We start from the raw sequence: 43,996 nt of genomic DNA on the forward strand, positions 1-43,996 counted from the left end.
GGCCAGCGCAGCCAGGAAATCCTCATCGATGGGATAGCGCTCTCCATAGACCCGGGCCTTTTCGTCCATCTCGGCCTCGAACCGCCGGCGTTGCTCGCCTGGGTCGGTGAGTTCGCCAAAGGCGTTGGCCAGCTCCACCCCGCAGGCATAGAGCTCGAACCGCTCGGCCACCCGGGGATCGCTGGCCTTGGGGCGGGCGAGCGCGGCCTCGGCGGTGGGATATTCGCAAAGGATGGTCGGCCGTCCGAAGCCCAGGTTCGGCTCCACCTTCTCGACCATGATGCGGCTGAAGATGTCGGCCCAGGTGTCGTCGGCCGCCACCCGCACGCCCGCCGCGCGGGCCGCCGCAGCCAGGGCGGCGCGGTCGGTGGCCCCGCCCTCACCCACCGTGGCCAGCAGGTCGATCCGCGCAAACCGATCATAGGCCTGGGCCACCGTGATCCTGTCCGGCTCGGCGAAGGGATCGGCCTCGGCGCCTCGCCAGGTCAGGGCCTTGGCGCCCACGGTGTCGGCCGCCAGGGCCAACAGGCGGGCGCAGTCCTCCATCAGTGCCTCATAGGGTTCGTCCGTCCGATACCATTCCAGCAGGGTGAATTCCGGATGGTGCAAAGGCCCGCGCTCGCGGTTGCGCCACACCCGCGCCAGGTCAAAAATCTTGGTCTCGCCCGCCGCCAGCAGCTTCTTGCAGGCGAATTCCGGCGAGGTGTGCAGATGCAGGGCCGCGCGGCGCCCGTCGTGCCCGATGGCCTCTGTCGAAAAGGCGTGCAGGTGCGCCTCATTGCCCGGGGACACCTGGAGGGCTGCGGCCTCCACCTCGGTGAAGCCCTGGGCCTCGAACCAGCGGCGCACCGCCCGGGTGACCTGCCCGCGTGCGGTCAGGAAGGGGCGGCGGTCGCGGTGGGCGTCCCGATCCCACCAGGGCGTCACGTGCGGCATGAAGTTGTCCGGCCAGGAATGGAAAATCAGCGCCAAAGCTGGCGAAAACGCCTGCGATCCTATAGGTGCGCGGGACCTCTATAGGTTTTTGAGATCTGCGGGCCCGCGCCGGTCCGCCCCAGGTTCGAGGAAGACATCACGTGAAGGTCGCCGCCAGCTCGCTCCGCAAGGGTAATGTCGTCGATGTGGACGGCAAGCTCTACGTGGTCCTGACCGTCGAGAACATCCACCCCGGCAAGGGCACGCCCGTGACCCAGCTGAACATGCGCCGCATCTCCGACGGGGTGAAGGTGTCGGAACGCTACCGCACCACCGAGCAGGTGGAGCGGGCCTTCGTCGAGGAGCGGGAGCACACCTTCCTGTACCAGGACGGCGAGGGCTATCACTTCATGAACCCGGAAAACTTCGACCAGCTGGTGGCCCCGGAAGACGTGATCGGCGACGCCAAGGTCTATCTGCAGGACGGCATGGCCGTGCAGCTCTCGACCCATGAGGGCGTGCCCATCGCCATCTCCCTGCCATCAAGGGTGACCGTCGAGATCACCGAGACCGAGCCGGCCATGAAGGGCCAGACGGCCTCGTCCTCCTACAAGCCGGCCATGACCGATGCGGGCCTGCGGGTCATGATTCCGCCCTACATCACCGTAGGCACCCGCATCGTCGTCCTCACCGAGGACGGCTCCTATGTGGAACGCGCCAAGGACTGAGCTCCTTAGGCGCTCTTCTTCCGGGTTGATTTGGCCGGCCCGCGCTTGGCCTTGGCGCCGGCGCGGCTGGCGGGCTTGCGCCGGGCGCCGCCGGTGTCGCCCAGGCTGCGCTTCAGCTGCTCCATGAGGTCGCTGACCTCCAGGTCCTTGGGCGCCTCAGGCGCTTCGATGGTGTGGCCCTCTTCCTTTTCGGCGATCAGGGCGCGCAGGGCCTCTTCGTAGCGGTCGGCGAACATGGCCGGGTCGAAGTCGCCCTCCTGCTGTTCGATGATCTTGGTGGCGATCTCGACCATCTTCTTGTCCGGCTTGACGTCGGGAATGTCCTCAAAGGCCTCCTCGGCGCTGCGCACCTCGTCGTTCGAACGCAGGGTGTAGGCGAGGATGCCCAGGCCCCGGGGCTCCAGGGCCATGACCCGCTCGCGCTGGTGCATGGCCAGCCGGCCCAGCGCCACCTTGCCCGACGCCTCCATGGCCGAGCGGATCACCGTATAGGCCTCTACCGCCATGTCCCCGTCGGGCACGAGGAAATAGGGGGCGTTCCAGTAGAGCCGGTCGATATCGGTCTCGTCGACGAACCGTTCGATATCCAGGCTGCGGGTGGTCTCAAGCTTGACGTTGTTGATCTCGTCCTGGGTCAGGACGACATAGCGCCCCTTCTCGATCTCGAAGCCCTTGACGATGTCGGCCCGGTCCACCGGCCCGCTGTCGGGATCGGTGGGGATCATGCGGATGCGGTTGTGGGTGTCCTTGTGCAGCATGTTGAAGCTGACATCGCCGCCCCGGCTGGTGGCGGTATAGAGGGCCACGGGACAGCTCACGAGGGACAGGCGCAGATAACCCTGCCAGGTGGGACGGGCGGCCATGGGAGGAACTCCGGCGAATTGCTCAAGTCAGCTCAACGCCCTGGCCGGTGATTCGTTCGGGGGTTGGGGATTCAGGAAAGAGGGGACAGATCTCCCCCCTCCACCGTCATCCTGGGCCTTGTGCCCAGGATCCCTGTCTCCGCTCGCGCCCGCCTCGACGAGGGACCCTCGGGACGAGCCCGAGGGTGACGGTTGAGAAGGTTTCGCCTACTTCGCCGGCAAGCCGAGCGTCGGCAGGGTGAACTGTTCCAGGGCGTCCAGCTGGCGGCGGGCGAAGCCCTGGCGCACGGCGGTCTCGGCGCCGAACTCCAGGAGCTGGTCGGACACCGGGTCATAGGCCGGCCAGGCCTGGTCCTCGCAGGACGGCGCGCCCGTGCTGGCGAAGGCGACCCAGCAGCCGTGCATCAGGGTCGCCATGGCCCGGTCCTCGTCGCTGACCACGCTGTCGGGCGTCCGGCGGCCCCAGTATTCGAAGACGTACTGGATCTCCGCCGCATGATGGGCGCGGTCCAGGACTCGCCGGAACCGGTCGCCCACATAGGAAAAGTGATAGAGGAAGACCGGCGCCCCGTCGGCGCCCTGGCCGGCGATCCAGCGGGCCGGCGCCCCAAAGGCCCGGTCGGTGAAGACCGCCCGACCAAACGCCTCATCCCCTTCGGCGGCGGCCTCCTCGTAGAAGGCCCTGGCCATGGGCGGCAGGCTGGCGGCGAACTTCGCCCCGCCGCCAGGGCCGCCCAGCAGGCTGTCCTCGCCATTGTTCCAGCCGATGATCATCGGCACATCGATCTCGGCGCCGGCGGCGAAGGCCTGGGTGGCTGTGCGTGGCAGAAGCCGCCCGTCGGGGAAGGGTCCGAACTCGCCGTCCACCTTTGCAATCAGGGTCTCGGCGGGGACGGCGCGTAGCTGGGCCACGGTCGCCTTGGCGAGCAGGCCGAGCTTCTCGGCGGCGGCGAGGCCGACCTTCTCCTGGTCTTTCAGGCTGTCGGGCTCAAACCAGCCGCCGCCCGACTGGACGATGGCCTTGTGAAACAGCCCTTTGGCCTGGGGCGTCGCCAGCAGGGCGAGCGTGCTCATGCCGCCGGCGGATTCCCCGAACACAGTCACATTGTTCGGATCGCCCCCGAAGGCGGCGATGTTGCGCTGGACCCATTTCAGCGCTGCGATCTGGTCCATCAGCCCATAGGACCCCAGCGGGGCCCTGGCGCCGGCGGTCTTGGTCAGCGCCGGATGGGCGAAGTAGCCGAGCGGCCCCAGCCGGTAGTTGATCGACACCAGCACCACGCCGTCGCGGGCGAAGTTCTGGCCGTCATAGACCCAGCCCGCGCCCGTGCGGTGCGATCCGCCGTGGAGCCAGACCATGACGGGGGCCGGCTTGGCGTCAGGCCGGTAAAGGGGGGCGAAGACGTTGAGCTGCAGGCAGTCCTCGCTCATAGGCCCATTGGCGCCGCCGGCGTTGGGGGCGCCGTCCTCGCGCATGGGCTGGGGACAGGAGGGGCCGGCCTCGACCGCCGGCCGCGCGCCGGTCCAGGGCTTGGGCGCGGCCGGCGGCGCCCAGCGCAAGGGCCCGACCGGCGGCGCGGCATAGGGGATGTTGCGGAAGATCCGCGCCCGGTCGGTGGCCTCGCCGGCGAGAATGCCGCTCTCGACGCTGGCCCGCACCGTCTCGGCGCCTGCCGGCGTGGCGGCCAGCGCCAGGGCCGCCGCCATGATCCAAGCCCGCATCCGTGAAGCCTCCATCCCTGTTCGGTAGCGGAGGAGACGGGGCGGCAGGGCCAAGGTCAAGGGAAGGCTGTGTGACATGGGGCGCCTGCGCCGCCCCCCGGCAGCCGCCGCAGTTGTCACGAGATGTGGTAACCAGAAATCCCGGCGCCGCCTTGGCGCGGCGGCGGGCCGACGTGCATCGGCCAAGGTTGCTACCGCTCACCTGATCCGGTGGCTGGGCCGCGGTTTCCGAAAAGGGCTAAGGAATGCATGTCGATGGCTGAGCCGAACGCCCCTGTTTGGGATGAACGGCGCCTGCGGCTCGGCGTGACCGCCGCCGGGGTCGCCCTGTGGTCTTGGAACGTCGACAGCGACGCCCTGACCATGGACGATATCGGCTACGGGCTTTGGACCGTGGCCCGGGACGTGGCCGTCACGTTCGAAGACCTGTCCGCCCATATTCACCCCGCGGACCGCGACCGGGTGCGGGTGGCCTTCAACGCCACGCGCGGCATCGTCGGCCCCTATGAGATCGACTTCCGAATTCTGGTCGGGGACGACGTGCGCTGGATTTCGGCGCGGGGGCGGGGGGATGACGAGGATATCGAGGGCCGCGTCATGTACGGCGTCTTTCTCGACGTCACCGGCCGCAAGCAGGCCGAGGAGTCCAACGAGCTGCTGGCCGGGGAAATGAGTCATCGGGTCAAGAACCTGATCACCATCGCCGGCGCGTTGACCTCGATGACCTCGCGATCTGCGGAGACCAAGGAGGACATGGCGCGGGAGCTGATTCTAAGGCTCGCCGCCTTGGGGCGGGCTCACGACCTGGTCCGCCCGGTGCCGGGCCAGACCGATGAGGCGACCTTGCTTGGCGACCTCTTGTCGGTGCTGCTCAACCCCTATGACGATCTTGGCGCCTTCAGCGGACGCATCCGGGTTTCAGTGCCCCGGATTGGTATTGGCGAAGGCGCCGCCACGGCCCTGGCCCTGGTGATCCACGAGCTGGCCACCAACGCCGTCAAGTACGGCGCGCTCTCGGCGGCGGCCGGATTGCTCGATGTGTCGTGCAAGATCGTACAGGACGAGGCGGTGATCGTCTGGACAGAGCGCGGTGGGCCGGCAGTCAGCGCCCCGAACCCAGGGTCGGGATTTGGCGGACGCCTCCTCGACCGTGTGGTGGAACGTCAGCTGCGCGGGTCGGTGGAGTACCTGTGGCCCGTCGAAGGCATGATCGCGACCCTGAAGTTCAAGGCCGACCGCCTGGCGACCTGAGGACCGCGCCCCCTCAATGAAAGTCCCGGCTGCGGATCAGGCGGCCAGTGACGTTGGAGGCGGCGCGGATTTCGGCCTTGTCCTCCCGCAGGCGGGAGAGCTGGGGGGTCAGGTCCTCGAAGCGCTCGGCGACCACATGGATCACCTCGCCGGCCTTCTGCAGCCGGCCGTGGACCAGCAGGAAGGCCGAGGTCATGACCAGGCGGCGGTTCGCCTCGAAGGCGTCCTTCCAGATCACCAGATTGGCCCCTCCGGTCTCGTCCTCCAGGGTGACGAAGGTGACCCCCTTGGCCGTCCCCGGCCGCTGGCGGACCAGGACGAGGCCGGCCACGCAGACCTTGGCGCCGTGCCGCAGGCTAGCCAGCTGGGCGGCGGGAACTGCGCCCCGGTCCGCCAGCCCCCGGCGGAAGAAGCCGCAGGGGTGGGCCTTCAGGGACAGGCGCGTCGTCCGGTAGTCCTCGGCCACCTGGTGGGGCAGGCTCATCAGGGGCAGGGCGGCCTGGGTCTCCGTCGCGCCCAGGCCGCCCTGGCGGGCGAACAAGGGGGCGGTGTCCTCCACCCGGCCCTCCCCGGTCAGACCCTTGGCCAGCCACAGGGCGGCGCGCCGGTCGAGGGCGAGCGACCGGCAGGCGTCGGCCTCGGCCAGCAGCTCCAGGGACCGCTGCGACAGGCGGGCCTGACGGGCCAGCTGCGGCAGGGTGTCGGCGCCGGCCGCCCGGGCGGCGGTCAGCCGATCCATCTCCTCCCGGTTCAGGCCCTTGATCATCCGCAGGCCCAGGCGCACGGCCTTCAGCCGGCCCTCGGCGTCCGGGGTTTCCAGGGTGCAGTCCCAGGCGCTGGCCAGGATGTCGGGGCCGCGCACCTCCACCCCGTGGTCGCGGGCGTCCCGGACCAGCTGGGCGGGCTGGTAGAAGCCCATGGGCTGGCTGTTGAGGAGCGCTGCGCAAAAGACGTCGGGCCAGCGCTGCTTGACCCAGGCCGAGGCGTAGACCAGCAGCGCGAAGCTGATGGCGTGGCTCTCAGGGAAGCCATAGGAGCCGAAGCCTTCGATCTGGGCGAAGCAGCGCCTGGCGAAGTCGGGGTCATAGCCCCGGGCGACCATGCCCTCGATGAACTTGACCCCATAGTCCCCCACATTGCCGTGGTGGCGGAAGGTGGCCATGGCCCGGCGCAGGCCGTTGGCCTCGGCGTCGGTGAACTTGGCCGCCTCGATGGCCAGGCGCATGGCCTGTTCCTGGAAGAGCGGCACCCCCAGCGTCTTGCCCAGCACCTGTTTCAGCTCGTCGGCCGGGCCGTGGTCGGGATGGGGGGCGGGGAAGTCCACCGGGTCCTTGCCTTCCCGGCGGCGCAGATAGGGGTGGACCATGTCGCCCTGGATGGGGCCTGGCCGCACGATGGCCACCTCGATCACCAGGTCATAGAACCGCCGGGGCTTGAGCCTGGGCAGCATGGACATCTGGGCCCGGCTCTCCACCTGGAAGACGCCGACGGAATCGGCCCGGGACAGCATCTCATAGACCGCCGGGTCCTCCTGAGGGATGTCGGCCAGGTCATGCAGGTGCTGGCCGTGGTCGGCCCGCAGCATGGTGAGGCTCTTGCGCAGGGCGCTCAGCATGCCGAGCGCCAGGACATCGACCTTCATCAGGCCGAGCGCATCGATGTCGTCCTTGTCCCACTCGATGAAGGTGCGGTCCTTCATGGCCCCGTTGCCGATGGGCACGGTCTCGTCCAGCCGCCGCTTGGTGAGGATGAAGCCCCCCACATGCTGCGACAGGTGGCGGGGAAAGCCGATCAGCTCTGTGGCCAGCGTGGTGGCCCGGCGGATCTGGGGGTTGTCCGGGTCCAGGCCCGTCTGGCGGACATGATCATCGGGCGTGCCGGTCCCGTAGCTGCCCCAGACCGTGCCGGCCAGCGCCGCGGTCACGTCCTCGGTGAGGCCGAGCGCCTTGCCCACCTGGCGGATGGCCATGCGCGGGCGATAGTGGATGACGGTGGCGCAGATCGCCGCCCGGTCGCGCCCATAGCGGCCATAGACATACTGCATCACCTCTTCCCGGCGCTCGTGCTCGAAATCCACGTCGATGTCCGGGGGCTCGCCGCGCTCTTCGGAGATGAAGCGGGAAAACAACAGGTCCTGGTCGGGCTTGGTGGGGTCCACCGCGGTGACGCCCAGACAGAAGCAGACGCAGGAATTGGCCGCCGATCCCCGCCCCTGGCAGAGGATGCCCTGGGCCCTGGCCCAGGCGACGATGTCGTGGACGGTGAGGAAATAGTTGGCGTAGTCCAGCCGCTCGATCAGATCGAGCTCGTGGTTCAGCAGCCGCCGCACCTTGTCGGGCACGCCCCGGCGATAGCGCTGGGAGGCGCCGCGCCAGGTGATGTCGCGCAGGTGGGCGATGGGGGTCTTGCCCGGCGGCACGGGCTCGTCGGGATATTCGTAGCGCAGCTCGGACAGGTCGAAGTCGATCAGGCCAGCCACGGCTGTCGACTGCGCAAGGGCCTCTGGGAAGCGGGCGAACAGGCGGGCCATTTCGGAGGGCGACTTCAGGTGCCGCTCGGCGTTGGCCGCCAGGCGCCAGCCGGCCTGATCGATGGTGGTCTTTTCGGCGATGCAGGTCAGGACATCCTGCAAAGGCCGCCGCTCCGGCCCGTGATAGAGCACGTCATTGACCGCCGTCATGGGCGCGCCGCTGGCGCTCGAGAGGGCCTGCAGATGGGCCAGTCGGGGCAGGTCCCGGGCGCCATAGCCCCGCGCTGCCGCCAGCCAGACCTGGCCCCGAAAATCGCCCGCCGTCCTGGCCAGGGCCTGAGCAAAGGCCTCATGCAGCCGCTCAGGCGGCACGACCAGCGCCACCTGACCCTCCGCATGGGCGGCGAAGTCCTCGTAGAAGAGTTCGCAGCCCCCCTTCTTGGCCCGCCGTTGGCCGAGCGTCAGCAGGCGGGTCAGGCGGCCATAGGCCTCCCGGTCCTTGGGGTAGCAGACCAGGCTCGGCGTCCCGTCGGCGAAGTCCAGCCGGGCGCCGGTCAGGACCCTGATGTTGCGCTCGCGCCCGGCGCTCCAGGCCCGCACGACGCCGGCCAGGCTGTTGCGGTCGCAGACGCCGATGGCCGAAATCCCCAAAGCCTCGGCGGTGGCCACCAGCTCCCAAGGGTGCGAGGCGCCCTTCAGGAAGGAGAAGTTGCTGGCCGCCATCAGCTCGGCATAGGCGGGGGAGGGGGTAAGCGACATGGCTCGCCTATCCGAACAGGCCGTGCAGCCACCACCTGGCCGGGGCGCCCGCCTCATAGAGACCGGCGCGGAAGATCCAGAAACGGCCGCCCGCCTGGTCCTCCACCCGGTAATAGTCGCGCACATGGGTAGCCGAAACCGCCCCGATGGGGGCCTTCCACCATTCCTCGGCGATCCGCTCAGGTCCCTCGGCCAGACGGACCCGATGCAGCTGGCCCCGCCAGCGGAACTGCACCGGCGGGTCGTCGGGCACGGGGGCGGTGGCCTCGATGGGTTCGGGGCGCCGGAACAGGCGGATAGGCCTTGGCTGCGCCGGGTCCCAGCGGGCCGGGGGCTCGGGGGACAAGGGCGCCCGCCTGGCCACCGCCCGCTCGGGCACATGGCTCTCCACCGCCTGGCTGGTCCAGACCCGTTCAGCTCCCAGGCGGTTGGCCAGGCGGTCTACCAAAGGCGCGATCTCGATACCGCCGCCCGCGGCCTGCTCCGACGCCAGGGCCGCCTGGCTGGCGCTCAACGCCTCCACCTCGAAGGCCGCGAGCGTCACCTGCTCCACCCCAAAGCCCGGATCCACCTGGTCGAGCCGGGGCAGGAAGAGGCGGGTGATGCGCGGCGCCTCCCGGGCGCCCACGGCCAGGCCCACCTCCACGGTCTGGGGGCGGCCATCCACCCGGTGATAGGCGATCTCGAAACGCCGGGCGCCCTGGCCCTCGGCGCTCAGCCGGGCGCAGAGGCGCTCGACGATGTCGCCGCACACCCGGGCCAGGTCCTCTGGCGTGCTGATCGGCTCGGCCAGGGCCAGGCGGTCAAACCAGGGATTGGCCGGCCGGCGAAAGGCCAGGGCCTCGGGCGCCTCGCCCATGGCCTGATCCAGGCGGGTGATCAGCTCCAGGCCGAAACGCCGGGCCAGCTGGCTGCGGGGCAGGCGGCGGACCTCCCCGATCCTGCGCAGACCCAGGCGCTCCAGCTGGGCGCAGGCGGGCTCAGAAATCCGCAGAGCGCTGGGCGGCAGATGGTCCAGCACCTCGCCCTGTCGGCCAGGCGGGCAGAGGCTGGCGCCGTCCCCGTGGCGAGCCAGGGCCCAGGCCGCGCCGGGCGTATCGGCCACGCCGCAGACCACGGGCAGGTCGTTGCGGGCGAGACGCCGGCGAAAGTCGGCCACCAGGGCGGCCTCGCCCCCCCACAGATGAGCCAGGCCGGTAATGTCCAGGAACAGGCCGTCCGGGGGATCAGGCGCCACGGCCGGCGAAAACCGCACGCACCAGTCGACCAGGGCCCGCAGGGCCTGGGCGTCGGCCTCGGGCTCGGCCTCGGCGGTGACGAGGTCTGGGACATAGGCCAGGGCGTCGGCGGCCTTCTGGCCGGGAAACAGGCCCAGGGCCGCGGCCGCGCGGCCCACCGCGGCCAGCCGGCGGGTTCCGCGGCTCGTCTCCACCAGGGCCAGGGGCGGTTCAGGCGCGGCGGCGACGGGCGGCGTCCTCGCCCCCGACGGGGAATCGGATGGGCGGGCTTGCGGGGCGGGCGGGTTGCGCCGGCGCCAGTTGTCGATCGCCCAGCTCGGCGACCAGGCGCAGAGGATGCGCGTCATCCTGGATCTCCGTATCTGAATAGGCCCCGGGACTTTCAAACAGCCAGGCGCCGGGACGCCCGCCGCGACAGCGCTCCAAGCTCGCCCGCCATCGCGGCGGGCCGAGTCCTGGTCGCCCAGGGGCTGGCGCGCTGGGGGCCGAGGCGATGGACCAGCGGGTGGCCGCCGCCGATCCGCCGGCGATCCCTGGAGCCCCGCCGCCGAAAGGCCGCCGGGCGATCAGGAAGCCGGTGGCCCGCCCCTTCTCGCAGGCCAGTTGCAGCCTGCGGCCCGCCGTCAGGTCGCAGGCCTGGGCCTCCACGATCACCGCCCCTACCCCGGACGCCCCCAGGGCGTCCTCGGCCGCGGCCAGGGCCTGGGCCTCGTCCCGGACCCAGACCTCGATCAGCCCGCCTGCGGGAAAGCCCAGACCCGCCAGGCCGGGCGGGTGCAGGTCGTCCTGCCGGGCGATCCAGACGGCCGGCCCCATCTTCAGCAGAGGCCTGGCCAGCAGGGCGACGAAGGCGGCCGGCGCCGCGGCGGTCTCGGCCTCCATCCCCTCGCCCCCCAGCTCATGCCAGCGGTGAAGGGGCAGGCCCCCGCCGCCGGGGAAGCAGCGGTCGACCGACACGTCGCCGAAGGAGAGTGACTCGGAGTCTCCCCGTCCGCCCGTCTCCAGGGCGGCGATCTTCGCCCGCACGGCGTCCAGACGCCCGCTGCGAAAACCGGCCATGGCTCCTCATCCTCTTGTTCTTCTTTTGTTCTAGTCCGGAGTCCGCCAGAGTCAATCAACCCAGAATGAGTCCCGGGTCTGAGCCCTCGCCGGGGCCGACGAATCTGATACCCCCAGGGACCGCGCGGGCGCCGTCTGGATCGAGAACCGGAGCCCGCGCCCCGCGTTGCGTCCTCATCCAGGCGCCGCATCGCAAGGAAGGGCGCGCATGCTGCGACGATTCATCGACTGGTGGCGGGGGCCAGCGCCAGCCCCCCAGACGCACGAGGCGCCGACCCGTCAGGCCGGGGCCGTGCCCTATCGCGTCACCGACAAGGGCGTCTCAGTCCTGCTGGTCACCTCCCGGCGCACCGGACGTTGGGTCTTTCCCAAGGGCGGGCTGATGAGCGGCCGCACCCCCTGGGAATCCGCGGCCCAGGAGGCCCTGGAGGAGGCCGGCGTCGAGGGCGAGGTGGAGGATGTGGCGCTCGGCGCCTATCCCTCCGTCCGCATCCGCGGTGATCGCCGCGAGGATCTGGAGGTCAGCCTCTATCTCCTGCGGGTGACCCGGCAGCTGGATCGCTGGCCCGAACGCGGCCAGAGGCGCCGCCGTTGGATGACCCTGCCGGAGGCCGCCGCCCGGCTCGGGGATCCGGGTCTGGTCGACCTGCTCAACCGGGCGGCTGAGCGTCTGGAGACTCTGGCGGCGCCGGCGAAACCCGCCAAGGGCCGCCGCAAGGTCAAAGCCGCGTCAGGACGCTGAGCAGACCATACATGCCCGCCGCCAGCAGGCCGGCGGCCGGAACGGTGACCACCCAGGCCGCGGCGATGCTCCAGGCATGGCGCCGGCGCACCAGGCGACGCTTCTCGGTCTTCTCCCGTTGCCGGTCGGTGAGTTCGGTGGGGGGCTGAGGCAGGCTGGGGTCGGTCGGCTCGGGCGCCGCCCCGTTTGGCCGGCGGCGCACCCCCCGATTGGTCAGGATCTCCCGCAGCAGACCCACCCCGAAAATGCCGCCGATGGCGATGTGGGTGGAAGACACTGGCAGGCCCAGGGTCGAGGCGCCCAGCACGGTGATGGCTGCAGCCTGGGCCACGCAATAGGCCCGGATGGCGTCCATCTTGGTGATCTTCTCCCCCACCGTGCGGATCAGGCGAGGGCCAAACAGGGCCAGGCCCAGCGAAATGCCCAGGGCTCCGATGGCCAGCACCCAGAGCGGCAAGGCGACATCGCCGGCCGTGGTGGCCGACCCGGTCTGGGCGGCGCTGACAATGGCCGCCAGGGGCCCCACGGCGTTGGCCACGTCATTGGCCCCATGGGCGAAGGACAGCAGGGCGGCTGCGCAGATCAGCGGCAGGACGAACAGCCGGCTGACCTCCTTGCGCCGGTTCTCCATCACGGCCGACCGGCGGGCCACCCAGGGGCGGGCGGCCAGCCATCCCCCCAGGCTCAGGGTCACGGCCAGGATCAGCGTCGTCTGACCCGAGGGGCTCCAGACCCGGCTCAGCCCCTTGGTCAGCATGTAGAGGGTGAAGACCCCGCTCATCAGGGCGATCAGCAGGGGGACCCAGGTGCGGGCCGCAGCGATCCGGTCCTGGCGGAACAGGATGGTCACCTTGATCAGGCCCAGCAGGCCTGCGGCCACCAGTCCCCCCAGGACGGGCGAGATGACCCAGCTGGCGGCGATGGCGCCGAGCGTCGGCCACGCCACCACCCCGAAGCCGGCGGCGGCGACGCCCGAGCCCAGCACCGCGCCGACGATGGAGTGGGTGGTGGAGACCGGCGCCCCGATCACCGTGGCCAGGTTGATCCAGACCGCGGCGGCGAACAGGGCTGCGGTCATCACCAGGATAAAGTTGACGGTTCCCAGATCGGCGGGCGGGGTGATGATGCCCTTGGAGACGGTGGCGACCACGTCCCCGCCGGCCAGGATGGCGCCGGCGGCCTCGCAGATGCCGGCGATGACCAAGGCCGCGGCCATGGGCAGGGCCTTGCTGCCCACCGCCGGACCCATATTGTTGGCGACGTCATTGGCTCCGATGTTCAGGGCCAGATAGCCGGCGACCACCGCGCCGATGATCGCATAGATCGCCAGGGGCCCGTCGGCCACTACCAGGGTGGCGAAGATGGTCACGGCCACAAGGAACAGGATCGACAGCCCCGGCAGGGCGATCTGACGAGAGATGTCCTGGGTGGCGCTCTGCAGGCGCGTGACCTTACCGAGGTCCTTGTCGAGTGTGGTCTTGGCCAATGGCGGCGTCCGTGGGGCTGATCGTCCGTGGACGGCGCATTACCACAGGCTGGCGCGGGAAACAGGCTCGCCGGCGCCGCATCAGGCTCTTAAGCTCTAAGTCGTGAACGCGCGGCCCATCGAGAAACCGAAGGCGCCCTCAGGGACTATGCGTCGGCGTCGGTCTTGATCCAGTCCGGCTCAGGGGTCTCGACGAAGCGCACGGCGGCGATGTGGCTTCGGCCCTCCAGCCAGGCCTTGGCCAGCCGGTGGCCGCCGTCCATCAGCTGGCCCTCGGCGTTGAGGATCACCGGATAGGAGAGCTCAGCGTTGAAGATCCGCTGCGCGTGGCCCGCCACCTCACGAATGCTGGGCGTGTGGCGACCCTGGAACCAGCAGTCGACGTCAAACTCAGGGATGTCGGAGAGGGCGACCTGCTGCACGGGCAGGTCGGCGGCCAGCGCCCAGAGGCGCTGCGTCCACCAATAGCCGCGGCCGCCAGGTAGGGTGCGGGAGTGTTTTTCGTCAGGGGGGCCGGCCATGGCGGCAGCGTCGCTTTGACGCCGCCGCCTGGCAAGAGGGCTAGAAGCGCAGGGTGCGCGCTTCCTTGACGTGGGGCAGGGCCTGGATATTGGCCATCAGCTCATCGCTGGGGACCTGATCGACGCCGACCAGGGCGATGGCGTCGTCCCCGGCCGAGACGCGGCCGAGGTTGAAGGTGGCGATGTTGACGCCGGCCTCTGCCAGCATGACGCCGAGCGCGCCGATGAAGCCCGGCTTATCCTCGTTGTTGACGTAGAGCATGGTCGGGCCGAAGGGCGCGTCCAGATCCATGCCCTTGACCTCCACCACCCGCGGTGTGCCCGCCAGCACCGAGCCGGCGAAGGAGCGCTTGCCCTTCTCGGTAGTGACGGTGATGCGGATCAGGCTCTCATAGATGGGCGAGTCTTCCTGGTGGGATTCCGAGAGGGTGATGCCGCGCTCCTTGGCCACGGCCGGGGCCGAGACCATGTTGACCGCGTCGCCCAGCATGGGCCGCAGGACGCCGGCGAGCGCCGCGGCGGTCAGCGGCTTGGCGTTCAGCTTGGAGACCTCGCCCTCATAGGCGATGTCGATGGCCGCCACCCCGTAGTCGACCATCTGGCCCGCGAAGACGCCGAGCTTGCCGGCGAGCGCGATGAAGGGCGCCAGGCGCGGGGCTTCTTCGGCGGTGACCGAGGGCGAGTTCAGCGCATTGGTGACCGCGCCGGTGAGCAGATAGTCGCTCATCTGCTCGGCCACCTGCAGGGCGACGTTTTCCTGGGCCTCGTTGGTGGAGGCGCCCAGGTGCGGGGTGGCGATGAAGTTCTCGGCCCCGAACAGCACATTCTCCTTCGCCGGCTCCTCGACGAAGACGTCGAAGGCCGCGCCACCGATGTGTCCCTCGTCCAGCAGCTTGCGCAGGGCGGCTTCATCCACCAGGCCGCCGCGGGCGCAGTTGACGATCTTCACGCCCTTCTTGGTCTTGGCCAGGTTCTCGGCCGACAGGATGTTGCGGGTCTTGTCAGTGAGCGGAGTGTGCAGGGTGATGAAGTCGGCCCGGGCCAGCAGCTCGTCCAGCTCGACCTTCTCGACGCCCAGCTCCACGGCGCGCTCCGGCGACAGGAAGGGGTCATAGGCCACCACCTTCATCTTCAGGCCCAGCGCCCGGTCGGCGACGATGGAGCCGATATTGCCGGCCCCGATCAGGCCGAGCGTCTTGGCGTAGACCTCCACGCCCATGAAGCGGTTCTTCTCCCACTTGCCGGCCTGGGTGGAGACGTCGGCGGCGGGCAGTTGGCGGGCGAGCGCGAACATCATGGCGATGGCGTGCTCGGCCGTGGTGATCGAGTTGCCGAAGGGGGTGTTCATCACCACGATGCCGGCGGCGGTGGCCGCAGGGATGTCGACATTGTCGACCCCGATGCCGGCCCGGCCGATGACCTTCATGTTCTTGGCGGCGGCGATGACGTCCTTGTCGGCCTTGGTGGCCGAGCGGACGGCCAGGCCGTCATAGTCGCCGATGATCTGGAGGAGTTCGTCCTTGGTCAGGCCAGTCTTCACATCGGCGTCGACGCCGCGCTGTTTGAAGATCTCGATGGCGGCGGGGCTCAGCTTGTCAGCGATGAGGACGCGGGGCATGGGCGGTTCTCTTCATCAGAGCCCCTCCCCCTTGCGGGGAGGGGTTGGGGTGGGGGTGTTGGCGAGGGTTTAGGGTCCTGATTGGGGGGCGGCGTTTCACCCCCCTCCCAACCCTCCCCCGCATGGGGGGAGGGCTTTTGGGGGAATCAGGCGGCCTGCAGGTCGGCGGCTAGGGACTCAAAGGCCCAGTCGAGCCAGGGGGTCAGGGCCTCCAGGTCGGAGGTCTCCACCGTGGCGCCGCACCAGATGCGCAGGCCGGGAGGGGCGTCGCGATAGCCGCCGATGTCCAGGGCCACGCCTTCCTTCTCGAGGGTCGAGGCGAGCTTCTTGGCGAAATCGGCCTGGGCGGCCTCGTCCAGGGACGTGACCTTCGGATCGACGACCTTCAGGCACACCGAGGTGTTGGACCGGATGGCCGGATCGGCCGCCAGGAACTCGACCCAGGACGTCTTGTCCACCCAGCGGGCCAGGACATCGAGATTGGCGTCGGCGCGCCGGCGCATTTCGGCCAGGCCGCCAATGCGCTCGCCCCATTTCAGGGCGTCGATGGCGTCTTCCACACACAGCATGGAGGGCGTGTTGATGGTGGCGCCCTCGAAGATCTCGAGGTTCACCTTGCCGCCCTTGGTCATGCGGAACAGCTTGGGCATCGGCCAGGCCGGGGCGTAGCTCTCCAGGCGGGCGACGGCGCGGGGCGACAGGATCAGCACGCCGTGCGCGGCCTCGCCGCCGAGCGCCTTCTGCCAGGAGAAGGTCACCACATCGAGCTTGGTCCAGGGCAGGTCCTGCGCAAACGCCGCGCTGGTGGCGTCGCAGATGGTGACGCCCTCGCGGTCGTCGGCGATGAAGTCGCCGTTCGGGACCCGCACGCCCGAGGTGGTGCCGTTCCAGGTGAAGACCAGGTCGGCGTCCTTGCGCACCTTGGTCAGGTCCGGCAACTCGCCATAGGGGGCCGACAGGACCTCCGCCTCGATCTTCAGCTGCTTGGTCACGTCGGTGACCCAGTCCTTGCCGAAGCTCTCGAAGGCCAGCAGCTGCACGGGCCGCGCGCCCAGCATTGACCACATGGCCATCTCGACGGCGCCGGTGTCGGAACCGGGGACGATGCCGATCAGGAAGTCGTCGGGGACAGCCAGCACCTGGCGGGTGCGGTCGATGGCGTCCTTCAGCCGCGCCTTGCCCAGCTTGGAGCGGTGCGAGCGTCCGAGGACGGCGTTGGTCAGATTTTCGGGGGTCCATCCGGGGCGCTTGGCGCACGGGCCGGACGAAAACTCGGGGCGAGCCGGCCGCATGGCGGGCTTGGTATGGTCAGTCACTGCGATGTCTCCCATCCTTGCAGATGAGCAGCGCCCCGTTGGGAGGGCGTGGCCCGCCGCGCAGAAACGCTCATTTGCGCGTCAGGACAAGCAGTTTTTGCTGAATATTGTCTCAGGTGACCGCAGGCGGGGTCAAATCGACCTCGGCCTCCGCGCGCCGTCGCCGCCGGCTCGCCGCCAGGGTTCCGGCGGTCAGGCAGGCCAGAATCCCGAGGAAATCTATATTGTTGATGACGACATAGATGGCGTCATGCGCACGCTCCAGGACGAAGTAAGCCGCCTGAAGAGAGAATTGGACCGCCTGGAACAGCATGGCGCCGCCAAGCCAGAGGCTTGTGAAGCGTATAGCCAGCGCCAGAAAACCTAAGGCTAGGGCGCCTTCAAGAAGCATCCGACCGACAAGAAATGCTTCGTGCTGCCGTAGTCCATTCGAGTACGCGAAGAGGTCGCCGGCGGCGGTAACAACTGTGAGTGTGAGAATCAGGCCAGCCCCGAGGCGCTCAGCGGGGCCGCCACGGCGAAATGCAAAAGCGCACACGGTCAACAGCAGGGTCCAAAGGAGAACCCACGTCAGAATATAGATCGTGCCAGCAGCCATCGTTGCGCCTCTAACCGCAATTAGAGACGCAACGAAGTTAATCTATTGCAATCAGCCGACGTCCCGCATCGTGGGGACGGCCCGAACGGGTTCGAACGGCTTGTCAGGGCCGACCAGCTTGGTGCGGATGCCCAGGCGCAGCTTGGCCTCGTTCAGCTCGCCGTGCACGCCGACCATGGCGGTGCGGGCTTCACCCAGCGCCTTGATGGCGTCGATGAGCTTGGCGGCGGCCTCGTCGCCGAACACGGTGGAAACGCCCACATCCTTACGGGCCTTCAGCATTTCGGTCATCAGCTCGGTGGCTTCGACCAGGGCCGCATCGACAGATTCTTCCGTCGCAAACAGCTTGTTGGCGACACGCTGGGCGACAAACGCCTTTTCCATGGGGGCATCCCTCCTGGGGGTTAACGGAATGTTAACAAGCTAAACCAAAAGTTAACGCCCGTCCGCCCTTGCAACTGTGACAAGTTCACGCAGAGGTTGCGTTCGCGTCTCGCGCGAGTCCCGGAAGCGAATGATTAGGACTATTCCCCTAAGACGGGCGATTGACCCTCCCAGGAGCTCGCCCCGAACTTGGTCAAGGACCGCCCCTCCGACCCTGCCGGCGCCCGGCATGAGGCGACCTTCCACGCGAAGGTCGCCGGCGTGGCGCTGGTCACGACGGTCGTGGTCCTGCTGGCGGCCTGCGCCACCTTTATGCTCCAGCAGTGGGCCGTGGCCCGCGAACAGGCCCGGTCCAGCTACCAGGCCCTGGCGGTCGTCACCGCAGATCTCGCCGCGCCCGCCGTGGCCCGCGGCGATCTCGACGCCGCAGGCGCCGCGGTGGGGGCGCTCAGCCGCGACCCGAGGATTTCCAGTGTCCGCCTGACCGACGCCCAGGGCGCGGTGCTGGCCCAGTTCACCGCCCCGGGAGCGGCCCCGGACTCCGTCCTGGCGGTGACCCACCGCCTGAGCTGGGATGGCCGCATGATCGGCGAACTCAGCGTCCGGGCCCGTCCGCCGCAGCTGATGGGCATGCTGCCGCAGTTCGCCGCCCTCACCGGCGCCCTCTTCTTTGGCGGAGTCGGGGTGGCCCTCTTCCTGTCCCGCAGCCTGGCCAGCCAGGTCATCGCCCCGGTCCAGGGCCTGTCGGAGGCCATGCGCCGGGTGGCGGCCAGCGGCCAGTTCACGCCGGTGAGCCTCACGGCCCGGGATGATCTGTTCGGCAGCCTCGCGGTCAGCTTCAACCATCTGCTGGCGCGCCTGGACGCCCGCGAGCGGGACCTGAACAAGACCCTGGACGAGCTGGTCGAGGCTCGGGACGCGGCCAATGCGGCCAATGTGCTGAAGTCCCAGTTCCTGGCCAATATGAGCCACGAGATCCGCACCCCCCTGAACGGGGTCCTGGCCATGGCCGACGTCATGGCCATGGACCGCCTGCCGGCCGCCCAACGCGGGCGGCTGGAGGTGATCCGTCAGTCCGGCGGCCTGCTGCTCACCGTCATCAACGACGTCCTGGATATCTCCAAGATCGAAGCCGGCAAGCTGACCCTGGTGGAGGAGGACTTCGACCTGGAGACCGTGGCGGCCACCGCCCGGGCGAGCTATGGCGTCCTGGCCGAAAGCCGCGGCCTCGCCTTCTCTGTGGAGATCGATGAGAGCGCCCGGGGGCCGTGGCGGGGCGATCCCAACCGGATCCGCCAGATCCTCGGCAACCTGCTCTCCAACGCCGTCAAGTTCACCCTGACCGGCTCGGTCTCGGCCCGCTTCCTGGCCGATCCCCTGGGGGGGCTCATCCTCACCGTCCACGACACCGGCGTCGGCGTGCCCGCGGGCAAGCTGCCGCTGTTGTTCGAGAAGTTCACCCAGGCCGACTCCACCGCCACCCGCCGCTTCGGCGGCACCGGCCTTGGCCTGTCCATCTGCCGGGAACTGACCCAGATGATGGGCGGCGAGATTCACGCCCGCAGCCGCGAGGGCGAAGGCTCCCTGTTCGAGGTCCGTCTGCCCCTGGCCCGCGGGCTGGCCGACACTGCGCCTGTCGCAAGCGAAACCTCTGCCCCATCGGCCAAGGTGTCGGGAGACATGGATGACGGCGCCGCCGAAGCCGCTCCCGATCAGGGCGATGGACGGCCGCTGCGCATCCTGGCGGCGGAGGACAACCCCACCAATCAGCAGGTCCTGTCGGCGGTGATGGGCTCCCTGGGTCTGGAGGTCGACATTGTCGGCGACGGGGCCGCGGCCGTGGCCGCCTGGACCGACGGCGCCTATGACATGATCCTGATGGATATCCAGATGCCGGTGATGGACGGCATCGCCGCGGCCCGGGAAATCCGTACGCAGGAGGGGCTGACCCATCGGCCTCGCACGCCCATCGTCGCCCTGACCGCCAACGCCCTGTCCCATCAGGTCAGCGACTATCTGGCCGCCGGCATGGACGACCACGTGGCCAAGCCCATCGAGATCGCCAAGCTCTATGAGACCATCTGCACGGTGATGAGCCGGGCCGACGAGGCGGCCGCCCAGGTCGCCTGAACCACCCCAATAAGGTGAACCGGGGACAACCGGGCGCTCAGACGGCGGTCAGCGCCACCATGGCTTTCTCTCCTCGACGCCGCCGATCGCGGCTGACCTGCACCGAGGAGTTAGCCCCATGAAGACCCTGCTGATCGCCCTGACCGCCGGCGCCGCCCTGACCGCCGGCCTCGCCACCGCCGCCGCCGCCGCCCCCGGCGGCTATGGGCCCCCCAATCACGCCCCGGCCTATGGCGCGCCGCAGCACGGCGGACAGCACTACGGCCCGCCCCGCGGCCCCGCCTTCCAGCCGGCCTGGATCTCCATCGCCCAGCGCAAGGCCAATCTCGAACGCCGGATCGACATGGGTCAGCGCAACGGCAGCCTCAGCCGCAACGAGGCTTTCCGTCTGCGCGCCGAGTTCAATGACCTCCAGCGTCTGGAGCACCACTATCGCCGGGGCGGCCTGACCAGCTGGGAGATGGCCGACCTGGACCGCCGGATGGATCGCCTGAGCGCCCGCATCTATGTGGAGCGCCGGGACGATGACCGCCGCTATGGCCAGGGCTATGGGCCCGGCTATCGCCGCTAACGGATCGATCGGCTGCTTGACGGGCCGGGGCGCAAGCTCCGGCCCGCTTCGCGTTGAGACCTACAGTCTCAGCCGGCTCTCGATGACGCTGACCGCCTGGCCGCGCAGGATCACCCGATCACCGGTCAGTTCGCAGTCCAGGTCGCCGCCCCGCCCGGGATAGGCCTGGTGGAAGGCCAGCCGTGCGCGGCCGAGCTTCTGCGCGAAGATCGGGCTCAACATGCAATGCAGCGAGCCCGTGGCGGGGTCTTCAGGGATTCCGGAGCCCGGGGCGAAGAAGCGGCTGACCACGTCATGGGGCTGGCCCCCGGCGAGGGCGCTCACCCCGACATTGCCGCGGCCCTGGGTGGCGGCGCTGGAAATGACCTTCAGGGCGGCCAGGTCAGGGTTCGCCCCGCGCACGGCGGCCTCGTCCTTGAGGATCGCCACCAGGAACGGCCCCGCCCAGACCTCATCCGGTTCGACCCCCAGGGCCTCGGCGAGCCCCGCTGGCGTCTCCACCTTACGAACCGGCGAGGCGGGAAAGTCCATGGCGTAGGCGCCGTCCTCTCTAGACACGATCAGCGGCCCCGACAGGGTCTCGAAGGTCACGGCCTCCGTCGCCAGGCCAAGTTCGGCGAACAGGGCGTGGGCGCTGGCCAGGGTGGCGTGGCCGCAGAGCGGCACCTCCAGGGTCGGCGTAAACCAGCGCAGTCCGAACCTGTCAGACGCTGTGGTGTGCAGGAGGAAGGCGGTCTCGGCCTGGTTGTTCTCCGCCGCCAGGGCCTGCATCCAGGTGTCGGCCGGCCAGGCGTCCAGGGGCTCGACCACACAGGCCGGATTGCCCCGGAACGGGGCCGAAGCGAAGGCGTCTATGGTCCACTGGCGCATGGCGGGGCTCGCGACTGAGATGTGCGACCCCATTATGCCCAGTCCGCCGCGCCATCAAGGCAAGGCTTGCCCTGCGCCTTAAGGCTTCAGGGTCAGTTCCGGCCAGCGGGTCTGGGCGGCGGCGGCGGTGCGGGCGAAGCCTCGCGTCTCCCGCAGCGGATTGGGAACCAGCCGCAGGGCGAACAGATCGGCCAGCCCGAAGGGGGCGAAGATGCGCAAGGTCCCATCGGGCTCCAGCCGCGCGCCGACGGCGAACATGGTGGTGGTGAACCGGGTCAGGGCCTCGGCGCTGGAGCTCAAGGGGGCGTAGGGTTCGCCGAACCGGTCTTCGAACCACAGGTGCACCCGGGCCTGGTTGCGCACCTCCACCAGGGTGTCCAGGGGCGGGGGATAGGCCGCCGCCGCCCGGCGGATGACCTCATCCTCGGCCGCGTAGCTGAGGTCGCCCCCGTCGAAATAGCCGAGGTCGTAGTCCTTCAGCCCGTAGTCGGGGTCTCGGCCGGTCAGGTGGTTGACCGCCTTCTGATAGATGGCCCCGGAAAAGATCATCCAGTCGGGCAGGGCCAGATCCCGGGCCGTCTCCATCACCCCCATCAGGCTGGGCGCGCCCCGCAGGATGGCCGCCAGCCGTTGCTCCAGCTCGGGCTCGGCGCTCATCGGCGCAGGGTCCAGCCGTGGTCCAGGGGGCCGTGTCCCTGGCCGAGCCCAGGCGCGCTGGCCATGGCCTCCTGCACATAGGCCCAGGCCTGCGCCACGGCGGTGGAGAGTTCCAGTCCCTGGGCCAGACCGGTCGCGCAGGCCGAGGCCAGGGTGCAGCCGGTGCCGTGGGTGTGGCGGGTCTCCTGGCGGTCGGTCTCGAAGATGGTGTCCCCGGTCGGCGTCATCAGCAGGTCCACCACCCGCTCGCCGCTCACATGGCCCCCCTTCATCAGGACGGCCCGGGCGCCGAGTTGGAGCAGAGCCTCCCCGGCCCGGCGCTGGTCGTCCAGACTGTCCACCGAAAGGCCGGTCAGGGCGGCGGCTTCCGGCGCGTTGGGGGTGAGCAGGGCGGCCCTCGGGATCATCAGGCTACGCACCGCGGCGATGGCGTCGTCAGCCAGCAGGGCCGCGCCGCCCTTGGCGACCATGACCGGATCGATCACCGCGGGAATGGCCTGCGCCTCGTCCAGCAGGGCGGCGACGGCCTCGACCATGGCCACGTCGCCCAGCATGCCGGTCTTGATGGCGTCGGCGCCGATATCGCTCAGCACCGCGCGGGCCTGGGCCTGGACGATGTCGACCGGAATGGGATGGACGCCGGTGACGCCCAGCGTGTTCTGCACCGTCACCGCGGTGATCGCCGTGGCGCCATAGCCGCCCAGGGCGAGCACGGTCTTGAGGTCGGCCTGGATGCCGGCCCCGCCGCCGGAATCGGAGCCGGCGATGATCAGGACCCGGCCGAGGGGAAGAGCTGAACTGGTCATGGCCGCTTCTTCCACATCCTTGATCGCCTGACGAGGGGGCCTGGCGCCTTGCTCACAGCCCGCGCTCGGGCGAGGGTCGCCCCCATGACACAGCTCGCCAAGATCGCCCTGGTCACCGGCGCCGGTTCGGGCATCGGCCGGGCCTGCGCGCTCGCCCTGCACGGCGCCGGCTTCAAGCTCGCTCTGACCGGACGCCGGGCCGAAGCGCTTCAGGCCACGGCGGCGGACCTGCCGCCCGCCGATGTGCTGATCCATCCCGCAGATGTCTCCGACGAGGGTCAGGTGGCGGCCCTGTTCGAGGCGGCTCACGCCAGGTTCGGCCGGCTGGACCTGTTGTTCAACAATGCAGGCACAGGCGCGCCGCCGGTCCCCCTTGAGGACCTGTCGCTCAAGGCGTGGCGCCGGGTGGTGGACGTCAATCTCACCGGCGCCTTCCTCTGCACCCAGGCGGCCTTCCGGCTGATGAAGGCGCAGGATCCCCAAGGCGGGCGGATCATCAACAACGGCTCCATCTCGGCCCATGCGCCGCGGCCGCGCTCCGTGGCCTATACCGCCACCAAGCACGCAATCACCGGCCTGACCAAATCCACCAGCCTGGATGGCCGGGCCTATGGCATCGCCTGCGGCCAGATCGACATCGGCAACGCCGCCACCGAGATGACCGCAGCCATGGCCGGCGGGGTCCCGCAGGCCGATGGGAGCCTGAAACCCGAGCCGATGATGGACGTGACCGCCGTGGCCCAGGCGGTGGTCTTCATGGCCGGCCTGCCGCTTGAGGCCAATGTCCAGTTCATGACCGTCATGGCCACCCAGATGCCCTTTATCGGCCGTGGCTGACGCCCGCGCCGCGAAGGTGGAGGTGTTCCGGGACTATTTCGGTCTGCAGCTCACCTTCGCCGAAACCCTCGCGGCCCGCCGCGGCCTTTCCCTGTCGGAAGCCGTCCGCGGCTTCACTAACCTGCATCGCCGCCTGGGACTGGGGGATGTATCCGACGCCCTGCATGGCCCGGAATGGCGCCGCTACGCCGAGGGCCTGGAGCGCCAGCCGGACCGCGCGGCCCGCCTCGACTGGACGATGGAGGTTCTGGCCGCCGCCCCGGACGAACCGCCCCAGCCGGACAAGGTCCGCTTCGGCTGTTTCAGTTATGATCCGCCCGAGGTCGGGACGGTTCGAATCCACTTCAACAACCACGACAGCCAGGACGGCGCAGGTCCTCTGGCCCGGCGCAAGATCGAGGCCCGGCGTTCGGAGCTGACACGGATGTTGGCCCACCTGAGGCGGACGGCGCCGGAGGCCGAGACCCTGTCCGGCGCGTCCTGGCTCTATCACCTGGAGGCCTATCGCCGCCTGTTTCCCGCCGCCTACATCGCCTCAGCCAGGGAAGCGGGCGAGGTGGGCCTGACCGGAACGTCAAGCTGGGGCCAGTTCCTCACCCATACGGGCGCGGTCAGGGACGATCTGCGCCAGGCCTTCCTGGGGCGGATGGCGGACCTCGATCCCCAGGCCCCCTGGCTCGCCTTTCCCTTGCGACCCTTGCGGGTCTCTTCGCCCCTGTCGGCGTTCTACGACCACTTCGGTCTCAGCTAGGATGGCCGCGCGTCCCTGATCGCCGCCCAGACGTCCAGGGCCTGGGCCGTCTCGCCCACATCATGGATCCGCAGCGCGGCGACGCCGGCCTCGGCCCCGGCCAGGGCGGCGGCGATGGAGCCCGGCGCGCGGGCGTCCGGCGCGTCTGCGGCCGGGTGCAGGGCGGCGATGAACCGCTTGCGACTGGCGCCCAGCAGGACCGGGAAGCCCAGGGCGCAGATCCTGTCCAGATGGGCGAGCAGGGTCAGGTTGTGGTCCAGGCTCTTGCCAAAGCCGATCCCAGGATCGAGCCAGATCTTCTCCCGCGCCACGCCGGCGGCCAGGGCGGCGTCCGCCCGCGCCAGCAGGAAGGCGCAGACCTCGGCGATGACGTCATCGTAGCGGGGGGCGGCCTGCATGGTGCGCGGCTCGCCCTGCATGTGCATAAGCACCACCTGGCAGCCGAGTTCCGCAGCCACATCGGGCGCCTGAGGGGCGTAGCGCAGGGCGGTGACGTCGTTCCAGATGGTCGCGCCCGCCGCCATGGCCGCCCGGGCCACGTCGGGCTTCATGGTGTCCACTGACAGGGGCGGGGCGCCGTCCCTGGCCAGGGCGGCGATGACGGGGACGACCCTGGCGATCTCCGCCTCGACCGGGACAGGATCGGCGCCAGGCCGGGTGGATTCCCCGCCCAGATCGAGGATGTCCGCCCCCTGGGCGATCAGCCGCCGCGCCTGGGCCAGGGCGGCCGGGGCGCCGTCATAAAGCCCGCCGTCGGAAAAGCTGTCCGGCGTCAGGTTCAGTATGCCCATTAAGGCGGGGCGTCGGGGCGGGCGGATCAGGGCGAACCTCCAGGCCTTCTCGCAGGCGCTCAGCGCCCAATCGGTTATCCCACAAGGGGGCAGGGCGCCAATCCCGAGGGCGCCGGGGGCGAAATGCTGCGACTGCTCACATCGGGCGCCGGAAGCCTGTCACACCTTGGCCTTATGGTGTGAGGAGGGATGGCCAACCAAGCACCTGGGATGCACGCCCGTGATCATCAACCCGATACGCCACCTGCGGCGCCGCAAGCGTCTGCAGACCGAGGCTGAGGAAGAGGCGGCCTATCTGCGCCGCCGCTTTGGCGCCGACGCCCATGGTGCGGCTCTGGAAAAACTGCAGCGTTCCGACCTGACCAGCTGGGGGCGCCAGGTGGTGGCCGAAGCCGCCCGACGCCTGGAGCAGAGCTGAACTCCATACAGGCGTCGGACGTGATGGGTCAGGCCGGTTCCGGGCCCGGCCGCGGCGAAATCGGCACGGCGACGGTGGGACCCAGCGCCCGGTGGCTCTCCGGCTCCTCGCGCTTGGGCATGACGCCCTGGATCACATTGATGATCTCGTCGCCCGACAGGGTTTCGTATTCCAGCAGGGCCTGGGCGATCTTGTGCAGTTCGTCGATCTTCTCGGTCAGGATCCGGCGCGCCTCGTCAAAGGCGTGCTGGACCAGGGCCTTGACCTCCTGGTCGATGATCCGGGCGGTCTCTTCCGAGACGTTCTGGGTCCGCGACACCGAGTGGCCGAGGAAGACCTCGTCCTGGTTCTCGCCATAGGAGACGACGCCCAGCTTGTCGGAGAAGCCCCACTTGGTGACCATGGCCCGGGCCAGGCGGGTGGCTTGGTCGATGTCGGACGAGGCGCCCGAGGTGATCTTGTCCTTGCCGAAGATCAGCTCCTCAGCCATCCGGCCGCCCATCAGGATGACCAGGCGCGAGGTCATCTGCTCATAGGACATAGAGAGCTGGTCCCGCTCGGGCAGCTGCATGACCATGCCGAGCGCACGACCGCGGGGGATGATGGTGGCCTTGTGCACCGGATCGGTGGCCGGCACGTTCAGGGCCAGCAGGGCGTGGCCGCCCTCGTGATAGGCGGTCAGGCGCTTCTCATCGTCGGTCATGGCCATGGACTTGCGCTCGGCGCCCATCATGACCCGGTCCTTGGCGTCCTCGAAGTCCCGCTGGGTGACCATGCGGCGGTTCTTCCGCGCGGCCATCAGGGCGGCTTCGTTGACCAGATTGGCCAGGTCCGCGCCGGAGAAGCCCGGCGTGCCGCGGGCGATGGTCTTGACCTCTACGTCGGCGGCCAGCGGCACATTCTTCATGTGGACGCGCAGGATACGCTCGCGGCCGTTGATGTCGGGATTGGGCACCACGACCTGGCGGTCGAAACGGCCGGGCCGCAGCAGGGCCGGGTCCAGCACGTCGGGACGGTTGGTCGAGGCGATGACGATGATGGCCTCGGACGGGTCGAAGCCGTCCATCTCCACCAGCAGCTGGTTCAGGGTCTGCTCGCGCTCGTCATTGCCGCCGCCGAGCCCGGCGCCACGATGGCGGCCCACGGCGTCGATCTCGTCGATGAAGATGATGCAGGGCGCGTTCTTCTTGGCCTGCTCGAACATGTCGCGCACCCGGCTGGCGCCGACGCCGACGAACATTTCCACGAAGTCCGAACCGGAGATGTAGAAGAAGGGCACGCCGGCCTCGCCGGCCACGGCGCGACCGAGCAAGGTCTTACCCGTGCCCGGAGGGCCGACCATCAGGGCGCCCTTGGGGATCTTGCCGCCCAGGCGCTGGAACTTCTGCGGGTCCTTCAGGAAGTCGACGATCTCGGTCAGCTCTTCCTTGGCCTCGTCGACGCCGGCCACGTCGTCAAACGTGACCCGGTTCTTGTTCTCGGTGAGCATCTTGGCCTTGGACTTGCCAAAGCCCATGGCGCCGCGGGCCCCGCCCTGCATCTGGCGCATGAAGAAGATCCACACCCCGATCAGCAGCAGGATGGGCAGGCTCTGCAGAATGAAGCCCACCAGGGTGAAGCCGCCGGCCGGCTTGACCGCGATGTCGGCGTTCTGGGCCTCCAGCCGCTTGACCAGCTCTTCCTGATTGTTCGGCGTGACCGCCGTGAAGGCCTGGCCCTCGGCGTTGCGCACCTCGACGGCCGAGCCGCGGATGACGGCTGAGGCCACCTGACCGGAATCGATCTGGTCGAGCAGCTGCGAGTAGGTGATCTCGCGCGAATTGGCCGCCTGGCCGCCGCCGCTCATCATGCTGTAGAGGCCGATCAGGACGACGACGATGACGCCCCAGATCGCCATATTGCGCATGTTCATGGTGCTTTTGATCCGTCTCGGGAAAACTCGGGTTCAGACCCTAAGATAGGATGGCCTGACCGGTTTCACCAGCAAGGGGCGGGCCAGAGTGACCGCAGGTCGCGGTCTGGACGTAGATTCTTTGGGCGATCAAAACGAGAAAGGCCGCGCAGGCAGGCTGCGCGGCCAAAAATCTCTGGAAGCTCTCGACGTCCCGCCGAGGCGGAGACGCTGGCGTCCCCTAGCGGGCGCGCGGCTTGGGAGCCGCGATCAGGCCTTCGCGCTGGGCGCGCTTGCGGGCCAGCTTGCGGGCGCGACGGACGGCTTCGGCCTTCTGGCGCGCGCGCTTTTCCGAGGGCTTCTCGTAATGGACGTGGCGCTTCATCTCGCGGAACGAGCCTTCGCGCTGCATCTTCTTCTTCAGGGCCTTGAGGGCCTGGTCGACATTGTTGTCGCGGACGAAAATCTGAACCAGGGGACTCTCTCCTGCCTACCTGAATGTTGCGCCACCCGGCGCACATGGCGGTGGCGGTGAAACAAAAATACCAAATGGCCCCGTAAGCGACCGCTCCGGAGCCGAGGGCGGCGAAATAGCAGAAGGCTTGGCCCATGTCCACGGAAGACGCAGGCTTTCGGCGAGGTTAGACTGGGGCCATGTCAGACGCCGCTTCATCTTCCTCTCCCGATCCCGACGCCTGGGCCCGCCAGGTCGAGGACCAGGTGCTGTCCCTGGCCCTGCCCCATGTGGCGCAGATGGGCTGGAGCCCCCTGCTTCTGGCCTGCGCCGGGGCCGAGGCTGGCCTCTCCAGGGGCGAGATCGAGCTTTTGTTTCCCAATGGGGCGGCGGACCTGGCGGCCCTGCTGGGCCGCCGGCATGACCGGGAGACCCTGGCGATCCTGGCCGACATCGATCCCCAGGCCCTGAAGATCCGCGAGCGCATCCGCCTGGCGGTGGAGACGCGCCTGGACGCCGCCGCCCAGGACGAGGCGGTCGCCCGTCGCTGGAGCGGCTTCCTCGCCCTGCCGCAGAACCTGCCCCTGGCCAGCCGTCTCCTGTGGGACAGCGCCGACCAGCTCTGGCGCTGGGCCGGCGACACCGCCACCGATGAGAACCACTATTCAAAGCGCGCCATCCTGTCGGGGATTCTCTCGGCGGCGCTCGCCATCCGCGTCGCCTCTGGCCGCGGCGCGTCGATGGACTTCGTCGACGCCCGCATCGCCAATGTGATGAGCTTCGAAAAGTGGAAGGCCACGACCAAGCTGCGCCCGTCCGAAGCCCTCAAGACCTTCGCCCAGACCCTTGGCCGCATGCGTTACGGCTGAGGCGCCTTGCGTCCTTCGAGGCTCGCTATCGCTCGCGCCTCAGGATGAGGCAGGTGGGTTGAGGCCTCTCAGTCCGTCCTCATCCTGAGGCGCCCGAAGGGCCTCGAAGGACGAGGGCCGTCGCGCCGCCTATAGCCCCGACAGCCGGTTGATATGGCCCATCTTGCGGCCGGGCTTGGCCTCGCGCTTGCCGTAGAGGTGCAGGCGGGTCTCCGGCTCGGCGGCCAACTTCGCCCAGGTCTCGGCTTCGTCACCTAGCAGGTTGAGCATCTCCACATGGGCCCGGGCCTGCGTGGGGCCCAGCGGCCAGCCGGCCACGGCGCGGATGTGCTGCTCGAACTGACAGACCTCGCAGCCGTCCTGGGTCCAGTGGCCGGTATTATGCACCCGGGGCGCAATCTCATTGGCCAGCAGACGGCCGTCCGCCAGCTCGAACAGCTCGATGCCGATGACCCCCACATAGTCCAGCCGGGTCAGGATCTGGGCGGCGATCCGCTCGGCCTGGTCCGCCAGGTCGGGACTGGCCGGCGCAGGCGCTACGGTGCGGCGCAGGATGCCCCCCTCATGGTGGTTCTCGCCAAGGGGATAGATGGCCAATTCGCCGTCGCGGCCCCGGGCGGCGATCACCGACAGTTCGCGGACGAAATCGGCCGGGGCCTCCAGAATGCAGGGCACGCCCCCGAGAGCCTCGAACACCTTGGCGGCGTCGGCCGCATGCTCGACCCAGGTCTGGCCCTTGCCGTCATAGCCTTCGCGGCGGGTCTTCATCAGGGACGGAACGCCGATGCGCGCGGCGGCCTCCAGGGCGTCCTCGCCGCTGTCCACCTGGGCGAAGGCCACGGTGCGGACGCCGGCCTCGTTGAGGAAGGACTTCTCCGCCACCCGGTCCTGGGCCACGGCCAGGGCCAGGCCGCTGGGCGCCACCGGCGCGCCCAGGGCCTTCAGTCGCTCGACGGCGGCGGCCGGCACATTTTCGAACTCATAGGTGATGACGTCGCAGAGATCGGCCAGGCGGGCCAGGCCGTCAGGGTCGTCAAAGGGGGCGATCACCGTCTCGCGGGCGACCCGGCTGGCCGGGGCGTCCAGCTCCGGCGTCAGGATGACTACGTCGAAGCCCAGGCGGGCGGCGGCCAGCGCCAGCATCCGACCCAGCTGTCCGCCGCCCAGAATGCCGATGGTCGCGCCCGGCGCGAGAGGCAGGCCTGGCGTCATCAGTCTTCCACCGTCTCGGCCACGGCGTCGGCCAGGCTCTGGGCGAAGGCGGTCAGGCGTTCGGCGAGAGCGGGATCGCCCAGCGCCAGGATGCGGGCGGCGAGAATGCCGGCGTTCTTGGCGCCGGCCTCGCCGATGGCCAGGGTCGCCACGGGAATGCCGCCGGGCATCTGCACGATGGAGAGCAAGCTATCCATCCCCTTCAGGGCCTTGGACTCCACCGGCACGCCCAGCACCGGCAGCTCGGTCATGGAGGCGGCCATGCCCGGCAGGTGGGCCGCGCCCCCGGCGCCGGCGATGATCACCTTGTAGCCCGCCGCCTTGGCGGTGGTGGCGAACTCATAGAGCCGCTGGGGCGTGCGGTGGGCCGAGACCACCTTGGCCTCCCAGGCCACGCCGAGCGCGTCGAGCTGTTCGGCGGCGCACCGCATGGTCGGCCAGTCGGAGCGGCTGCCCATGATGATGGCGACGGGCGGGCGACCGCCTGGGCCGGCGGGGTTGGAACTGGCCATCGGACGGCCCCCTTGATGGGAAAGGCGCGGAGTATAGGCGCCGCCTTTGCGCCCGCAACCGATCACCGGTACGATTCTTATGGTTAAGGCTGGATGTGATTCCCTCACCATGAAGATCACGGGTGCGCGCACCGAACCCTTTGCGGCCATCCGCAAGCGGGCCCTGGCCCAGGCCGGCGCCCAGAGCTCTGCGGCCCGGGCCCTGCCGGCGGACAAGGCCGGCTTCCTCGGCGTGACCGAGGCCGAGATGACGCCCGCCGTCCGCGGCGCCCTTCAGACCCTGCTGACCGAGATCGACGACCTGCGCGGCGAGGTGGCCCGACTGAAGGCCAAGCTCACGGAGGTGGAGGGCCTGGCTGACCGGGACGCCCTGACCCCGGTGCTCAATCGCCGGGCCTTCATGCGCGAACTAGCCCGGGTGCAGACCTTCTCCCGCCGCTACGCCTCGCCGGCCAGCCTGGTCTATTTCGACCTGGACGATTTCAAGAGCGTCAATGATCGCTTCGGCCATGCGGCCGGCGACGCCGTGCTCAAGGCCGTGGCCGAGCGGCTGACTGGCCTGGTGCGCGACAGCGACATTGTCGGGCGCATGGGCGGGGACGAGTTCGCCGTGGTGCTGGTCCAGGCCACCGCCCTGACCGCCCAGGCCAAGGCCGAGGCCCTGGCGAGGACTCTGGAACAGGCGCCTATCCAGTTCGGCGACTGGTCGGCGCCCCTGCATCTGTCCTACGGGGTCTGCGAAATCCCCCATGACGGCGAGCCCGAGGCCATCGTCGCCCAGGCGGACGCGGCCATGTTCATCCGCAAGCGCGAGCGCCAGACCGGCTGATGGCCTGGACTCGCACCTACGAAGAGGCCGAGCCCCAGCGGGTCAACCGCTGGCTGGCCCAGAGCGGCGTCTGCTCCCGCCGTGAGGCCGAGGCCCTGATCGCCGCCGGCCAGGTCTCCATCGACGGGGAGACCGTCTCCGATCCTGGCCGCAAGATCGAGCGCGGCCAGACCCTCACCCTGGATGACGGGGCTCAGGCGAGGCTCGAGGGCCAGATGACGGTGATCATCAACAAGCCCGTCGGCTATGTCTCGGCCCAGCCGGAGCCGGGCCAGATCCCCGCGGCCCGCCTGCTGACCCGCCAGGGTCTCTGGGGAGAGGCCGCCGAAATCCCCGCCGCCGACCGCAGCCTGGCGCCGGTGGGACGCCTCGACCTGGACAGCCGCGGCCTGCTGATCCTGTCGGAGGACGGGGTGGTGACCAAGGCGGTGATCGGCCCGGACTCCCTGATGGAGAAGGAATATCTGGTCCGGGTGCGCGGCGACATTTCAGAGTCCGTCCTGGCCCGCCTGCGCCACGGGCTCGAACTGGACGGCCGCCAGTTGAAACCCGCCAAGGTCACCCTGGCCGGCGACCAGCGCCTGCGCTTCATCCTGACCGAGGGCCGCAATCGCCAGATCCGGCGGATGTGCGACCTGGTGGGGCTGTCGATCATCGATCTCTACCGCCTGCGGATCGGGCCCTTAAAGGTCGGCGACCTGCCGGAGGGCCGCTGGCGGCCGATCACGGCCCGCGAACGCGAAGCCCTGATCACGCCGGGCTTCAGCCCCAAGCCCGTCCGCCGCCGCTGAGCCTCAGGCCAGGGCCCGGGCGAGCGCCGCGCGGCTGTCCCGGGCGGCCGTCTGGCTGACGCTCGCCTCCGGCGCCCACTGGAAGCCGTGGAAGGCGCCCGGATAGACGTGCAACTCCACCGGAACCCCGGCCCGCAGTAGCCGCTGGGCGTAGGCAAGATCCTCCTCCAGGAACAGGTCCAGGGCGCCGGTGGCGATGAAGGTCGGCGGCAGGCCTGAGACGTCCGTGGCCCGGGCGGCCGCCGCATAGGGGGAGACCCCGTCCACGCCAGGCTCATGCCCCAGCAGGGCCCGCCAGCCAAAGGTGTTGGCCTGGGGCGTCCAGACGAAGGCGCCGGCATAGGGGTGCGGAGCGGCGCTGACGCAGGTGCGGTCATCGATCATCGGATAGATCAGGTGCTGGAAGGCTAGGCGATAGTCCCCCCGGTCCCGGGCCAGCAGCGCCAGCCCCGCCGCCAGGCCGCCGCCGGCGCTTTCCCCCATCAGGCCGATCCGCCCGCGATCGATCCCCAGGGTTTCGGCGTTGGCGAAGATCCAGGCGAGCGCCGCGTAGCAGTCCTCCACCGGACCGGGGAAGGGCGTCTCCGGCGCCAGCCGGTATTCCACCGAGACGATGCAGCAGGCGAGGTCAGCGGCCAGGGGCCGATGGACCGCCTCGTTGTCGGCCGCCGCGCCGGCGACATAGCCGCCCCCGTGGATATGCAGGATGCAGGGCAGCGGCCCCGCAACGTCCTTGGGGTGATAGACCAGCACCTCGACCTCTGGCGCGCCAGCGGGTCCAGGAATCGTCCGCCGCTCCAGGCTGGTGCGAGCCAGGTCCTCGGGCCGCACCTGAAAGCGAGCCGGCCGGCCGCGCATCAGGGGCAGGATCTCCTCCGTCAGGTCAAAGGCCGGGAAGGTGTCGAGCAGGGGCAACAGCTCCGGATCGACCAGGTCTCGGTTGGCGGCCCTGTCCATGTCTCGTCCCCTTGGCGATTTTCCGAAAGCTTGGCAGGCGCCGCGCGCTCTAGGAAGCCTGGACGCAGGGGAAACCTAGACCTTTCCGAGCTTGCGGATGGCCGGGGCCAGGGGCTTTTCGCCTTGCGCATAGTCCGCCCAGGCCTCCGCTTTCTTCAACAGGTCCGGCACGGTGCGCAGGGTGAAGCGCATGGGATCGAGGCCCTTGCGCACCTGGCCCCAGGTAAGTGGCATGGAGACCCCGGCGCCTTCCCGGGCCCGAGGGGACAGGGGCGCCACGGCGGTCGCCATCCGGGCGTTGCGCAGATAGTCGACGAAAATCTTTCCCTCGCGCTTGGCCTTGGACATCACCGCCACATAGCGCTTGGGCTCTTCGGCGGCCATCTGGCGGGCCACGTCGTGGGCGAAGGCCTTGGCCATGTCCCAGGTGAGCCCGCGCTCTTTGGCCAGCGGGGTCACCACATGCAGCCCCTTGCCGCCGGTGGTCTTGCAGAAGGCTACCAGACCCAGCGCCTCCAGCCGGTCCTTCACGTCCCTGGCCGCAGCCACCACGTCGTCGAAATCGAGGCCAGGACCAGGGTCCAGGTCGAACACTAGCCGCCCGGGGGTCTCCGCATCGCCCTCTCGGCAGTTCCAGGGGTGCAGTTCGATGGCCCCCATCTGGGCGAGCGCCGCCAGGGCTTCGACCCGGTCGATCTGCAGATAGGGCTGCTTGTCGCCGGCCACGTCCACCTGCTCGATCAGGTGCGAGGCGCCCTTGCCCGCATGGCGCTGGAAAAAGCTCTGGCCGCCGATACCGTCGGGCGCGCGGATCACCGAGCAGGGCCGGCCGCGGATGTGATCGATCATCCAGGGACCGACGGCCTCGAAATAGCGGGCGAGATCGGCCTTGGTCAGGGGGGCGTCGGTGTCGGCGGACCTCGGCCAGAGCGCCTTGTCGGGGCTGGAGACCGTCACCCCCATCACCACTACGGCGCCGGCGGGCCGGGCCTTGCCACCCGTCTTTGCCCCTGAGGACTTGGCCGCCGCAGGCTTCGGCTGGGCGAGCTCCACCTCTTCCACCGGGGCGGGCTTTTCGGCCTCCACCTCGCTGGCCGGCTTGTCGGCGCGCAGGCCCTTGAAGGAGCCCTGGCGGACCATGCCCTCGCCGGTCCAGCCGGCGAATTCGATCTCGGCCACAAGCTCGGGCCTGGCCCAGTTGATGTCGCCAACCTTGCGCGGGGCGCCGGGTCCGGTGAACGGGTTTTTGTCGGCGGCCTGGGCCTCAAGCTTCGGCAGGACGCGCCCCACCACCGCGGCGCCAAAACCCGTGCCGACCCGGCCCACATAGACCAGGTGGTCGCCGCGATGGACCCCCACCAGCAGGGAGCGCAGCTGACCCTTGGCCCCGGTCCAGCCGCCGATCACCACCTCGTGGCCAGCCCGGCATTTGGACTTGGTCCAGTCCTGGCTGCGCCCGGAGCGATAGGGGCCGTCCATCCGCTTGGAGATCACCCCCTCCAGGGACAGCCGACAGGCCGACTGCAGGACCGCGTCGCCCGCAGTCTCGAAGTGCTCCACATAGCGGATCTGCCCGGCCAGAGGCTTGGCGCGCCGCTCCAGCACCGCCTTGAGCCTGGTCTTGCGCTCCCGCAGGGGCAGGTTGCGCAGATCCTCGCCCTCCAGAAACAGGGCGTCGAAGGCGAAGAAGATCAGGTCCTCGCTCTCGCCGTCCGCCAGGGCCGCCTGCAGGGCGGGAAAGTCCGGAGCGCCGTTGTCGTCCAGCGCCACGGCCTCCCCGTCATAGATCCCATCGGGCAGGGCGGCGGCGTGGTCGGCGATGGCCTGGAACTTCCCGGTCCAGTCCAGGCCCTTGCGGGTCTTCAAGACGGCCTTGCCGTCCTTGACCCGCAGTTGCAGGCGATAGCCGTCGAACTTGATTTCATGAGCCCACCCTGTCCCCTGCGGTGGCCGGTCCACCGACTTGCAGAGCTGGGGCTCGATGAAGCCGGGCAGGGCGGCGCTCTTGATTTCGGCGGGCTTGGCGGTCTTCGCCTTCGTCGGGGTCTTGGCCTTGGACGCCTTGGCGGGCTCGCCCTTGGGGCGGGTCTCCCAGACGTCGTCGGCCGCTGCGGCGGCCTTGGCCTTGCCGCGCATGAAGGGCTTGGGCCCCTTGCCGGTCCCGGCTGTGATGGCGTCCATGGCCCGGCCCGAGGCGATGGAGGTGTCGGCGGTCTGCAGCAGGTCGTCGCCCTCAACGGCGGCCGCGTCCCGGTGCTTGATCAGCAGCCAGTTCTCCCGCTTGCCGCCAGTCCGGTCGCGTTTCATCCGCACCAGAACCCAGCTTCCGTGCAGGCGCTCCCCCTCCAGCACGAATTTCAGCTCGCCCTTCTTCAGGGCCTCTTCGGGCTCAAAGCCCGGCTCCGGCGCCCAATAGCCCCGGTCCCACAGCATGACCGACCCGCCGCCATACTCGCCCTTGGGGATGATCCCTTCGAAGTCGCCATAGCCCAGCGGGTGGTCCTCGGTGGCCACGGCCAGGCGCTTGTCGGCGGGATCGCGAGACGGCCCCCGCGTCACCGCCCAGGACTTGAACACGCCGTCCAGCTCCAGGCGGAAGTCGTAGTGCAGGCGGGTGGCCGCATGTTTCTGGATGACGAAACGCAGCCGTTTGGAGGGCGTGACCCCATCAGCGCCCGACGGCTCGGCCGTCTTGGCGAAGTCGCGCATCTCCTGATAGCGCGCCAGCTTCTCCGCCATGGAACGATCCCTCTCGTCAGCTGGCCAGGGCGGACGCCTCCTGGACCGGGTCCTCGCCGGCCAGGGCGCCGACAAAGGCGTCGCGCCAGGCGCCCACATCCTCGCCCCGGACATTGTCGAACAAAGCGCGCCAGCGCTCGATTCGCTCCGCCAGCGGCATGGTCAGGGCGCGCTTCAGGGCCTCGGAGATTTCTTCAGGGCTGTTGGGGTTGACGATCAGGGCCGCGGGCATCTGGTTGGCGGCGCCAGCGAACCGCGACAGGATCAGCACGCCGGGATCGGCGGGATCCTGGGCGGCCACATACTCCTTGGCCACCAGGTTCATGCCATCCCGCAGGGGCGTCACCAGTCCCACCTTCGCCGCACGGTACAGCCCGGCCAGCTCATCCCGACGATAGTTGCGGTTCACGCAGCGCAAGGGGTTCCAGTCCAGGTCGGCGTGCTCACCATTGATGCGACCCGACAGGGCGTCAAGCCGGCCGCGGATCTCCTGGTAGGAGTTGACTGACTCCCGGCTCACCGGCGCCACCTGCACCATCAGCACCTCGCGGCGCAGGTCGGGATTGTCGGCCAGGAACCGTTCGAAGCCGAGGAAGCGCTCTTCCAGCCCCTTGGAATAGTCCAGTCGGTCGACGCCGACGATAAGCTTGCGAAACACCGTATGGGCGGCCATCCGGTCATAGGTCAGCCGCGCCCGGTCCGAGGTCACCATCTCGGCGAAGTCGTTTGCGTCGACCCCGATGGGGAAGGCGCCGGTCTGCACCGTGCGGCCAAAGGCCTTCAGCCGGTCGGGCCCCAGCACCTCGCCGCCGGCCTCGGCCAGGACGTATTCCTGAAAGGCGGTGACATATTCCGGGGTCTGGAAGCCCACCAGATCATATTCGAACAGGGCCTCCACCAGGGCCCCGTGGCTCGGCAGGGTGACCATCAGCTGGTGGGCCGGCCAGGGAATATGCAGGAAGAAACCGATGCGGTTCTTCACCCCCAGACGCCGCAGCTCCCGGGCCATGGGGATCAGGTGGTAGTCGTGGACCCAGATCAGGTCGTCGGGCTCGATCAGGGGCCGCAGGGTCTCGGCGAACCGACGGTTCACCCGCTGATAGCCCTCGTCGAAGGTGCGGTCATAGGCCGTCAGATCGACCCGATAGTGGAACAGGGGCCACAGGGTCTTGTTGGCGTAGCCGTTGTAATATTCGTCATAGTCGCTCTGCTCGAGATCGACCGTGGCCACCGTGACGCCCTCGATCCGGCGCATGGCCAGCTGGCCGGTGAACATGGGCGTGGTTCGCCCGCTCCAGCCGAACCAGATGCCGGAATACTCCCGCAGGGCCGCCGCCAGCGCCATGGCCAGGCCGCCGACGCTCTCTTCGCCCTTGCCCCCAGGGGGATTCACCCGGTTGGAAACGACGATCAGGCGACTCATAGGGGGGCCTCCAGCCAGTCCAGTACGGCGTTCACATCCTCCAACCGATGGGTGGCCGCACTGTTCCGCGCAGGCCCCACCAGCACGCCTGTCCCGCCCAGGCGGCGAGCCGCGGCGAAGGCCGGCTCGTCGGTCAGATCATCGCCCACGAAGATCGGTCGCTTTCCCTGGAACGGCGGCATGTCCATGAAGTCGGCCAGGGAATCTCCCTTGTCCGGGCCAGGGGTGCGCAGCTCCACCACCATGTGGCCGGGCTGGAGGGTCAGGCCTGTGCGGCCCGCCCAGTCCCGGGCCAGCGCCTGGACGACCGCCCCCTGGCCGGGCGCCTGGCGATAGTGCAGGGCGACGCTGAGGCCCTTGGCCTCCACCAGCAGGCCCGGCGCCTGGGTCGCAAGTTGCTGGAAGGCGGCGGTCGCTTCGGTCAGGCCGGGATGGGGCTCAGGGGCGTGGTTGCGTCCGTCCGGTGCGCGTCGGTCCAGGCCATGGACGGCGGCCACGGGGCGCACAGCGCGGTCAAGAATGTGATCGATCTCGGCCAGGGTCCGGCCCGACAGGATCGCCACCCGGCCCTCCATCCGTCGGACCAGCTCTTCCAGGATGGCCGTGCGGCGCGGCTCAGGCCCCACGTCCTGTGGCCTTGCCACAATGGGGGCCAGGGTGCCGTCCAGGTCCAGAAACAGGGCGCTGCCCGCCAGATCCAGGACCGGCGGCGCAAGGTCGGTCGGTGTGGGGTCTATGATGCTCATGTCGTGGAATCGCCCCTTCGTCGGCGCAGAACGCCTGTGGGGGCCGTTGGCTCCTAATTTCGGGCGCCTTGGCGGTTCGGCGCGAACCGGGCCATGGCCTTGACGTTGCCTCAACCGAGGTAAGGCTAACTGCCTGCGATCTCCACAGCCGCCCGACCGATTTACAGCCCAGGAAGGGGATTTCATGCCCAAGGCGCCTCAAGCCGATGCGATCGTCCTGTTTGGAGGCGTAGGCGACCTCGCCCTGCGGATGCTCTTCCCCTCGCTCTATTTCCTGGACGCTGACGGCTTCCTGCCCGACGGCTTCAAGGTCATCGCCGCCGCCCGGGCCGAGATTCCCCGCGACGAGTTCGAGGCCATGATCCGCGATGCCGTCGCCCAGCGGGCCAGCCCGCAGACCCTGGACGAGGAGATCTGGAGGCGTTTCGTCCAGCGGCTGGATTACCGCGCCGTGGACGCCACCAAGGCCGATCGCCTGGCCGGCATCACCGAGGCGCTCGGGGGGGCGACAGCGCCGATCTATTATCTGGCCTTGTCGCCCAGCCTCTATGTGGGGGTCTGCGAGGCCCTGGCCGAGGCCGGCCTGATCTCGCCGCAGAGCCGCATCGTCCTGGAAAAGCCCATCGGTCACGATCTGGAGAGCTCGCGCGGCATCAATGCGGCGCTGGCGCAGGTGTTCGAGGAGGAGCAGGTCTTCCGCATCGACCACTATCTGGGCAAGGAGACGGTGCAGAACCTGATCGCCCTACGGTTCGCCAACACCCTATTCGAGCCCCTTTGGAACAATCTGACCATCGACCACGTGCAGATCACCGTGGCCGAGACCGAAGGCGTGGGGGACCGCTGGCCCTATTATGACGAGCACGGCGCCCTGCGCGACATGGTCCAGAACCATGTGCTGCAGCTGCTCTGCCTGGTGGCCATGGAGCCGCCCTCGGACATGGAGGCGGAGTCCCTCCGCAACGAGAAGGTCAAGGTGCTGCGCTCGCTGCGCCCCTTCACCCGCCAGGATGTCGCCCAGGCCAGCGTGCGGGGCCAGTACGCCGCCGGCGTCGCCCAGGGTCAGTCGGCTGCCGCCTATGAGGAAGAACGCGGCCAGGAGAGCGCGACCGAGACCTTCGTCGCCCTGCGGGTGGATATCGATAACTGGCGCTGGGCCGGCGTGCCCTTCTTCCTGCGCACCGGCAAGCGCCTGCCTGAGCGGCGGACCCAGATCGCCATTCAGTTCAAGGGCGTGCCCCACTCGATCTTTGGTGGTCAGGCCGAGGGCGACCTGGTGGCCAACCGGCTGGTGATCGACCTGCAGCCGGACGAGGACATCGAACTGCTCCTGATGAACAAGGCGCCGGGCATTTCACAAGGCGGCATGCGCCTGCAGTCCTTACCCCTGTCGCTCTCTCTGCTGCGGGCCTATTCGGGGCCCAATGCGCGCCGGCGCATCGCCTATGAGCGGCTGATCCTCGACGTGATCCTGGGCAACAGCGCCCTGTTCGTCCGCCGCGACGAAGTGGAGCAGGCCTGGCGCTGGGTGGACGGGGTGGCCGAGGCCTGGGTCGAAGCCGGCATGGGACCCAAGCCCTATGCGGCGGGAAGCTGGGGGCCGGCCGGGGCCTTCGCCCTGATCGAGCGGGCCGGCCGGGCCTGGTACGACTGAGGCTTCAGCTCGCGCCGGTGGAGCCGAAGCCGCCAGCGCCGCGGGCGGTTTCGTCCAGGCTATCGGTTTCTTCCCAGGCGGCCTGGATCACAGGGGCGATCACCAGCTGGGCGATGCGGTCGCCACGGCGGATGGTGAAGTCCTCTTCTCCCAGATTGACCAGGATCACCTTCATCTCGCCACGATAGTCGGCGTCCACCGTGCCCGGCGAATTGAGGCAGGTGATGCCGGACTTGGCGGCCAGGCCTGAGCGCGGGCGCACCTGGCCCTCGAAGCCCGGCGGCAGGGCCATGGCCAGCCCCGTGGGGACCATGGCCCGCTCCATGGGTCGCAGGATGATGGGCGCGTCTTCGGCTACGGCGGCGCGCAGGTCCATGCCGGCGGCAAGCGCCGTCTCATAGGCCGGCAAGGGCAGGTCGGCATTGTGGGGCAGGCGGGTGATCTTGATCGTCGGGGTCATGCCAGGGCCTCCGCCATGCGCTGGGCGAGCCTGGTCGCCACGTCGGATTTCGCAGTCTTGTCCCAGCGTTCGACGCCCGTGGCGCTGACGATGGAGACGGTGTTGTCGTCGCCGCCCATGACGCCGGGGGCGCTGACATCATTGGCGACGATCCAGTCGCAGCCCTTCCGGGCGAGCTTGGCCTGGGCGTAGGCCTCCACATCATTGGTCTCGGCGGCGAAGCCGACCACCAGCCGGGGCCGGGCTGGGCCGGGCGCCGACAGGGTCGCCAGGATGTCGGGGTTCTCCACCAGCTTAAGGGCCGGCGGGGCGTCGCCGGTCTTCTTGATCTTCACCGCCCCCTCGTCGGCCGGGCGCCAGTCGGCGACGGCGGCGACGCAGACGGCGAGATCAGCCGGCAGGGCGGCCTGGCAGGCGGCCAGCATCTGGCGGGCGGTCTCCACCTGCACCCGCTTGACGCCGGTCGGGGCCGAAAGCGCCGTGGGGCCGGACACCAGGGTGACGTCGCAGCCCAGAGCCGCCAGGGCCTCTGCGATCGCATAGCCCTGCTTGCCGCTGGAGCGGTTGGTCAGATAGCGCACCGGATCGATGGGCTCGGCGGTAGGGCCGGCGGTGACGATGGCGCGGCGCCCGGCCAGGGGACCTTGGGCAATGGCGGGGGCGGACTTCCCGGCCAGCATCCCCATGATCGCCTCGAAGATGACCGCGGGCTCGGCCATGCGGCCAGGGCCGTGTTCGCCACAGGCCATGGCGCCGTCATCGGGCCCGACAAAGGCGACGCCGTCAGCCTTCAGGGTCGCCAGGTTCCGCTTCGTGGCGGGGTGCTCCCACATGCGCACATTCATGGCCGGGGCCATCAGAACTGGTTTGTCGGTGGCCAGCAGGGTGGTCGAGGCAAGATCCCCCGCCAGCCCATGGGCGGCCTTGGCCATCAGGTCGGCGGTGGCCGGGACCACCACCACCAGGTCGGCCGAGCGAGACAGCTGGATATGCCCCATCTCGGCCTCGTCGGTGAGCGAGAAGAGCTCGGAATAGACCTTGTCTTCGGCGAGCGCCGCCAGGGACAGGGGGGTGACGAACTGGGCGCCGGCCTGGGTGAGGATCGGCCGCACGCCGACGCCGGCCTTGCGGAGCAGGCGGGTCAACTCCAGGGCCTTATAGGCGGCCACGCCGCCGCCCACGATCAGGAGGATCTGCTTCTGCGCCAAGGCCCGGGGTCCCTTTCGACAACGGCTCCACGCTATAGCCGCATCTGGCCTCTGGACAAAACCGCACATCTGTTCTTTGTTCGTTCCAGCACAGCCTGGGGCTGCACTGTGGGGAGAAACACGGTGATGATGCGGTCAGTTGGGGCGCTCGCGGCGGGCGCCAGTCTTTTCATTCTCGTCGCCTGCGACAACGGGCCTTCGGCGGTGACGCCCGCGCCCAGCGCAGGCGAGGCGGCTCAGGACGCTTCGGCCACCGCGCCGACGGCGTCCAGCAGCGCGGCCCGCGCGCCGGTCCCGAAGGTGGACGGCCGGCCCCTCTGGTCGGAGACCCAGCGCTATTCGGCCCAGGAAAACGCTGAGCGCGCCTTTGCTCGCAACGGCGAGGCCTTCGGGGCCACCGACCTGGACGACTTCGTCCGCAAGGCCCACGCCTTCGTCAACAGTCCCCCGGCCGGCGCCCAAACGATCAAGCGCGGCAATGGTGACACCCTGATCTACGATCCGGGCGCCAACATCTTCGCCGTGGCGACAGCGGCTGGCGCGCCGCGAACAATGTTCAAGCCCGACAATGGCGCGGCCTATTGGGAAGAGCAGAAGGTCCGGGAGGCCGAACGCGGCGACGACTGAGCCCTGAAGTTCAGGCGAGCGCGCCGAGCAGGAAGGCGCCGCCGGCGGTCAGGGCGCCCAGGAAGAACCAAAGCCAGCTTGAGTCCCGCTCTGTCGTCGTCACCACGGCGACGGACGGCTCGGGGTCCTGCAGGCGGCGTTTGAGGCCGTGCAGGATGTCGAGGCTTTCCTGAACGACGCGCTTGGCCTGGGCCGGCGGGGCCAGCTCCCGGGCGATCCAGCGGCGCACGACGGGGTCGGCGGCGGCCCAGATGTCGTGGTCGGGATCGATGCGGCGGGCCACGCCCTCCACCGTCATCATGGTCTTCTGCAGCAGCACCAGTTCCGGGCGCAGGCGCATGTCGAACAGGGCGGTGATCTCGAACAGCTGGATCAGCACCCGGCTCATGGAAACCTGGCTGGCTGAGCGGCCGAACACCGGCTCGCCCACCGCCCGCAAGGCCTGGGCGAAGGCCGCCCGGTCGTGGTGGGCCGGCACATAGCCGGCGCGGAAATGCACCTCGGCCACCCGGGGGTAGTCCCGGTCCAGGAAGCCCCAGAGGATTTCGGCCAGGTAGCGCCGCTCATCAGGGCCGAGGCGTCCGACGATGCCATAGTCCACCGCGGTGATCTTCGCCGGCGCCTCGACGAACAGGTTTCCTTCGTGCAGGTCGGCGTGGAAGACCCCATGGTCCAGGGCCTGGGACAGGAAGGCCCGAAGAAGGTTGATCGCCAGCTGCGGCCGATCCAGCCCGGCCAGTTCCAGGGCGGCGGGATCGGACAGGGGCGCGCCGGCCGCCCACTCGAGCGTCAGGACCTGCTTGCCGACCCCCTCCCAGATGACGGCCGGGGCCGACATGTAGCCGTCCTTGGCCATCACCTCGCCCAGCTCGTCGCAGCCGGCGGCCTCCAGGCGCAGATCAAGCTCCAGCTCGGTGGCGCGGATCACGGTCTGGGCGAAGGCCCGGGGCTCCAGCCGGCGGGCGGCGGGCACATAGCGATCCACCAGAAGGGCGGCCTGGGCCAGGGCTGCGGAGTCCTGGGCCACGCGGACCCCGATGTGCGGGCGCAGCACCTTGACCGCCACCCGGCGGCCGTCCCGCAGGCGGGCGTCATGGGCCTGGGCCAGGGAGGCCGCGGCCACGGCCTCGCCGAACTCGGAAAACAGGGTCTCGACCGGCGCCCCCAGGGCGGCTTCTACCTGGACCCGGGCGATCTCGGCCGGGAAGGGCGGCAGCCGGTCCTTCAGCCGGGACAGGTCCTCGGCGAACTGCGCCCCGAAGATGTCTGCCCGGGTGGACATGAGCTGGCCAAGCTTGATGGCCACCGGACCCAGCTGAACCAGGGCCCGGGCCAGCCGCTCGCCGGGCCTGCCGATCTTCGCCTGCTTGCCGGCCAGGAGCCGCAGGGTCCGCCCCAGATCGCGGATCGGCGGGGGATAGAGGGCCTCCAGCTCGGCGGGCAGCAGGGCGTCGTGACGGGCCAGGGTCCAGGCGGCGGCGAAAAGCCGGCCATAGGCGGCGGGTCGCGCCATGTCAGATGGCCCAGCCCTGGTGAAGGGCCGCCACCCCGGCGGTGAAGTTGGTGTAGCTCACCCGCGCGAAGCCGGCCTCACGCATCATCTGGGCGAAGCTCTGCTGGTCGGGGAAGCGGCGGATGCTCTCCACCAGGTACTGGTAGGACTCCCGGTCCTTGGCCACCAGCTCGCCCACGGCGGGGATGACCTTGAAGGAATAGGCGTCGTAGGCCTTCTGCAGGGGCTCGGTGACCGGTCGGGAAAACTCCAGGCACAGGAACCGGCCGCCGGGCTTCAGCACCCGCCGGGCCTCCCGCAGGGCCGCAGGGATATCGGTGACATTGCGGATGCCGAACGAGATCACATAGGCGTCGGCGCAGGCGTCCGGCAGGGGCAGGGCTTGGGCGTCGCCGACGTTCCAGCAGATTTCGGGCTCAGAGCCCTTCTGGCGGCCCGCCGTGATCATTTCGGCATTGTAGTCCATCAGCAGGATGGTCGCGTCGGCGCCGCCGCGACGCTGCTGGGCGCGCCTCGCCATCTTCGCGAAGCGTCTCGCCATGTCGCCGGTGCCGCCGGCGCAGTCGATGATGACCTCCCCGGGCTGGGGGTTCAGGCGGGCGGCGACGGC

41 protein-coding genes are annotated in these 43,996 nt (G+C 69.4%); 13 read left to right on the top strand and 28 right to left on the bottom strand.

All coding sequences use genetic code 11. The features are described from left to right. On the bottom strand, positions 1 to 936 hold a 936-nt coding region (epmA, locus tag Q8N19_RS04115), incomplete at its 3' end, for an EF-P lysine aminoacylase EpmA (protein ID WP_305588367.1). A 140-nt stretch (positions 937 to 1,076) separates the two neighbouring features. On the opposite strand from epmA, the gene efp reads away from it, so the two are divergent. Continuing rightward, positions 1,077 to 1,643 carry an elongation factor P gene (efp, locus tag Q8N19_RS04120; RefSeq protein WP_300579140.1) on the top strand — a complete coding sequence of 189 codons (567 nt, stop codon included), beginning with the start codon at positions 1,077 to 1,079 and terminating at the stop codon, positions 1,641 to 1,643. Positions 1,644 to 1,648: 5 nt separating this feature from the next. Here the strand turns inward: efp and Q8N19_RS04125 are convergent, their stop codons facing one another. Both Q8N19_RS04125 and Q8N19_RS04130 read right to left on the bottom strand, forming a co-directional pair. After that, on the bottom strand, positions 1,649 to 2,506 hold the full coding sequence (locus Q8N19_RS04125; protein ID WP_305588368.1) for a Ku protein: 858 nt from the start codon (positions 2,504 to 2,506) through the stop codon (positions 1,649 to 1,651). A gap of 207 nt (positions 2,507 to 2,713) precedes the next feature. Further along, a complete protein-coding gene (locus Q8N19_RS04130) occupies positions 2,714 to 4,228 on the bottom strand; it encodes a carboxylesterase/lipase family protein (protein ID WP_305284210.1) in 1,515 nt (504 codons plus the stop codon). A gap of 255 nt (positions 4,229 to 4,483) precedes the next feature. Between Q8N19_RS04130 and Q8N19_RS04135 the strand changes: the two genes are divergently transcribed. After that, positions 4,484 to 5,479 carry a sensor histidine kinase gene (locus Q8N19_RS04135; protein ID WP_305284211.1) on the top strand — a complete coding sequence of 332 codons (996 nt, stop codon included), beginning with the start codon at positions 4,484 to 4,486 and terminating at the stop codon, positions 5,477 to 5,479. Between the two features lie 13 nt (positions 5,480 to 5,492). Here the strand turns inward: Q8N19_RS04135 and Q8N19_RS04140 are convergent, their stop codons facing one another. From Q8N19_RS04140 to Q8N19_RS04150, 3 genes are read right to left on the bottom strand one after another with little or no spacing between them, the layout of a single operon-like run. Then, positions 5,493 to 8,708, bottom strand: a complete 3,216-nt coding sequence (locus Q8N19_RS04140; protein ID WP_305284212.1) for an error-prone DNA polymerase — start codon at positions 8,706 to 8,708, stop codon at positions 5,493 to 5,495. Between the two features lie 7 nt (positions 8,709 to 8,715). Beyond that, the gene (locus tag Q8N19_RS04145) at positions 8,716 to 10,140 is read right to left on the bottom strand and encodes a DNA polymerase Y family protein (RefSeq protein ID WP_370868333.1); all 1,425 of its coding nucleotides are present in this window, start codon (positions 10,138 to 10,140) and stop codon (positions 8,716 to 8,718) included. Positions 10,141 to 10,156: 16 nt separating this feature from the next. Continuing rightward, entirely contained in the window at positions 10,157 to 11,005 is an 849-nt protein-coding gene (locus tag Q8N19_RS04150) for an ImuA family protein (protein WP_305284213.1), read from the bottom strand. Between the two features lie 208 nt (positions 11,006 to 11,213). Here Q8N19_RS04150 and Q8N19_RS04155 point away from each other — a divergent pair, with 208 nt between their 5' ends. Next, the gene (locus Q8N19_RS04155; RefSeq protein WP_305284214.1) at positions 11,214 to 11,747 is read left to right on the top strand and encodes an NUDIX hydrolase; all 534 of its coding nucleotides are present in this window, start codon (positions 11,214 to 11,216) and stop codon (positions 11,745 to 11,747) included. Here the strand turns inward: Q8N19_RS04155 and Q8N19_RS04160 are convergent. The 6 genes from Q8N19_RS04160 to Q8N19_RS04185 form a co-directional block, all read right to left on the bottom strand. Then, complete coding sequence (locus Q8N19_RS04160) at positions 11,725 to 13,233, bottom strand: inorganic phosphate transporter (RefSeq protein WP_305284215.1); 1,509 nt, start codon at positions 13,231 to 13,233, stop codon at positions 11,725 to 11,727. The genes Q8N19_RS04155 and Q8N19_RS04160 overlap by 23 nt on opposite strands. Before the next feature lie 146 nt (positions 13,234 to 13,379). Further along, positions 13,380 to 13,754 (bottom strand): hypothetical protein, encoded by a 375-nt coding sequence (locus Q8N19_RS04165; protein ID WP_305284216.1) that lies wholly within the window; start codon positions 13,752 to 13,754, stop codon positions 13,380 to 13,382. A 40-nt stretch (positions 13,755 to 13,794) separates the two neighbouring features. Continuing rightward, a complete protein-coding gene (gene serA / locus Q8N19_RS04170; RefSeq protein ID WP_305588369.1) occupies positions 13,795 to 15,372 on the bottom strand; it encodes a phosphoglycerate dehydrogenase in 1,578 nt (525 codons plus the stop codon). 146 nt (positions 15,373 to 15,518) lie between these two features. Further along, positions 15,519 to 16,703 carry a phosphoserine transaminase gene (locus Q8N19_RS04175; protein WP_305588370.1) on the bottom strand — a complete coding sequence of 395 codons (1,185 nt, stop codon included), beginning with the start codon at positions 16,701 to 16,703 and terminating at the stop codon, positions 15,519 to 15,521. A 97-nt stretch (positions 16,704 to 16,800) separates the two neighbouring features. Beyond that, positions 16,801 to 17,286: a hypothetical protein gene (locus Q8N19_RS04180; protein WP_305588371.1), complete on the bottom strand. Its 486-nt coding sequence runs from the start codon at positions 17,284 to 17,286 to the stop codon at positions 16,801 to 16,803. A gap of 51 nt (positions 17,287 to 17,337) precedes the next feature. Next, positions 17,338 to 17,670, bottom strand: a complete 333-nt coding sequence (locus tag Q8N19_RS04185) for a hypothetical protein (protein ID WP_305588372.1) — start codon at positions 17,668 to 17,670, stop codon at positions 17,338 to 17,340. A 189-nt stretch (positions 17,671 to 17,859) separates the two neighbouring features. On the opposite strand from Q8N19_RS04185, the gene Q8N19_RS04190 reads away from it, so the two are divergent. Then, positions 17,860 to 19,800 carry an ATP-binding protein gene (locus tag Q8N19_RS04190; protein WP_305588373.1) on the top strand — a complete coding sequence of 647 codons (1,941 nt, stop codon included), beginning with the start codon at positions 17,860 to 17,862 and terminating at the stop codon, positions 19,798 to 19,800. A 118-nt stretch (positions 19,801 to 19,918) separates the two neighbouring features. Then, a complete protein-coding gene (locus Q8N19_RS04195) occupies positions 19,919 to 20,371 on the top strand; it encodes a hypothetical protein (RefSeq protein ID WP_305588374.1) in 453 nt (150 codons plus the stop codon). 60 nt (positions 20,372 to 20,431) lie between these two features. On the opposite strand, the gene Q8N19_RS04200 is transcribed toward Q8N19_RS04195, so the two are convergent. The 3 genes from Q8N19_RS04200 to thiD form a co-directional block, all read right to left on the bottom strand. Beyond that, positions 20,432 to 21,241, bottom strand: a complete 810-nt coding sequence (locus tag Q8N19_RS04200; RefSeq protein ID WP_305588375.1) for a PhzF family phenazine biosynthesis protein — start codon at positions 21,239 to 21,241, stop codon at positions 20,432 to 20,434. Between the two features lie 78 nt (positions 21,242 to 21,319). Beyond that, positions 21,320 to 21,898 (bottom strand): nucleotidyltransferase family protein, encoded by a 579-nt coding sequence (locus tag Q8N19_RS04205; protein ID WP_305588376.1) that lies wholly within the window; start codon positions 21,896 to 21,898, stop codon positions 21,320 to 21,322. Then, positions 21,895 to 22,704: a bifunctional hydroxymethylpyrimidine kinase/phosphomethylpyrimidine kinase gene (thiD, locus tag Q8N19_RS04210; protein WP_305588377.1), complete on the bottom strand. Its 810-nt coding sequence runs from the start codon at positions 22,702 to 22,704 to the stop codon at positions 21,895 to 21,897. Before thiD ends, Q8N19_RS04205 begins: the two co-directional genes overlap by 4 nt. Positions 22,705 to 22,788: 84 nt before the next feature. Between thiD and Q8N19_RS04215 the strand changes: the two genes are divergently transcribed. Both Q8N19_RS04215 and Q8N19_RS04220 read left to right on the top strand, forming a co-directional pair. Continuing rightward, positions 22,789 to 23,541, top strand: coding sequence for an SDR family oxidoreductase (locus tag Q8N19_RS04215; RefSeq protein ID WP_305588378.1), 753 nt, complete (start codon positions 22,789 to 22,791; stop codon positions 23,539 to 23,541). Beyond that, positions 23,534 to 24,292, top strand: coding sequence for a hypothetical protein (locus Q8N19_RS04220; RefSeq protein WP_305588379.1), 759 nt, complete (start codon positions 23,534 to 23,536; stop codon positions 24,290 to 24,292). Before Q8N19_RS04215 ends, Q8N19_RS04220 begins: the two co-directional genes overlap by 8 nt. Here Q8N19_RS04220 and folP read toward each other — a convergent pair. Beyond that, the gene (gene folP / locus Q8N19_RS04225; protein WP_305588380.1) at positions 24,289 to 25,083 is read right to left on the bottom strand and encodes a dihydropteroate synthase; all 795 of its coding nucleotides are present in this window, start codon (positions 25,081 to 25,083) and stop codon (positions 24,289 to 24,291) included. The two genes, Q8N19_RS04220 and folP, sit on opposite strands and share 4 nt — an antisense overlap. A gap of 220 nt (positions 25,084 to 25,303) precedes the next feature. On the opposite strand from folP, the gene Q8N19_RS04230 reads away from it, so the two are divergent. Beyond that, entirely contained in the window at positions 25,304 to 25,501 is a 198-nt protein-coding gene (locus tag Q8N19_RS04230; protein ID WP_305588381.1) for a hypothetical protein, read from the top strand. 28 nt (positions 25,502 to 25,529) lie between these two features. On the opposite strand, the gene ftsH is transcribed toward Q8N19_RS04230, so the two are convergent. Together ftsH and rpsU are read right to left on the bottom strand one after the other, a co-directional pair. After that, a complete protein-coding gene (ftsH, locus tag Q8N19_RS04235; protein ID WP_305588382.1) occupies positions 25,530 to 27,413 on the bottom strand; it encodes an ATP-dependent zinc metalloprotease FtsH in 1,884 nt (627 codons plus the stop codon). A gap of 220 nt (positions 27,414 to 27,633) precedes the next feature. Continuing rightward, positions 27,634 to 27,867 carry a 30S ribosomal protein S21 gene (rpsU, locus tag Q8N19_RS04240; protein ID WP_300574753.1) on the bottom strand — a complete coding sequence of 78 codons (234 nt, stop codon included), beginning with the start codon at positions 27,865 to 27,867 and terminating at the stop codon, positions 27,634 to 27,636. A gap of 179 nt (positions 27,868 to 28,046) precedes the next feature. Between rpsU and Q8N19_RS04245 the strand changes: the two genes are divergently transcribed. Beyond that, entirely contained in the window at positions 28,047 to 28,715 is a 669-nt protein-coding gene (locus Q8N19_RS04245) for a COQ9 family protein (protein WP_305588383.1), read from the top strand. A gap of 129 nt (positions 28,716 to 28,844) precedes the next feature. Here Q8N19_RS04245 and Q8N19_RS04250 read toward each other — a convergent pair whose 3' ends face one another. Together Q8N19_RS04250 and purE are read right to left on the bottom strand one after the other, a co-directional pair. Beyond that, on the bottom strand, positions 28,845 to 29,927 hold the full coding sequence (locus Q8N19_RS04250) for a 5-(carboxyamino)imidazole ribonucleotide synthase (protein ID WP_305588384.1): 1,083 nt from the start codon (positions 29,925 to 29,927) through the stop codon (positions 28,845 to 28,847). Then, complete coding sequence (purE, locus tag Q8N19_RS04255; RefSeq protein ID WP_305588385.1) at positions 29,927 to 30,439, bottom strand: 5-(carboxyamino)imidazole ribonucleotide mutase; 513 nt, start codon at positions 30,437 to 30,439, stop codon at positions 29,927 to 29,929. Before purE ends, Q8N19_RS04250 begins: the two co-directional genes overlap by 1 nt. Positions 30,440 to 30,548: 109 nt before the next feature. Between purE and Q8N19_RS04260 the strand changes: the two genes are divergently transcribed. Continuing rightward, complete coding sequence (locus Q8N19_RS04260) at positions 30,549 to 31,268, top strand: GGDEF domain-containing protein (RefSeq protein WP_305588386.1); 720 nt, start codon at positions 30,549 to 30,551, stop codon at positions 31,266 to 31,268. Continuing rightward, complete coding sequence (locus tag Q8N19_RS04265) at positions 31,268 to 32,059, top strand: pseudouridine synthase (protein WP_305588387.1); 792 nt, start codon at positions 31,268 to 31,270, stop codon at positions 32,057 to 32,059. The genes Q8N19_RS04260 and Q8N19_RS04265 overlap by 1 nt, the downstream gene beginning before the upstream one ends. Before the next feature lie 3 nt (positions 32,060 to 32,062). Here Q8N19_RS04265 and Q8N19_RS04270 read toward each other — a convergent pair whose 3' ends face one another. The 4 genes from Q8N19_RS04270 to otsB all read right to left on the bottom strand — a co-directional run bounded on the left by Q8N19_RS04270 (position 32,063) and on the right by otsB (position 37,924). Next, entirely contained in the window at positions 32,063 to 33,016 is a 954-nt protein-coding gene (locus tag Q8N19_RS04270; RefSeq protein WP_305588388.1) for an alpha/beta hydrolase, read from the bottom strand. A 75-nt stretch (positions 33,017 to 33,091) separates the two neighbouring features. After that, positions 33,092 to 35,755 (bottom strand): DNA ligase D, encoded by a 2,664-nt coding sequence (gene ligD, locus Q8N19_RS04275; RefSeq protein ID WP_305588389.1) that lies wholly within the window; start codon positions 35,753 to 35,755, stop codon positions 33,092 to 33,094. A gap of 16 nt (positions 35,756 to 35,771) precedes the next feature. Further along, complete coding sequence (otsA, locus tag Q8N19_RS04280; RefSeq protein WP_305588390.1) at positions 35,772 to 37,178, bottom strand: alpha,alpha-trehalose-phosphate synthase (UDP-forming); 1,407 nt, start codon at positions 37,176 to 37,178, stop codon at positions 35,772 to 35,774. Further along, positions 37,175 to 37,924, bottom strand: a complete 750-nt coding sequence (otsB, locus tag Q8N19_RS04285) for a trehalose-phosphatase (RefSeq protein WP_305588391.1) — start codon at positions 37,922 to 37,924, stop codon at positions 37,175 to 37,177. Before otsB ends, otsA begins: the two co-directional genes overlap by 4 nt. A gap of 184 nt (positions 37,925 to 38,108) precedes the next feature. Here otsB and zwf point away from each other — a divergent pair, with 184 nt between their 5' ends. Beyond that, on the top strand, positions 38,109 to 39,578 hold the full coding sequence (gene zwf, locus Q8N19_RS04290; RefSeq protein ID WP_305588392.1) for a glucose-6-phosphate dehydrogenase: 1,470 nt from the start codon (positions 38,109 to 38,111) through the stop codon (positions 39,576 to 39,578). A 4-nt stretch (positions 39,579 to 39,582) separates the two neighbouring features. Here the strand turns inward: zwf and dut are convergent, their stop codons facing one another. Next, positions 39,583 to 40,038 carry a dUTP diphosphatase gene (gene dut / locus Q8N19_RS04295; RefSeq protein WP_305588393.1) on the bottom strand — a complete coding sequence of 152 codons (456 nt, stop codon included), beginning with the start codon at positions 40,036 to 40,038 and terminating at the stop codon, positions 39,583 to 39,585. Then, positions 40,035 to 41,246 carry a bifunctional phosphopantothenoylcysteine decarboxylase/phosphopantothenate--cysteine ligase CoaBC gene (gene coaBC, locus Q8N19_RS04300; RefSeq protein ID WP_305588394.1) on the bottom strand — a complete coding sequence of 404 codons (1,212 nt, stop codon included), beginning with the start codon at positions 41,244 to 41,246 and terminating at the stop codon, positions 40,035 to 40,037. The genes dut and coaBC overlap by 4 nt, the downstream gene beginning before the upstream one ends. A gap of 126 nt (positions 41,247 to 41,372) precedes the next feature. Here coaBC and Q8N19_RS04305 point away from each other — a divergent pair, with 126 nt between their 5' ends. Continuing rightward, complete coding sequence (locus Q8N19_RS04305) at positions 41,373 to 41,873, top strand: hypothetical protein (RefSeq protein WP_305588395.1); 501 nt, start codon at positions 41,373 to 41,375, stop codon at positions 41,871 to 41,873. Between the two features lie 10 nt (positions 41,874 to 41,883). Here the strand turns inward: Q8N19_RS04305 and ubiB are convergent, their stop codons facing one another. Both ubiB and Q8N19_RS04315 read right to left on the bottom strand, forming a co-directional pair. Further along, positions 41,884 to 43,386, bottom strand: coding sequence for a 2-polyprenylphenol 6-hydroxylase (gene ubiB, locus Q8N19_RS04310; RefSeq protein WP_305588396.1), 1,503 nt, complete (start codon positions 43,384 to 43,386; stop codon positions 41,884 to 41,886). A 1-nt stretch (position 43,387) separates the two neighbouring features. After that, positions 43,388 to 43,996 (bottom strand): class I SAM-dependent methyltransferase (locus Q8N19_RS04315; protein WP_305588397.1); only part of this gene is annotated, 609 nt, incomplete at its 5' end.

Origin of the sequence: Phenylobacterium sp. (assembly GCF_030693405.1) — a bacterium.
Taxonomy (GTDB): Bacteria; Pseudomonadota; Alphaproteobacteria; order Caulobacterales; family Caulobacteraceae; genus Phenylobacterium.

Coding starts and splice junctions, on each gene's coding strand:
- Q8N19_RS04125 (WP_305588368.1), bottom strand. CDS start 2,506: ATGGCCGCCCGTCCCACCTGGCAGGGTTATCTGCGCCTGTCCCTCGTG.
- Q8N19_RS04130 (WP_305284210.1), bottom strand. CDS start 4,228: ATGCGGGCTTGGATCATGGCGGCGGCCCTGGCGCTGGCCGCCACGCCG.
- Q8N19_RS04135 (WP_305284211.1), top strand. CDS start 4,484: ATGGCTGAGCCGAACGCCCCTGTTTGGGATGAACGGCGCCTGCGGCTC.
- Q8N19_RS04140 (WP_305284212.1), bottom strand. CDS start 8,708: ATGTCGCTTACCCCCTCCCCCGCCTATGCCGAGCTGATGGCGGCCAGC.
- Q8N19_RS04150 (WP_305284213.1), bottom strand. CDS start 11,005: ATGGCCGGTTTTCGCAGCGGGCGTCTGGACGCCGTGCGGGCGAAGATC.
- Q8N19_RS04155 (WP_305284214.1), top strand. CDS start 11,214: ATGCTGCGACGATTCATCGACTGGTGGCGGGGGCCAGCGCCAGCCCCC.
- Q8N19_RS04165 (WP_305284216.1), bottom strand. CDS start 13,754: ATGGCCGGCCCCCCTGACGAAAAACACTCCCGCACCCTACCTGGCGGC.
- serA (WP_305588369.1), bottom strand. CDS start 15,372: ATGCCCCGCGTCCTCATCGCTGACAAGCTGAGCCCCGCCGCCATCGAG.
- Q8N19_RS04175 (WP_305588370.1), bottom strand. CDS start 16,703: ATGGGAGACATCGCAGTGACTGACCATACCAAGCCCGCCATGCGGCCG.
- Q8N19_RS04180 (WP_305588371.1), bottom strand. CDS start 17,286: ATGGCTGCTGGCACGATCTATATTCTGACGTGGGTTCTCCTTTGGACC.
- Q8N19_RS04185 (WP_305588372.1), bottom strand. CDS start 17,670: ATGGAAAAGGCGTTTGTCGCCCAGCGTGTCGCCAACAAGCTGTTTGCG.
- Q8N19_RS04195 (WP_305588374.1), top strand. CDS start 19,919: ATGAAGACCCTGCTGATCGCCCTGACCGCCGGCGCCGCCCTGACCGCC.
- Q8N19_RS04200 (WP_305588375.1), bottom strand. CDS start 21,241: ATGCGCCAGTGGACCATAGACGCCTTCGCTTCGGCCCCGTTCCGGGGC.
- Q8N19_RS04205 (WP_305588376.1), bottom strand. CDS start 21,898: ATGAGCGCCGAGCCCGAGCTGGAGCAACGGCTGGCGGCCATCCTGCGG.
- thiD (WP_305588377.1), bottom strand. CDS start 22,704: ATGACCAGTTCAGCTCTTCCCCTCGGCCGGGTCCTGATCATCGCCGGC.
- Q8N19_RS04215 (WP_305588378.1), top strand. CDS start 22,789: ATGACACAGCTCGCCAAGATCGCCCTGGTCACCGGCGCCGGTTCGGGC.
- folP (WP_305588380.1), bottom strand. CDS start 25,083: ATGGGCATACTGAACCTGACGCCGGACAGCTTTTCCGACGGCGGGCTT.
- ftsH (WP_305588382.1), bottom strand. CDS start 27,413: ATGAACATGCGCAATATGGCGATCTGGGGCGTCATCGTCGTCGTCCTG.
- Q8N19_RS04245 (WP_305588383.1), top strand. CDS start 28,047: ATGTCAGACGCCGCTTCATCTTCCTCTCCCGATCCCGACGCCTGGGCC.
- Q8N19_RS04250 (WP_305588384.1), bottom strand. CDS start 29,927: ATGACGCCAGGCCTGCCTCTCGCGCCGGGCGCGACCATCGGCATTCTG.
- purE (WP_305588385.1), bottom strand. CDS start 30,439: ATGGCCAGTTCCAACCCCGCCGGCCCAGGCGGTCGCCCGCCCGTCGCC.
- Q8N19_RS04260 (WP_305588386.1), top strand. CDS start 30,549: ATGAAGATCACGGGTGCGCGCACCGAACCCTTTGCGGCCATCCGCAAG.
- Q8N19_RS04265 (WP_305588387.1), top strand. CDS start 31,268: ATGGCCTGGACTCGCACCTACGAAGAGGCCGAGCCCCAGCGGGTCAAC.
- Q8N19_RS04270 (WP_305588388.1), bottom strand. CDS start 33,016: ATGGACAGGGCCGCCAACCGAGACCTGGTCGATCCGGAGCTGTTGCCC.
- ligD (WP_305588389.1), bottom strand. CDS start 35,755: ATGGCGGAGAAGCTGGCGCGCTATCAGGAGATGCGCGACTTCGCCAAG.
- otsA (WP_305588390.1), bottom strand. CDS start 37,178: ATGAGTCGCCTGATCGTCGTTTCCAACCGGGTGAATCCCCCTGGGGGC.
- otsB (WP_305588391.1), bottom strand. CDS start 37,924: ATGAGCATCATAGACCCCACACCGACCGACCTTGCGCCGCCGGTCCTG.
- zwf (WP_305588392.1), top strand. CDS start 38,109: ATGCCCAAGGCGCCTCAAGCCGATGCGATCGTCCTGTTTGGAGGCGTA.
- dut (WP_305588393.1), bottom strand. CDS start 40,038: ATGACCCCGACGATCAAGATCACCCGCCTGCCCCACAATGCCGACCTG.
- Q8N19_RS04305 (WP_305588395.1), top strand. CDS start 41,373: ATGATGCGGTCAGTTGGGGCGCTCGCGGCGGGCGCCAGTCTTTTCATT.
- ubiB (WP_305588396.1), bottom strand. CDS start 43,386: ATGGCGCGACCCGCCGCCTATGGCCGGCTTTTCGCCGCCGCCTGGACC.